The following is a 42,444-nucleotide window of genomic DNA, read 5'->3' as shown; positions in this document are numbered from 1 at the left end:
AAGAACCCTGCCCAGCCGAAGAAACCACCACCGCCGAAGAAGCGGGCGCAGCCACCGCAGCCGCAGCCCGCGACGCTTCGCGCCCCGCCGCCGCGTCCAGCTCCGCCGTAGAAGCCGACGGCTCCCACTGTTCGCCCCGGGCGCCCGCGTCCATCGCCTCGTTGGCCAAGCGGTCCGCGTGCTTGTTCTGGGCGCGGGGGATCCACTCGTAGGTCACGCGGTCCGGTGGGAAGATTCTCGACGCCTCCATGGCCAGGGGCTTCATGTCGGGGTGCTTGATCTTCCAGCGGCCCGACATCTGCTCCACGACGAGCTTGGAGTCCATGCGGACGTGGACCGAGGCGGTGGGGTCCAGTTCGTGCGCGGCGCGCAGGCCGGCCAGCAGGCCCCGGTACTCGGCGACGTTGTTCGTCACGACGCCGAGGTATTCGGCACGCTCGGCCAGCGCCTGACCCGTCGCCGCGTCGCTGACCACGGCCCCGTAGCCCGCGGGCCCCGGGTTGCCCCGCGACCCGCCGTCGGCCTCGACGATGAACTCCCTCACCGCGAGCGCCCCTACAGACCCGACTCGGAGGTGCGCACCAGGATGCGGCCGCAGTTCTCGCAACGGATCACCGTGTCGGGAGCCGCCGAGCGGATCTCGTTGAGCTCGGTGATCGCCAGCTCCTGGCGGCAGCCCTGGCAGCTGCGCGCGTACAGCTTGGCCGCGCCGATGCCGCCCTGCTGCCCGCGCAGCTTGTCGTAGAGCTTCATCAGGTCGGCGGGGACGGACCCGGCGATGACCTCGCGCTCCTTGGTCACCGAGGCGGCCTCGCCGTCCAGCGTCTCGAAGGCCGCGTCCCGGCGCCCGGTCGCGTCGTCGATCTTCGACTGCACGGAGCCGACGCGCTCGGTCAGCTCCGCGACGCGCTCCTGCGCGGACTCACGGCGCTCCATGACCTCCAGGACCACGTCCTCCAGGTCGCCCTGCCGCTTGGCGAGGGAGGCGATCTCGCGCTGGAGGTTCTCCAGGTCCTTCGGGGAGGTGACGGCACCCGAGTCCAGGCGCTGCTGGTCGCGGGTGGCGCGCTGGCGGACCTGGTCGACGTCCTGCTCGGCCTTGGTCTGCTCGCGGGCGGTGTCGCTCTCCTCGGTCTGCGCGGCCACGAGCAGGTCGCGCAGCTGGGTGAGGTCCTTGGTCAGCGACTCGATCTCGGCGTGCTCGGGCAGCGACCGGCGCTTGTGCGCCAGCTGCTGGAGGCGGACGTCGAGGGCCTGGACGTCGAGAAGTCGGATCTGGTCGGCGGGCGCGGCGTTCAGTTGGGGGCTCCAGGTGAAGGGGAGTGACTGGTCCAGGGGTCGGTGACCGTCTTCGAGACGTGGACGCGCAGGTCCCATCCGTGCCGGTCGGAGATCTCGTCGAGCTGGGCGGCGGCCTGCTCGCACCAGGGCCACTCGGTGGCCCAGTGCGCTGCGTCGAGCAGCGCGAGAGGACTGTGGGCGCGGGCCTCGGAGGCCGGGTGGTGGCGCAGGTCCGCGGTGAGGAAGGCGTCGACGCCCGCCGCGCGTACGTCGTCGAACAGGCTGTCGCCGGAGCCGCCGCTCACGGCGACCGTGCGGACGACCGCCTCGGGGTCGCCGGCGACGCGGATGCCCTGCGCGGTGGCGGGCAGCCGCTCGGCGGCCCGCCGGGCGAGCTCGCGGACGGTCAGCGGGTGGTCGAGTTCGCAGATCCGGCCGAGGCCGCGGCGGCCGTCGGGGTCCGTCGGGTCGGGCACGAGCGGCCCTACGACCCTCAGGTCCAGCGCGCCGGCGAGGGCGTCGCTGACGCCGGGGTCGGCGGTGTCCGCGTTGGTGTGCGCCACGTGCAGCGCGATGTCGTTCTTGATCAGGGTGTGCACGACCCGGCCCTTGAAGTGCGAGGCCGCGACCGTCGTCGTACCGCGCAGGTAGAGCGGGTGGTGGGTGACCAGCAGGTCGGCACCGAGTTTCAGCGCCTCGTCGACGATCTCCTGGACCGGGTCGACGGCGAACAGGACCCGGGTGACCTCCTGGTCGGGGTCGCCCACGACGGTTCCGACCGCGTCCCAGGACTCGGCCCGCTCGGCGGGCCACAGGTTCTCCAGCGCGGCGATGACTTCAGACAGACGGGGCACGGGGAAAAGGCTACCTGCCTGTTCTCTTCCTCTGTACCGGCGCGGTACCCGCCGTTCCCGCTCAGCACACACGCCCCCGTTCCCTCAGGCGAATCGTTCCTGGGCCACCCTTATGTGTGAAGCGGAAGCCTCCCGGTCCCCCGCCTGTGCGTGCGAAAACTAGCTTCGTCGCCGGAGGTGACCAGACGATGACGGCCTGTGCCATCGAAGCGGCGGCGGGAGACTCGGACGGGGCCACGGCAGCGGACGGGGCCACGGGAGCCGGGGACGCCATGACCCCGGACGCCATCACCCCGTACCGGCCGTGCACCATCACCGCGGACGGCGCCTACGCCGCCCGGCTCGCGCTGGACGGTGACTGCTGGTTCCCGGAGCGCTGGACGCTGGACGGCCCGGAGCCGTACGCGGTGCCGCTGCCCGGCAACCAGCCCGAGGAGCCCGGCACCGAGGTGCAGCCGATGGGCGACGGGCGCGTCCTGATCTGCCGGCCCACCGACGGACGGCATGTCTTCTCACTGCTCTACCCGACCGGCCCCGGCACCGGCGAGCTGCTGCTGGGCGCGGTCGAGTGCCCCGACGGCGACACCCGGCTCCGGCTGCTGCCGCCGGCACCGTGCGGGCAGAAGGCCTACGCCCTCGCCGTCGGCCCGCGCTCCAGTGCGGTGTGGCTGGTGGCGGGCGGCGCCTTCGGGCCCGAGCACGTCGGGGAGATCCCGGGGCGCTGTTCGGGCGGGGTGTGGCTGGATCGCACGGGGCGGATGCTGGCCCTGGACCGGGAGACCGGCGGCCGGACCAAGACGGTCGTGGTGGACCTGGAGCGCGGCGGCGAGGTGTCGCCGCTGCTGCAGATCGCGGCGGACAGCGACGACCGGCTGCTGCTGGCGGACGCGGACAGCGGACTGCTGCTGATCGGCTCGGACGCGCCGGCGCCGGGGCAGGGGACGCGGCTGGGCTGGGGGGTGCTGGGCAGCACGCTGCCGGTGCGGTTCCCAGAGTGTCTGCGGGTGCCGGACTGCGCGGTGACACCGTTCGCGATCCAGCCGGGGCAGGTGCTGATGCCGGAGAGCTGCGGGGTGGCGCTGCGGGTGGACGGTCCGCTCGGCAGCTGGGTCGGCGTGTGGCGGCCCGCCGACCGGCATATGCATCACCTCCCGGCGCCGGAGGGCTGGTTGACGGGCGCCGGGCTGTGGACGAGGGACGGGGTGCTGCAACTGCCCTACTCCACCGGGGAGATGCCCTGTGGAGTGGTGCGGGTGGCGGCGCCCACGGGGGCGGGGGAACAGGGGGAGACGGGGGCGACGGGGGCCTCGGGGGACGCGGCTTCGGGGGATTCGGTCCGGGACGGTACGGCTTCGTCGGCGGCGGCCTCGGCCGAGGCCCCGGCGGCCGTCGAGGAGTCGGCGGACACGGATCCCCCGGAGCCCGCCGTGGCACGTCCGGTGCCCTTGCAGCAAGCGCCATTGGGGCGTCTTGTAACGAACTAGTGGCGGTTGGCGTGTGCGGCTGGATTCGGCCCGAGGTGCGACGGTTAGACTCGCCCGGCTGTCTGAAAGATCATGTTGACGGGGTGAATTTCTTCCGATGAGCGACGCCACTACGACCCAGCAGTCCGCTGAGGCCCAGGAGCACGCCGGTCACGGCAGGCACCGCGGTCCGGTCTCGTCCCACGACGGTGAGGCGGCCCCGCGCGGCCGTCACCGCAAGCCGGTGGAGCAGACCGAGACGGCGGCAGCCTGAACAACGGAAAACGGCCCCGCTCCTCGCCTTCGCGCGAGGGGCGGGGCCGTTTTCCGTATCCAGAGCCGCTTGAGCCTCTAGAGCCGCTTGAGCCCCAGCACCTCCGCCGCCGCGAACGTCTCCCCCGCCGGCCGGTCCGCGTAGTGCGGGCCGAGCAGGGTGTCCAGCTCGTCGTAGGTGAAGGTGTCCTGCTTGCTGTCGAACTGCGCGCGCACCCGCGGCCGTTCGACGATCGCCACCATGCCGCCGTGCACGACGAGCAGCTGGCCGTTGATCCGCGCGGCGGCGGGCGAGGCCAGATAGCCGACGAGCGGGGCGACATGCTCGGGGGCGAGGGGGTCAAGGCCCTCGGCGGGACGGCCGGCGGGGGCCTGTGCGAACACGTCCTGCGTCATCCGGGTCCGGGCGCGCGGGCAGATGGCGTTCGCCGTCACGCCGTACTTGGCGAGCGCGAGGGCCGTGGACGTGGTCAGGCCGACGATTCCGCCTTTTGCGGCGGCGTAGTTGGGCTGTCCCGCGGAACCGGCGAGGAACGCCTCCGAGGAGGTGTTCACGACCCTCCCGTACACCGGTCCGCCCGCGGCCTTGGAGAGCTCGCGCCAGTGCGCGGCCGCGAAGCGGATGGTGTTGAAGTGGCCCTTGAGGTGGACGCGGATGACTGTGTCCCACTCGTCCTCGGTCATGGAGAAGACCATGCGGTCGCGCAGGATGCCGGCGTTGTTGACCAGGATGTCCAGCCGGCCGAACTCCTCGACCGCCGACGCGACCAGCTGCGCGGCCTGCCGGAAGTCGGCCACGTCCCCGGCGTGGGCGACGGCCCGGCCGCCCGCCGCACGGATCTCGGCGACGACCTGCTCGGCGGGCCCGGCGGAGGACTCGCCCGAGCCGTCCCGGCCGGGCTGCCCGTAGTCGTTGACGACGACGGCCGCACCGAGCCGGGCCAGCTCCAGCGCCTCGGCCCGGCCGAGCCCGCGTCCGGCGCCGGTGACGATCGCGGTGAGCCCTTCCAGTGGCGTGGTCATGGACGCCCTCAGATCTCTATGCACGTACGCAGTGCGCTGCCCGTGCGCATCTGGTCGAGCGCCTCGTTGATCCCGGCCAGCGGCACCCGGTGGGTGATCAGGCCGTCCAGGTCGATCCGGCCCGCCCGCCACAGGGCGATCGTGCGCTCGTAGGAGCTCAGGACGTCTCCCCCGCCGTACAGCGACGGCAGGATCCGCTTCTCGTCGAAGAACAGCTCGAACATGTTGAGTTGCAGGAAGTCGTCCATGGCTCCGGCGCCGACGATCACGAGGGTGCCGCCGCGGCGGGTGTTCTCGTAGGCCGTGCGGGCGGTGGCGGACTTGCCGACGACCTCGAAGACGTAGTCGAAGCCCTCGCCGCCGGTGATCGTCTGCTTGGCGTCCGCCAGCTCCTCGGGCGAGACCGCCCTGGTGGCGCCGAACTTGAGCGCGGACTCACGGCGCGACACGACGGGGTCGACGGCGACGATCTCGGCGGCCCCCTTGAGCCGGGCGCCCTGGATCGCGGAGATGCCGACGCCGCCGCAGCCGATGACCGCGACCGACGAACCGGCCTCCACATCGGCGGTGTTGAGCGCGGCGCCCAGGCCCGTGGTGACCCCGCAGCCGATGAGCGCGGCGATGTCGAAGGGCACGTCGTCGGGGACCGGCACCGCGCAGCCGGCGTCGACGACGACCTCCTCGGCGAAGGTGCCGGTACCGGCGAAGCCGAAGACGTCACCGCCGGGGCGCTTGAAGTTGGGCGTTCCGGCGTTCATGAAACCGGCCAGGCACAGCTCGGTCTGCCCGCGTTTGCAGGCCGGGCAGGCGCCGCAGGCGGGCAGCCAGCACACGACGACCCGGTCACCGGGCCGCAGATTGCTGACGCCTTCCCCGACTTCGAGGATCTCCCCCGCACCCTCGTGCCCGGGCACGAACGGCGCCGGCTGCGGCAGAACGCCGCTCATCGCGGACAGGTCGGAGTGGCACAGCCCGGTGGCACGCACCCGGACCCTCACCCGGCCGGGGCCGAAGCCCACCGCCTCGATGTCGTCGAGGACCTCCAGCTTGTCCTGGCCGGTCTCCTGCAGTACGGCTGCGCGCATGGTGCGGCTCCCCTCGGACGTCGGTCTGGCTCAGGAGTGTTGGACGACGGTGTCGGCGAGAACGGGCGCGTCACCCCGCTCGACGGCGCTCACGGCTGCCCTGATCTCGGTGTCGGAGGTCCGCCACATCCGGATGCGCAGGGTCTCGCCCGGATACACGACCCCGGCGAACCGTGTGGCGTAGGACCGCACCCGGCCCACCTCGCCGTCGAGCAGCGTGTCGACGGCCGCCTTCAGGGTGATCCCGTAGGTGCACAGTCCGTGCAGGATGGGCCGGTCGAAGCCGGCCTTCGCGGCGAACTCGGGGTCGGCGTGCAGCGGGTTCCAGTCGCCGGACAGCCGGTAGAGCAGCGCCTGGTCCTCGCGGACGGCCCGCTCGACGGTCTTGTCCGGCTCGCCGGTCGGCGGCTCCGGGCGGACGGACGGCCCCCGCTCGCCGCCCCAGCCGCCTTCTCCGCGCAGGAAGATCTGCGCGTCGTTGGTCCACAACGGACCGTCCGGGTCGGCGACTTCGGTGCGCAGGACGAGGACGGCCGCCTTGCCCTTGTCGTGGACGGCGGCGATGCGGGAGGTGGCGGTGGCGGTGCCCTGTACGGGGATCGGCCGGTGGACCGTCAGGTCCTGCCCCCCGTGCAGGACCCTGGCCAGGTCGACCTCGATGCCGGGCATGGACAGACCGCTGATCACGCCCGGGGATCCGGCGCCGGCGACGGTGGCGAAGCTGGGCAGGACGTGCAGCCGGGACTCCAGGGTGTAGCGCAGCTCGTGCGGGTCGGTCGCCGGGATGCCCGCGCCGATGCCGAGGTGGTAGAGCTGCACGTCCTTGGAGTTCCAGGTGATCTCGCCGGTCCGGGGTTCGGCCGCGAGCGCCTTGGCTGCGTCGATGGGCATGAGGCTCCTGACAGGGCGATGGACGGCACGAGGGACGGGACGCGGAACTGGACGAGGAACAGGACGGGGCCAAGACCCCGGTGCGGCCGTCCGCACCGTCGGCCGCACCAGGGTCGTCACGGGGCCGTGGAACCCGCCCGTTCTAGAACGCGTTCCAGTACGGCGACCCTCTGTATAGCCCAGCTCATGGGAGTTGTGAAGACTGCTGACGGCATGTCAGAAATGCGGGCGGGCGGAGACCGGCGGCCCGATCTACGCTTGGGCCGTGAACGAGATGCCCCGGGATCACCGGCCCGCCAAGTCCATCAGGGTGCTGCTCGCCGGGGACCGCGCGATGACGCACGGGGCGCTCTCGGTACTGCTGGGCATGGAACCGGACCTCCAGGTCGTGGCGCGCGTCGGCACGCGGGACGCGATCGTGGACGCCGCGCTCACCTACCGGCCGGATGTCGCCCTCCTCGATGCCGACGACCTGGACGCCGCCGCCGAACTGCGCGACCAGGCCCCCGACTGCCGGGTGCTGATCCTCGCCACCTCCGGCCGGCCCGGCTATCTGCGCCGGGCCATGGCGGCGGGAGCCGCGGGCTTCCTGGTGAAGGACGGGCCCGTGGAAGAACTGGCCTCCGCGATCCGCCGGGTACTGACCGGAGAGACGGTGATCGATCCGGCGCTGGCCGGCGGGATGGAGGAGGTCTAGGAGCGGGGGGCGTCCGAGGCCGTCGGCGGCACCTGGCTCTGCACCGACTTGTACTCCGTGTCCTTCGGCGCCAGGCACACGTACCAGTAGAACGGGGCTCCCTCGACCGAGCGGATCGTCGAGCCGTCGTCGTCGGCGAGGTCGCCCTCCCAGGTCTTCTGCAGATGCGTCTCCGTCCCGTCCTTCCACATGCAACTGACGTTCCCGACCGACTTGGCGACCTGGCCGACCACCAAGCGGTCCGGGCCGCTGGAGCCGGGTTCCAGGGGAACGGCCGCCGTGAGGTGGAGCGGGAGCGCCTCCTTGCCCTCGTAGGCACCCTGCGCGATCTCTCCGTACTGCTCTCCGACGGTCCTGCCCACGAAGTACGCGCTCTTGCCGACGAGTTCGGACGCCGACTGGACGCCGTCGGGCTTCGTCCCGTACTCCTCCATCGCCTCCAGCTGGGCCCGCGCCTCCTTCACGTTCTGCGGGGTCGCCCACAGTTCCAGGACCACACTCCAGTCCGTGCCGTCCTCTCTGCCGACCGCCAGAGCGGTCGACGCGGGCTTGAGCAGGTCCGTCGGCACGGCGGGCGTCGTCGCCACCGAAGCCCCGCGGTCTGCGTCCCGGCTCGGCAGCCCCGCCACCGCCAGCGCACCGCTCGACCCGGCGATCACCAGCGCCGTGGCCGTGGCCACCGCCCAGCGGCGGGCTCTGCGGCGGCGTCCGCCGCGCAGGACGGCCTGGGTGGGGGCTATACCGATCTCGACCTCGTCCGCGGCATCCGCCAGCAGGAGGGCGATGTCCCTGTGCGTCATGTCGTGGTTCGTCTCCCGGTCCGCGTTCATCACTTCCGCCCTCCGTGCGTCACCGTCTCGGCCAGACTCGGTATGGCGCGGAGTTTGGCGATCCCCTTGGCCGCGTTGCTCTTCACCGCGCCGACGGAACAGCCCATCGCCTCCGCCACCTGCGTCTCGGTCAGGTCCTCCCAGTACCGCAGGACCACCGCCTCCCGCTGCCGCGGCGGCAGCTGGGCGAGCGCCGTCAGCAGCGCGTTGCGGTCGTCGGCCTGGGCGATGCGGTCACCGGCGTCGGCCACCTCGCGCACCAGGCCGGAGTCGTCCCTGGGTGCCAGGAACTCCTTGAGCCGTCTGCGGTGCTTGCGCGCATGCGCGTTGATCATCACGCGCCGTACGTACGCGTCCGGCTCGTCGGCCGTGCCGACCTTGCGCCAGGCCACGTAGACCTGTTCGAGCGTCGACTGGACCAGGTCCTCCGCGGCGTGCTGCTCCCCCGTGAGGAGAAATGCCGTGCGCATCAAGCGCGGCCAGCGGCCGGCGACGAAGCTCTGGAACTCCGCGTCCCGAGCCTGATTGCGATCCCCCATGGGCACCTCCTAGATGTTTGAAGGAGTCCATGAGTCGCCCGGATCGTTGCCTCCGCTCGGAAAGATCCTCCCGAGCGGCTCGCCACGCAGCAGCCCTCAGCTCGCCGCAGCCTTCCGCGGCAACCACACCACCATCAACAAAGCCCCCGCCACCAACACCCCGGCCCCCACCCGGAACACCAGCGCGTACCCCTCGGTCAGCGCCTCCGGCGTCACGCTCTCCCCGGTCCGCGCCGCCGCGATGGTCGACATGACGGCCAGTCCGAGCGAACCCCCCATGATGCGCGAGGTGTTGATCAGGCCGGACAGCAGTCCGGCCTCCTGCGGCGGCGCCCCGGACGTGCCGAGTGCGGCCAGCGGGGTCGCCGCCAGGCCCGCGCCCAGCAGCATCAGGATCCCCGGGAACATGATCGCCGTGAGATAGGAACCGTCCGCGGTCATCGCCGACTGCCAGGCGAAGCCCACGGCCGACACGACGGTGCCGAGCGCCGCCAGATGGCGTGCCCCGAGCCGTCGCATGAACCAGGGCGCGAGCTTGGAGCCGATGATGATGGCCACCGAACTCGGCACCAGCGCGAGACCGGCCTCGACCGGCGTGTAGCCGAGGACGTTCTGCGCGTACAGCGTCATGAAGAACCACATGCAGAACATCGCGAACCCGCACACGAACATCGCCGCGTTCGCCGACGCCACCGACCGCCGCGCCAGCAGCCCGAGCGGCATCAGCGGCGCCGCCGTACGCGCCTCCACGGCGAGGAAGAGCCCGATCAGCACGAGCCCGGCGCACAGCGGCACCAGCGCGGCGGCGGCCGTCCAGCCCTCGGCCTCGGTCTGCGAGATGCCGTAGGCGAGGGTGGCCAGGCCCGTCGTCACCAGCACGGCGCCCGGCAGGTCGAGCCGCCGCCCGTCCCCGTCCCGGCTCTCCGCCAGGTACCGGGCGGCCCCGTACAGGACCACCGCCCCGATGGGCACGTTGATCAGCAGCACCCAGCGCCAGGACAGCAGGTCGACCAGTACGCCGCCGACGAATCCGCCGGCCGCGCCGCCGCCCGCGCCCACGGCGGTCCAGGTGGCTATGGCCCGCGCCCGGGCCGCGCCCTCCGGCACGGCCGAGGTGAGGATGGTCAGCGTCGACGGCGACAGTACGGCCGCGCCCAGCCCCTGCACGGCCCGCGCGAGCAGCAGCTGCCAGTCGTCCTGGGCCAGCCCGCCGCCCAGCGAGGCCAGCGTGAACAGGCCGAGCCCGACCAGGAACATGCGCTTGCGTCCGTAGAGGTCGCCGGCCCGGCCGCCCAGCAGCATGAACCCGGCGAAGGCGATGGCGTAGCCGTTCACCACCCACTGGAGCCCCTGCTCGCTCAGTGCGAGGTCGGCCCGCATCGACGGCAGGGCGACGTTCACGACGGACACGTCGAGCACGACCAGGAACTGTCCGGCGCAGGCGAGCGCCACCACCAGCCAGGTGGGAATCACGGCACGACGGGTCACTTGGGTGGCGTCAGCGGCTCGCAGCATGACTGTCATGCTCTCAACCACCTCATGCCCCTGGCATCGGAATTTTGGCCTAGTCCTGCCGTCCGTGCGGACCTGGACCGTCCTTCCTGCGGACTACGACCGTCCGTCAAGGGAGAGTCAAGATTTCGTTAGCCGTCCAAAGCATCGGAATAGTTGCCCCGGGGCACCGAGTTCAAGCTACACATGACACGAACGACCACCGACCGGCCCGCCCTCGTCCCCGTACTCGCCTTCGCGGGCATCGTGGTCGCGGTGATGCAGACCCTGCTGGTCCCGGTCATCAAGGACCTGCCGCAGCTGTTGGAGACCTCCCCCAGCAACGCCACCTGGGTCCTCACCTCCACCCTGCTCTCCGGCGCCGTGGCCACCCCGATCATGGGCCGCCTCGGCGACCTGTACGGCAAGCGGCGGATGCTGGTCCTCAGTCTCGCCGTGATGGTGGCCGGCGCCCTGGTCAGCGCCGTCACCAGCGCACTGCTCCCGATGATCGTCGGCCGTACGCTCCAGGGCTTCGCGATGGGCGCCATCCCGCTCGGCATCGGCCTGATGCGCGACATGCTGCCCCGTGAGCGGCTCGGCTCGGCGATGGCCCTGATGAGCTCCTCGATCGGCGTCGGCGGCGGACTCGCGCTGCCCGCGGCGGCCCTGGTCGCCCAGCACGCCGACTGGCACGCCCTCTTCTACGGCGCGGCCGGCCTCGGCGTCCTCTCCATCGCCCTCACCTACCTCGTCGTACCGGAATCGGAGTCCCGCGCCGAGGGCTCCTTCGACCTGCCCGGGGCGCTCGGCCTCTCCACCGGCCTGGTCCTCTTCCTCCTCCCCATCACCAAGGGCAGCGACTGGGGCTGGAGCTCCGCCACCACGCTCGGCCTGTTCGCCGGATCCGTCGTGGTCCTGCTCCTGTGGGGCGTCTACGAGCTGCGCGCCAAGGCCCCCCTCGTCGACCTGCGCACCACGGCCCGCCCCGCCGTCCTCTTCACCAACCTCGCCTCGATCATGGTCGGCGTCTCCTTCTACGTCGTCTCGCTGGTCCTGCCCCAGCTCCTCCAGCTGCCCACCGCCACCGGCTACGGCCTCGGCCAGTCGATGGTCGTCGCGGGCCTGCTCGTCGCGCCGCTCGGCCTGACGATGATGTTCACGGCACCCGTGTACGCCCGTCTGTCGGCGAAGTACGGCCCCAAGTTCACCCTGATCCTCGGCCTGCTGATCATCGCGATCGGCTACGGCGCCGGCCTCGGCCTGATGAGCGCCGCCTGGCAGAGCCTGGTCATCGCGGTGCTGCTCGGCGCGGGTATCGGGCTGGCGTACTCCTCGCTCCCCGCGCTGATCGTCGGCGCGGTCCCGGCCTCGGAGACGGGCGCGGCGAACGGCCTCAACACGCTGATGCGGTCCATCGGTACGTCCGTCTCCAGCGCCGTCATCGGCATGGTGCTGGCCAACACGGCGAACACCGTGAACGGCGTGGAGATCCCGACCATGCACGGTTTCCGCGTCTCCTTCCTGATCGCGACCGGCGCGGTGGCGATCGGGCTGGTCCTCGCCCTCTTCCTGCCGAAGCCCAACCGCGCGCCCCAACTGCGCGCCAGCAGCGAGGAGGACGCCAACCTGGCCCGCGCCGAGCAGGCACTGCGCGGCTTCCGCGGCCGGGTCCTGGACGCCGGCGGCGCTCCCGTCGCCCGCGCGAAGGTCACGCTGATCGACCACCGCGGCCGTCAGGCGGGCGCCACGCTCTCGGCGGAGGACGGCAGCTACGCGCTCGCGGTCCCGGCGCAGGGCGCGTACGTCCTGGCCGCGCAGGCCAACGGCCATGGACCGCACGCCTCGTCCGCGACCCACGCGGGCGACGAGGGCACGGTCGACGTGGACCTCCCGCTGCCGGGCGAGGCCGTCTCGGCGCTCTGAGGCGCACCGAGAACTTCGACGAGCGGTGAACCGGGCGACACCCGCCCGTTGAATTGACGCAGGAATCTCCTCCGTCATGAACGTCCGTAGATCCCTCACGATCCCCTATAGAAAGGCGGCCGCCGCCCTGGTGGCCGCCCTTGTCTGCGCGCCCGTCCTGACGGGTTCGTCGCTGACCGGCTCGATACCGACCGCGGCGGCCGCCGAACCGGTCGTCAACGCCCGCCTCTTCAACCAGGGCACCGGCTTCTGTCTGGCCAACCCCTCCTCCAGCCCGGACAACGGCACCGTGATGTTCCAGTGGTCGTGCAGCTACAGCGACAGCAACTACTGGTCGCTGAAGCCGATGACGGGCGGCGGCTACCACGTCGTCAACAAGGCGAGCGGCAAGTGCCTGGCCATCGCGGGCGGCAACCCGGATCCCGGCGTCAAGGCCATCCAGTGGGGCTGCGGCACCGAGCAGCTCGACGAGCAGGTCTGGCTCCACGACGGCACCGAGCGGCTGAAGAACGCCGAGACCGGCCTGTGCCTCGCCATCCCCAACACCAGCCCGACCGTCGGCACGCAGGCCGTCCAGTGGACCTGCGGCACGAACAAGGACCAGCAATGGCTGTGGTAACCCGCAAGCGGGCCGTGCCCGCGCTCCTGACCGCGCTGGTCCTCGCCGTCCTGACCGGGCTCCTGCTGCCCGGACCGGCCTCCGCCGAGGGCACGTCGGGCGAGTCGTCCGCCCATATCCAGGCGACGACCGAGGGCGACGGCCCCCGCACCCCCGACATCATCGCCACCAGCGCGAACAACGCGGTCGTGGCCTGGCGGGAGGGCATCGTCCCGGGCCAGGTCGACCACGGCTACATCCGGTACGCGTACACCACCAACGGCGGCACCAATTGGAGCCACCCGCAGGTCCTCGCCCAGGACACCAGCGAGTACTCCTGGCACTTCGTGGTCCTCTACGAGACGGGCGGCGAGCTGTTCGCCTACCTCGGCCGGACCAAGTCGTCGGACAGCAACAACTCCGGCCTGCCGATCGACGCCATCGTGGTCAAGCGCAGCACCGACGAGGGCCACACCTGGCAGGACTACCCCGTCACCATGCCGCTGGACCTCCCGGACACGGCCGCCGACGAGGGGCTCGCGAACCTCATCTTCGCCGGACGCCCGGTCAAGCTGGCCAGCGGCAAGCACGTCATCCCGTTCTGGGCCTCGGGCCGCGAGAACGGCGTGCTGATCTCCTCGGACCTGAAGACCTGGACGGCCGGCGGCATAGTGCCCGACCCGTCGAACCTCGACGCCGCCGAACCCCAGATCGCCGTCTCGCAGGACGACCCGAACAAGCTGGTCATGGTCGCCCGGAGCGTCGACACCCAGACCCGGGCGGCGACGGCCACGAGTTCCGACGGCGGCCTGACCTGGACCCCGTTCACGCTCGACAGCAACCTGCCGAGCCTCAACTCCAAGGTCCAGTTCATCAAGGACTCCAACGGCCAGTACCTGACCCTCTACAACACCGCCACCAGCCGTGACGTACTGAACTACAAGACCAAGCGCCCCGGCGCCGCCTGGAGCGCGGGCAAGTTCTTCGCCAACGGCGCGACGGCCGACCAGGACCCCGACCAGCAGAACACCACGGGCCGGGGCTGGGACACGTACCCGATGGCCGACGAGTACGCGCCGGGCAAGTTCTACGTCGCGTGGGAGTTCGACACCTCGCGCATCAAAGTGAACAGACTGGACATCTCGGACGCACCCTGAGCCACTTGATCCACCCCCGCCGTACCCCCGGTCGCCCGCCGACCGGGCGGTACGGCAGCATGGGGCGCCGAAACGCTCGTACGACCGAAAGGCCCTCATGAAGCCGGAGCCCGAGATCCTGGCCGCTTTCGAGGCGGCGAAGGGGTTCATGCCGGCCGGTGAGGGCCTGGCCCTGTACGCGGCGGCGGTGGAGGCGGGCAGGCTCGGCCTTCCCCTGCTGGAGGTCGGCACGTACTGCGGCCGCTCCACGATCCTGCTGGCCGACGCGGCCCGCGCGGCCGGTGTGACCGCCCTCACCGTCGACCACCACCGCGGCAGCGAGGAGCAGCAGCCCGGCTGGGAGTACCACGACCCGCAGACGGTCGACCCCGAGATCGGCCTGATGGACACGCTGCCGACCTTCCGCCGCACCCTGCACCGTGCCGGCCTGGAGGACCACGTCATCGCCCTCGTCGGCCGCTCCCCGCAGGTGGCGCGGATCTGGGGCGCCCCCCTCGGCCTGGTCTTCATCGACGGCGGCCACACCGACGAGCACGCGGGCGCCGACTACGAGGGCTGGGCCCCCCATGTGGCCCAGGGCGGCCTGCTCGTCATCCACGACGTCTTCCCGGACCCGGTGGACGAGTTCACCGGCCAGGCCCCGTACCGCATCTACCTCAGGGCCCTCGCGTCCGGCGCGTTCACCGAGGTCTCGGCAACCGACTCGCTGCGCGTCCTGCGGCGAACGGGGGCGGGGATCTGAGGGCGCCGTTAGAGTCGCAGACGTGTCGTACGTAGGTCCGGACTTCGATCCACAGCCCCGCCGCCCCCGCCGCCGCCCGCTCACGGTGGCACTCGCCGCGCTCGTGCCGGGCGCGCTGCTCGGCTGGGTGGTGTACGAGGCGGTCGGCGGCCCGGGTGACGGGGACGGATCGGACGCGGTGGCCTCCCCCTCCCCGTCGGCCACGTCCAGGAGCGCCCCGCCCTCGACGCCCTCCACCGCCGACGACGACGAGAAGCCCAGCCCGAGCCCCACGACCTCCGCGCCCGCCGCCTCCGGCCCCCTCAAGGGCAAGGTCGTCGTGATCGACCCGGGCCACAACCCGAGCAACTTCCAGCACACGGCCGAGATCAACCGCAAGGTGAACATCGGCACCGGCTCCAAGGAGTGCGACACCACCGGCACATCCACGAACTCCGGTTACACCGAGGCCAAGTTCACCCTGGACGTCGCCCACCGCCTGCGCACCCTGCTGAAGCAGCAGGGCGCCACGGTGAAACTGACCCAGGACGGCGACCGCGCCTACGGCCCCTGCATCGACGAGCGGGCGCGGATCGGCAACAAGGCCGAGGCCGACGCGGTGGTGTCGATCCACGCGGACGGCGCGGGCTCCGGCCAGCGGGGCTTCCACGTCATCCTGCCCGGAGCGGTGAACTCCGGCGCCGCCGACACCCGCCCGATCGTCGCCTCCTCCCGCGACCTCGGCGAGCGCATCGCGGGCAACTTCGTCCGTGCCACCGGCAGCGCCCCCTCCAACTACGTCGGCGACGGCACCGGACTCGTCACGCGTAAGGATCTCGGCGGTCTCAATCTGTCAACGGTTCCCAAGGTGTTCATCGAGTGCGGCAACATGCGCGATAGCAAGGACGCGGGGCAGCTGACCAGTGGGGCCTGGCGGCAGAAAGCGGCGCGGGGGATCTCTGAGGGAATCGTGAGTTTCCTGCGCGGGTAGCGATCAACGCACGGATCCCGGCGGACACCCTGGTGGGGCGGACGATAGTGTCGTCCCTACGATGAGGGGCCACCCCTGCGCTTCACACCCGGGCCTGACGGCGACATGGTGACAGCGACGCCTCCAGCGATGCCGACGACGAGACGATTGACAAGGACCTGAAGTGAATATCCGCTCCCTCACTAGAGGCGACGGCGTGGTGATCGGAGCAGCGGTCTTGCTGTTCATCGCGTCGTTCCTCGACACCTATGGCGGCGACGGCAGCAACATCCCGAACGCCTGGGACAACCTCGGCCTGCTGATGACCATGTACATCGGTGGAATCGCGGGCGCGGCCCTGATCGTCGTTGCCCGTGCGCTGCCGCAGCCCCGCAAGGTCGTGGGCCTGGACCTCGGCCAGCTCGGTGTGGCGCTGGGCGTCTTCGCCGCGTGGACCTCGTTCTGGACGATCATCGACCCGGCCGGGTCGATCGACACGGACGGGTTCGACGTCGAGGTGGGCTCCGGCCTGATCCTCGGTCTGATCGCCGCCCTTCTGCTGGCCGGCGCCGCCGTGGCCTCTCCTCTGGTCCCGGCCCTCCAGGCCGCCCTCCTCCCGACGCCCCGCCCCGCCGCCCCGCAGCCCTACGGCGGTCAGCCGCAGGGTGGTTACGGCTACCCGGGCGCCCAGCAGCCGCAGCAGGGCCAGCCGCAGCCGTACGGCGGTCAGCCGCAGGCCGGTCAGCCCTTCGGCGGTCAGCCTCAGCCGCAGCAGCCTCAGCAGCCGCAGCCGGCCGGGGACTTCTCCCCGTTCTGGTTCGCCGTGCCGGTGCCGCGTCCGCTGTACGCGGAGGACGGTTCGCCGACGCCGATCGCCGAGCTCGCGCCGGGCACCTGGTACCTGGCTGTTGAGCAGCGCGGCCCGGGTCTCGTCGCGCAGACCCAGGACGGCCGTCGTGGTGTGCTCCAGGACACGAGCGGCATTCAGCGCGGCTGAGCCGTAGAAGTCGCACTGCGGCCCCTCACCCTTCCCGGTGAGGGGCCGTTGTCGTACAGTCGCCTCCCCCGGCTGACGCACCGTCAGGAGGCAGGTATGCGGCTCGGTCTCGCACTCGGCTACTGGGGGCGCGGCCCCGAACCCGGCCATGTGCCGCTGGCGCGGGAGGCCGAGCGGCTCGGTTACGACTCGGTGTGGACGGCGGAGAGCTGGGGGTCGGACGCCTTCACGCCGCTCACCTGGATCGCCGCGCAGACCTCAAGGATCGGGCTGGGGACGGCGGTTGCCCAGATGGCGGCCCGGTCGCCGACCACCACCGCCATGCACGCCCTCACCCTCGACCATCTCTCCGGCGGGCGGATGATGCTCGGGCTCGGGCTGTCGGGGCCGCAGGTGGTCGAGGGCTGGTACGGCCGTCCGTTCCCGAAGTCGCCGCTGACCGCGACCCGGGAGTACGTCGAGGTCGTACGGCAAGTCCTCAGGCGGGAGGCCCCCGTTGAGCTCGACGGCCGCTTCCATCCCCTGCCCTACCGCGGCGACGACGCCACCGGCCTCGGCAAGCCGCTGAAGCCGATCACCCACCCGCTGCGCCCGGACCTCCCCGTCCTCCTCGGCGCCGAGGGTCCGAAGAACGTGGCCCAGACGACCCGCATCGCCGACGGCTGGCTTCCCCTCTACTGGTCCCCCACCCGCCCCGAGGCCTACGCGCTCCCCGACCGCCTGCCGGAGGGCTTCCTCGTCGCCCCCATGGCCCGCGTCCAGGTCTGCGACGACGTCTGCGAAGGGCTGCTCCCGGTGAAGGCGATGCTCGGCTTCTACATCGGCGGCATGGGTCACGCGGCCCGCAACTTCCACGCCGACCTCATGGGACGCATGGGTTACGAGGAGGAGGCCCGGCGGATCCAGCGCCTGTTCCTGGACGGACACCGCGAGGAAGCCGTCCTGGCCGTCCCCGACGCCTTCGCCGACGAGATCTCCCTGGTCGGCCCGCGCGAACGCATCGCCGAGCGGCTGGAGTTGTGGCGCAAGGGCCCGGTGACGGACCTGCTGGCCCTGGCCCCGGACCCGCACACGCTACGGGTGCTGGCCGAGTTGAACACCTAGCGACGTTTCGTTCCCGGCCGAGCGGCAACCCGGGGGGCATGTCCCCTCGATATCGCACCAGTGCCAACTCGGCCGGCACGGTCATCGCGATCGTCGCCGACATCATGGCCCTGATCCTGGGCCTGTGGATCCTGATGTACCTGCTGGACGCCAACCGCGCGAACGACTTCGTGCAGTTCATCCATGACGCGGCCCGCTGGCTCGCGGGCTGGTCGCACGACCTGTTCACCTTCGACGAGGCGTGGGCGAGGGTGGTCGCGGGCTACGGTCTCGCCGCGGTCGTCTACCTGTTCGTCGGCCACGCGATCGCGAACAGGGTGCACCGGCACTGAGCGGAGCGCTGCGCAACGGGGGTCGGTGCGACGCCGGTCAGGGGCGCGGGGAACTGCGCGAACAGCCCCACCGGCCCGCAGCCGCCCGGCGACAAAACCCCCGAACTCTCAGGCGCAGCAGTCCGGGTCCAGCCCCGCCGGCAGGAGGTCGCCGCCGAACACCTGGCAGGTGGCCTCATGGCCCCCCAGCGCGGCGACCGCGAGCAGCAGCGACCCCGCCGTCCATGTCGTCAGCTCGCGCGGCCAGATCGCGTCGTCCTCGAAGACGTAGCCCGTCCAGTACAGGCCGCTCTCCTCGTCCCGCAGGTGCTGGATCGACTGGAGGATGTCCAGGGCGCGGTCGGACTCGCCCACCGCCCACAGGGCCAGGGCGAGTTCGGCGGACTCGCCGCCGGTCACCCAGGGGTTGGGGACGACGCAGCGCACGCCGAGTCCGGGGACGACGAAGGCGTCCCAGGACTCCTCGATGCGCGCCTTCGCCTCGGCGCCGGTGAGCGCACCGCCCAGGACCGGATAGTACCAGTCCATCGAGTAGCGGTTCTTGTCCAGGAACCGCTCCGGGTGCCGCCGGATCGCGTGCCGCAGGGCGCCGACCGCCAACTCCCAGTCCGGCTGCGGCTCTTCGCGCTGCTCGGCGATGGCGAGCGCGCACCGCAGCGCGTGGTGGACCGAGGAGGACCCGGTCAGCAGCGCGTCCGCCGTCGGCGTGCCGTCGTCGTCCCGCCGCCAGCCGATCTGTCCGCCGGGCTGCTGGAGCCGAAGGACGAACTCGGTCGCCGCGTAGACGGTGGGCCACATGCGGTCCAGGAAGGTGTCGTCGCCCGTGGACAGGTAGTGGTGCCAGACGCCCACGGCTATGTAGGCGACGAAGTTGGTCTCGCGCCCGCGGTCCGTGACGTCGTCGAAGGCTCCGTCGGCGTAGGCCGCGTACCAGGAGCCGTCGTTGTTCTGGTGCCGGGCCAGCCAGTCGTAGGCCCGCTCGGCGGCGTCGTGTTCGCCGGCCGCGTCCAGGCCCATGGCCGCCTCGACGTGGTCCCACGGGTCGAGGTGGTGGCCTCGGAACCACGGGATCGCGCCGTCCTCACGCTGTACGGCGAGCAGTCCGGCGACGGTCGCGGCGGCCTGCTCGGCGGTGAGGACCCCGGGCAGGACGAGGTGTTCTGTCCGGGGGGTGGTCACTTGGCGTCCACCCGGGGGAGGTGGGGCTTGGTCGCGTACGCCACGAAGCTCTTGCCGATGAGCGGGTTGAGGGCCTGTTCGGCCACCTTGGTCGCCAGCGGCTTCTTCATGATGTCCCAGACCAGCAGCTTGTGGTACGCCCGCACCGGCAGCGCCTTGTCGTTGTCGACGCCGAACGCGCACTTCAGCCACCAGTACGGGGAGTGCAGGGCGTGGGCGTGGTGAGTGCCGTACGGCTTGAGGCCGGCCTCGCGGATCTTCGCGAGCAGTTCGTCCGCCTTGTAGATGCGGATGTGGCCGCCCTCGACCTCGTGGTAGGCGTCGGACAGCGCCCAGCAGACCTTCTCGGGGCCGTAGCGGGGGACGGTGATGGCGATCCGGCCGCCGGGCCTGAGCACGCGGACCATCTCGGCGAGGACGCCCTTGTCGTCCGGGATGTGCTCCATGACCTCGGAGATGATCACGACGTCGAAGGACTCGTCGGGGAAGGGGAGGGCCAGGGCGTCGCCCTCCATCGCGGTGGCGGTGGCGCCCTCGGGGGCCTCACCGGCCTCCTTCATCGCCGCGAACCACTTGGCGACCTCGCGGATCTCCTCGCCGTTCTGGTCGAGGGCCACGACCTGGGCGCCGCGCCGGTAGCACTCGAACGCGTGCCGGCCGGCTCCGCAGCCGAGATCCAGGACACGGTCGCCCGGGGCGAGCGGGAACCGGGAGAAGTCGACGGTCAGCACGTGGCCCTGCTTTCGCGATCGGATACAACGTCAACAACTTCTGGAGCACCTGTAGCCACAGGTGCGCCCCCCGTCGGAGCCGCGGATGCTGCCCCCAGGGAACGGGCGATGGCCTCGCGGTAGTGGGCCACCGTTCCCTCCGCCGCTCGCGCCCACGTGAACTGCCGCAGTACCCGCTCGCGCCCGGCGGAGCCGAGCCGGGCCCGCAACTCCGCGTCGCCGAGAAGCCGGCTCAGCCCGGCGGCCAGCGCGCCCGCGTCCCCCGGCGGGACCGCCAGGCACGTCTCCCCGTCGCGGCCGGCAACCTCGGGGATCGCCCCGCCCGTCGTCGCGACGAGCGGCGTTCCCGTGGCCATGGCCTCGGCGGCCGGGAGGGAGAAGCCTTCGTAGAGGGAGGGGACGCAGGCGACCTGGGCCGAGCGGACGAGGTCGACCAGTTCGGCGTCGGAGATGCCCTTGACGAAGCGGACGGCGCCTTCGAGGCCGTAGCGCTCGACGGTCTGCGCGACCGGGCCCTCGGTGGGCTGCTTGCCGACGACGACGAGGTGGGCGTCGGGGTGTTCGGTGCGCACCTTGGCGAGGGCCTCGACGAGGAAGACCAGGCCCTTGAGCGGGACGTCCGCGCTGGACGTCGTCACGATGCGGCCGGGTACGACCGGCACCGACGGATCCGGCTTGAACAGGTCGGTGTCGGCGCCGATGTGGACGACGTGGACGCGGTCCTCGCGGACGCCGAGGTGGTCGACGATCTCCGTGCGCGAGGTGCCGGAGACGGTGAGCACGGAGGGCAGCCGGCGGGCGACGCGCTTCTGCATGCGGGTGAAGGCGTACCAGCGGCGTACGGAGTAGCGGCGCTTCCAGCCCTCGGCGGCGTCCAGCTCCAACTGCCGGTCCACGGTGATGGGGTGGTGGATGGTGGTGACCAGGGGGGCGCCGATGTCGCCCAACAGGCCGTAGCCGAGCGTCTGGTTGTCGTGCACGACGTCGAACCGGCCGCGCAGGGCGCGCAGATGGCGGCGGGCGCGCAGCGAGAAGGTCAGCGGTTCCGGGAAGCCGCCGGTCCACATCGTCGCCACTTCGAGGGCGTCGATCCAGTCGCGGTACTCGTCCCGCTTGGGGGTGCGAAAGGGGTCGGGCGAGCGGTACAGGTCGAGGCTGGGCAGCTCGACCAGGGGGACCCCTTCATCGAGGACCGGGTAGGGCTGGGAGCCGATGACCTCGACCCGGTGGCCGAGGCGGGCCAGCTCGCGGGAGAGGTGGCGGACGTAGACGCCCTGGCCGCCGCAGAACGGGTTCCCTTTGTAGGTGAGAAGCGCGATGTCGAGCGGTCGCTCGCCGTCTGCCGCGGGACCCTCGGGGGGACCCGCCTGACTGGCCTCAGCGGTCACTCCAGGCCCCCTTCTCCCTGCACTTTCCCGCGAGATTACGCCGGGACGCTAATCTAGAACAAGTTACAGACTTGATCGTTCAAGAGGCTCTGAATCTACCGGCAGGTAGCGGTGCTGGGAGCGGTGGATCAGGTGATTCACGCCACGGCCGAGGCCTGGCATGCTCTGTGTGATCACCAAGCCTCACCGACTGTCACGGAACGGGATCCATGCCTGCGGAAGCAAGTAGCGCACGCCCCGCCTCTCCGCCCCTCACCGAGCGGCAGGAGGCGCGCCGCCGTCGCATTCTGCACGCGAGCGCGCAGCTGGCCAGCCGGGGCGGTTTCGACGCGGTGCAGATGCGTGAGGTCGCCGAGTCCTCGCAGGTGGCCCTCGGCACCCTCTACCGCTACTTCCCGTCCAAGATCCATCTGCTGGTCGCCACGATGCAGGACCAGCTGGAGCACATGCACGGCACGCTGCGGAAGAAGCCGCCGGCCGGGGACACGGCGTCGGAGCGGGTGGCGGAGACGCTGATGCGGGCCTTTCGCGCGCTCCAGCGCGAGCCGCATCTGGCGGACGCCATGGTCCGCGCCCTGACCTTCGCGGACCGCAGCGTCTCTCCCGAGGTGGACCAGGTCTCCCGGCAGACGACCGCGATCATCCTGGACGCGATGGGCCAGGAGAACCCGACGCCGCAGCAGCTGTCCGCCGTCCGCGTCATCGAGCACACCTGGCACTCAGCGCTGATCACCTGGCTGTCGGGGCGGGCCTCCATCGCCCAGGTGAAGATCGACATAGAGACGGTCTGCCGGCTGATCGACCTCACGGCGCCCGCGGACACGTGAACGACCTACGAGACGGGCCTTCCGGACCGTCGACGTCGGCATTGGCGTAAGCGTTTGCTTTCCGCCCTTGTCGGCTACTCCGGTTCGGAGTACTGCACTACTCGCCTCGTAGGCCTAACTCCAGAATAGAACTTCTGGCCGGATAGGGAACCCCCGATAGCAAACTTTTTCGGGGAAAATCCGGGCGAACCCACTCCTCCGGCAGGAACGCCCACTCCTCCGGCAGGAACACCTACTCCTCCGGCGGAAACACCGGCTCTCCGCTCCCCAGCAGGCTGATCACGATCGCCTCCACCGGACAGTTCTCCGCCGCCGCCAGGATCCGTTCGTTCGCGTCGGTCTCCGCCTCGACCGGATGGGACTGCCGGCCGGTGTCGAGGCGGAAGCCGTCGGGGGCGTGGTGGACGCACTGGGCCGAGCCGATGCACACCGACCGGTCGACCTCGACATGCCAGCGGTCTCCCATCCTCCCTACGCCTCCCAGCCCGCCGGGAGGTGGATCATCTTGTGCTCCAGATACTCGCCGTACCCCTCCGGCCCGAACTCGCGCCCCAGTCCGGAGTTCTTGTAGCCGCCGAACGGGCCGAGCATGTCGAGGCTGAAGGTGTTGACCGAGTAGGTGCCGGTACGGACCCGGCGGGCGACGTCGATACCGCGCTCGACGTCGGCGGTCCACACGCTGCCGCTGAGCCCGTAGTCGGAGTCGTTGGCGATCTTCACGGCCTCGGACTCGTCGCCGTAGGGCAGCAGGCAGATCACCGGGCCGAAGATCTCCTCGCGGGCGATCCGCATGGAGTTGTCGACGTCGCCGAAGAGGGTCGGTTCGACGTACCAGCCCTTGTCCAGGCCCGGCGGGCGGCCCCCGCCCGTGAGGATCTTCGCGCCCTCCTCCTGGCCGATGCGGATGTAGTCGAGGTTCCTGCGCTGCTGGCGCTTCGCGACCAGCGGGCCGACCTGGGTGGCCGGGTCCAGCGGGTCGCCGACCACCAGGGCGCCGGCCGCCGCGGCGAAGGCCTCGGCGAACTCGTCGTAGCGCGAGCGCGGCAGCAGGATCCGGGTCTGGGCCACGCACGCCTGGCCGTTGTTCATCCAGGCGGCCGGGACGACACCGGCGACGGTCGTCCCGACGTCCGCGTCCGGCAGGACGACGGCGGCGGACTTGCCGCCCAGTTCGAGGGTGACGCGCGTGAGGTTCTTGGACGCCACTTCCATGACGCGCTTGCCCGCCGCGACCGACCCGGTGAAGGACACCTTGTCGACGCCCGGGTGCCCGACCAGGTACTCGCTGACCTCACGGTCGGCCGGAAGAATCGACAGCACGCCGTCGGGCAGCCCGGCGTCCTTCGCGATCTCGGCGAGGAGATAGGCGTCCAGCGGCGACTCGGGCGACGGCTTGAGCACGACCGTGCAGCCGGTGAGCAGCGCGGGCGCGAGCTTGGCGGCGGCGACGAACTGCGGGACGTTCCAGGGCACTACGGCGGCCACGACCCCGACCGGCTCGCGGCGCACGAGGATCTTCCCGAGCACTCCGTCGCGCTTCTCCTCGTAGGTGAAGTTCCGCGCGACCGTGATCGCCGCGTCCCACACCATCATCGCGCCGAGCGCCTGGGCGAGGACGCTCCAGGAGTACGGGGAGCCGTTCTCGGAGGAGATGACGCGGGCGATCTCCTCGTGCCGGGTGAGGATGCCGTCCTTGATACGGGTGACGATCTCGATGCGCTCGTCGAGGCTCGTGCGCGGCCAGGGCCCCTCGTCGAACGCCCTGCGCGCCGCCGCGACGGCCCGGTCCACGTCCGCGGAGGAGGCGTGCGGGACACGTCCGATGACCTGCTCGGTGTGCGGCGAGATCACCTCGATGACGTCCTTGCCGAGCGGGTCGGTCAACTCCCCGCCGATGAACAGCTGTCCGTGTTCCACGAGCTCGGTCATGCCCGACGCCTCCTGCGGAGCTGGAGCGGGTTTCTGTGGTCGTCCGCTTGATTTCTGACACTGTTTCAGAACTGATACCAGTTCTAGTTATAGTGGGCAATGGCCGTGAGGCGGAGGGCAGATGACGCATACGTACGATCATGGCGGGGGCGTACGGTCGGTTCGGGTGCCCATCCCGGCCAACCCCCTCGGGTACACGCTGGTGTACGTGGTGGACACCGATCGCGGGCCGGTGCTGGTCGACACCGGGTGGGACGACCCCGGCTCCTGGGACGCCCTCGCCGCGGGACTCACGGCTTGCGGCACCTCGCCCGGGGAGGTCCACGGTGTGGTGATCACCCACCATCACCCCGACCACCACGGCCTGTCGGGCAAGGTCCGCGAGGCCTCCGGCGCCTGGGTGGCGATGCATGCGGCGGACGCGGCGATCGTCCGGCGTACGCGGGAGGCGCGGCCCGAGCGCTGGTTCGCGTACATGGCGGACAAGCTCACGGCGGCCGGCGCCCCCGACGCGCATGTGGCACCCCTCCGCACGGCCCGGCGCGCCTTGCCGGGCTTCTCCCCCGCCCTGCCCGACCGCGAGATCGTCCCCGGCGAACTCCTCGGCATTCCCGGGCGCCGCCTGCGGGCGATCTGGACGCCGGGTCACACGCCCGGCCATGTCTGTCTGCACCTGGAGGAGGAGCACCCGGCCCAACTGCCTGGCCACGGGCGCCTGTTCTCCGGCGACCATCTGCTGCCCGAGATCACCCCGCACATCGGCCTGTACGAGGACCCGGACGACGACACCGTCACCGACCCCCTCGGCGACTACCTCGACTCCCTGGAGCGGGTCGGCCGGATCGCCCCCGCCGAGATCCTCCCGGCGCACCAGCACGCCTTCACCGACGCACCCGCGCGGGTACGGGAGTTGCTCGTCCATCACGAGGACCGCCTCACCGGTCTGCTCGCCCTCCTCGCCGAGCCGCTCACTCCCTGGCAGCTCGCCGAACGGATGGAGTGGAACCGACCCTGGGACCAAATCCCCTACGGATCACGGAACATCGCCGTCTCGGAGGCCGAGGCGCATCTGCGGCGGCTGGTGAAGCTGGGGCGGGCGGAGGCGGTGGCGGGGGGCGAGCCGGTGGCGTACGTGGCCGTTTGATCACCCGCTCGCCGCATGCTGCATCACCCGCTCACCGGGCACCGCATCACCCGCTCGCCGCGTACTCCACCCCTTCCTCGTACGACATGGCGCGCCCCTCCGCGAACGCCCGCTCGTAGGCCGCGTCGCCGATCGCCGCGCGCAGGCGGAGTTCGTGGGAGCGGCGGGCGGCGAGGAGGTCGGGGGAGCTCATCTGGTCGCCGCCGGTCAGTTCCCAGACGTGGGTGGCGAGGCCGAGGACGCGGGCGGCGCGGTGGTTCTCTCCGGTGGCGAGGAGCGCGGCGGCCAGCGCGTCCAGGGCGATGGCGCTGACGACGACGTTGCGGATCGCCGCGCTGTTGGCGATCGCACTGCGGGCGCTGCGCGCGGCGGCGGACGCGTCCCCCCGGACCAGATCGCTCTGGGCGACGAGGTAGTCGGCGGCCGTACCCTCCCAGGACCCGCGTTCGCCGGAGGCCTCGCGTACCTCGACGGCGACGGCGCGCGAGGCCTCGTGCTCGCCGCGCAGCTGGTGCGCGAAGGCCAGGGTGAGCCGCAACTGGAGCTGGACGGCCCCGAATCCGTCCGCCCGCGGCGGGACTCGGGGAGCGGTGGTCAGGATCGCGGCCGCCTCGTCCGGAAGGCCGCTCAGCACCAGCCGGCTGCCCTCCAGATACATGGCGGCGGCCTGCACCGCCGGGTCGGCCTCCGCCCGGGCCTCGTCGGCGCACCGCGCCACGAAGCGGGCCAGCGTGTCCAGGTCTCCCTGGACGATGGCCACCGCTCCCCGCGCCCACAGTGCGCGGGTGCGCGCCGGGCCGGGCGGCGGGTCGTGGGCGAGCACCTGGTCGAGACAGTGCCGGGCCTCGCGCAGATGCCCGCAGTGCCGCCATACGAACCCGATGTCGCCCGCCATCTCCAGGGCGAGGTCCCGGTCCGGGCCGTCCAGGGCGCAGTCCAGAGCACCGCGCAGATTGGCGTGCTCGACGAGGGCCCATCTGCTCCAGTGGACCTGCCGCCCGGCGTTCCACTCGCTCCAGGCCTCGCGGGCCAGCCGCCGGTAGTAGTCGCGGTGGCGTTGCCGTACGGCCTGTTCCTCGCCCAGTTCGCACAGCCAGTCGGCGCCGTACTCGCGGACGGTGTCGAGCATCCGGAAGCGGGCCGGATCGGCATGGTCGGGCTGCACGATCGAGCAGGCCACGAGCCGGTCCAGGAGCCTTTCCACCTGCTCGGCGGGGAGCGGGCCGCCCGCGCAGACCCGGGTGGCGGCGTCCCGGGCGAAGCTCCCCGCGAAGACGGACAGCCGGGCCCACAGCAGTCGTTCCAGCGGGGCGCACAGCTCGTGGCTCCAGCCGATCGTGGTGCGCAGGGCGTGGTGGCGCGGCAGTCCTTCCGCGCTGTCCGAGGTCAGCAGGTCGAAGCGGGAGGACCGGGCGCCGAGGCGGGAGAGCAGTTCGGGCAGCGGGAGTTCGGACAGGCGGGCGGCGGCGAGTTCGATGGCGAGGGGGACGCCGTCGAGGCTGCGGCAGGCCTGGGCGACCGGCCGCCGGGTGGCGGCGTCGAGGGTGAAGCCGGGCACGGCACGGGCGGCCCGTTCGGCGAACAGGGCGTCCGCGTCGGCCTGTTCGCCGGTCTCCGGATCGCCGACCGGCAGCGGGTCGACGGTCAGGGTCCGCTCCTGCGGCAGCCCCAGCCGTGCGCGGCTGGTGGCGAGGACGCGTACGCCGGGTGCGGCGGCCGTCAGTTCGGCGGTCAGGGCGGCGCAGTCCGCCAGCAGATGCTCGCAGGAGTCGAGGATCAGCAGCAGCCGTTTGTCCCGTGCCCAGGCGACGACGGCCTCGGCCGCCGGGCGCGTGGTGCCGTCGGCGAGACCGAGCGCCTCCATCACGGCGAGCGGCACCAGGCCCTCGGCGTGCAGCGCGGACAGCTCCACCAGCCATGCGCCGTCCGGGTAGGCCTCCCGCGCACGGCCCGCTGCGCGCAGGGCGAGGCCGGTCTTGCCGACTCCGCCGGGGCCGACCAGGCTCACCGCCCGGCCCCCGCCCTCGGACGCCAACTCGGCTGCCAGCCAGGCCAGTTCGGCCGACCGGCCGACGAATCCGTGCGCCTCCGGCGGCAGGTTGCCCGGCGTTCCCCTGCCCGGTTCCCTCGACTTCCCCGACACACCGGACAGTCTCGCGCCATCCGGGGGCCGGTTGGCGCGTTGCCCGCGAACCGGAAGCAAGAGGCACAAAAGGCGGCAGGCATGCGCCTATTCGATCGATGACCGACAAGTCACTCTCCGTGAGGGTCGGATGAGGGATATTCGGTCAACGCGTGCGGGGCGAGAGGGAGCAAGGGGGGCAACCGATGGACGCCAATGGCCTGGACAGCGGGACGGGCATGCACCTGTTCACCCTGGTGACGCTGCTGCTGATCGGTCCGCTGCTGGCCTGCGCCTGGCTGAGCGTCCGGCAGACCTTCCTCGCCTCCTGCGCGGCGGTGACGCTCGCGGTGGCGGCGGGCCTCGGCCACGGTGTGCTGCTGCACGCCGACTTCGCCCTCCGCCTCGGCGGGCTCGTGACGGGCTGCGCGGTCACGCTCTACGCGGCCCGCCGGCGCAGCATGCTCGAAGCGGCGCTCGACGGCGCCCGCGAGGTGGCCCGGATCACCCAGCGGGTCATCATGCGCCCCATCTCCCGCAATCTGTCCGGCACGCACGTGTGCACGCGTTACGTCAGCGCCGCCGCCGAGTCGACGCTCGGCGGAGACCTCTACGACGTCGCCGTGACGCCGTTCGGCCTGCGTGTCCTCGTCGGCGACGTCCGCGGCCACGACCTGGAGGCGCTGCGGCTGACCGCGGCGACCCTCACCGCCTTCCGCGAGGTGGCCTACACGGCACCCGACCTGCCCGCGCTGGTCACCGGCCTGGACAAGCGGCTGGCCCCGGAACTCGGCCCCGAGGACTTCGTGACGGCCGTGCTCGCCGAGTTCGCCGCGGGCGAGGTCCGGCTGGTCAACTGCGGCCACCCCGCGCCCGTACGCTCCGGCCAGCGCACCGAACTCCTCGAACCGGCGGTGCCGACCCCGCCGTTGGGCCTGCACCCCGATCCGCCGCAGTACCGCGTACGGCTCCAGCCGGGCGACCGTCTCCTGCTGTACACCGACGGCCTGACCGAGGCCCGCAACCCCGACGGCACCTCGTTCCCCCTCCTCCCCGAGGTGACCCGAGCCCTGCGCGAGCCCCTCCCCGACGACGCCCTGGACCACCTCCACACCAGCTTCCTCACCCACACGACCGGCGGCGCCCCCTACGACGACCTGACCCTGGTGCTGTGCCAGCCGACCGGGGTGTCGGCGGCGATCCCGGTGACCTAGGGCAGGAACGTCCGGATCAGCGCCTCCGCCTCCCCGAGAACCTCGACCTCCCGCGCGCTCAACGTCGGATTGACCGCACGCCGCCGCAGCGCCTCGGCCAGGCCGTCCTCGGTGAGCGCGAAGGGGTCGGCGAGCAGCCCGGCCAGTCCCTCCCGGGCGGTCGCGGCGAACTCCTCGGTGCCGACGGCGACCTGAGCGAGGATCACCGCGGACATGCCCCAGTCCAGGCCGGGTTCGCCCTCCTCGGTGTTGCTCCAGTCGATCACCCGCGGGCCGTCCGGGGTCAGCTCCCCCAGCTCTCAACTTCGTTCGAGCCGGGGGGACCCCCATCGTTGTCCGGATGCAGGTCGAGGTGGAGGATCCGGGCGCCGGCCGAGTGCCGGGCCGGAACGGTGTGCAGCTGCCGCAGCAGCCCGGCCAGCATCTCCCCCGCCTCGCGCGTGCCGATCAGCCCCTCGCCGAAGGCCTGGAGCATCGTCGGCCCCGACAGCCGCTCCATCACCAGCTCCGTGCGCGAGGAGTCCGCGAGCCGCACCCGGGGCACCGGGTAGCCGTGCGCGCGTACGTGCTCCATCACGGCGCCCTCGGCGAGCGCGTTCCCCCATCCCTCCCGGTCGCGGCGCAGCACCCACGCCTCGTCGATCTCGTACACATCCGCCGCTCGCCCCGAGCCGAGCAGTCTCCCCGTGATCTGCATGGCCGTGAACCTACCGGCCCCCATGGCCGCATGTTTACGGGCCGGTAGAGTGGCCGCGTCGTCATCACGCCCGTACGGGGGGAAGCCGGTGCAAATCCGGCGCTGACCCGCAACCGTGAGCAGACCGAGTCTGTGAGCCGGACTGCCCCGTACGGATCGTGAAGGGCTCACGTGCGTCGGCAACCCGTCGGCGTACGGCACCGTCGAGGTCTACGGAGCCGAGCCGCCCGGGGTGTGTCCCGTGCTGCCCGGCTCCCATCAGGGAGAGGCATCCGCCGATCATGAACGTCCGCCGCAGCGCCGCGGTCCTGGCCGCCACCGTCGTGATCGGCATGGCCACGCCTGCCGTGGCCGCGTCCCCGTCCCCGTCTCCGTCCGTGGCGATCCCGTCCGGGCTCTACGGCACCTCGGACCCGACGTACGACGGTGTGTGGCGCCAGTCGCTCGCGCTGATCGCCCAGGTCAAGTCGGGCGTCCTGCCCGCCACCAACGCCGTCGGCTGGCTGCTGGGCCAGCAGTGCCAGACCGGCGCCTTCGCCGCCTTCCGCGCCGAGCCCGCCAAGGCCTGTGACGCCAAGGTCATGGTCGACACCAACAGCACGGCGGTCGCGGCACAGGCGCTGGCCGAGGCCGACGGCGGCGGCCTCATGGACGACGCCCTCGCAGCCGTCAAGTGGCTGAAGACCGTGCAGAACAAGGACGGCGGCTGGGGCTACATGCCCGGCGGGCCGAGCGACGCCAACTCGACGTCGCTGGTCATCGGCGCGCTGAACGCCGTGGGCCAGGACCCGGAGACGGTGGACAACGGCGGCAAGTCCCCCTACGACGCCCTGCGCGAGCTGGCCCTGCCCTGCGACGACGGCGGCGCCTTCGCCTACCAGCCGGACAAGAAGGGCAAGCTGGCCGCCAACGCGGACGCGACGGCCGCGGCCGTGCTGGGCATGAAGGGCATGAGCATGGCCTCGGCGAAGGCGGCCGCCGACACGGACCTCTCCTGCGCCGACACCACCGAGCTCGACCCGGACCAGGCGGCTGCCAACGGCGCGTCCTACCTCGCCGAGACGATGAAGAAGGACGGCTACCTCAAGTCCGCCCTCGCGGGCGCCGAGGACCAGCCGGACTACGGCAACACGGCGGACGCGGTCGTCGCACTGGCCGTGACGGGCGGCCCGAAGGCGGCACAGAAGCCCCTGACCTGGCTGGAGCAGAACTCCGCGGACTGGGCGAAGCAGAACGGCCCGGCCGCCTACGCCCAGTTGATCCTCGCGGCGGACGCGGCGGGCGCGAACCCGCGTGACTTCGGCGGTACGGACCTGGTGACGCAGCTCAACTCGACGGGACCGGAGCCGCAGCAGCGGGCAACGGGCGCGGAGCCGGCCGACGAGAAGAAGGACGAGGACGGTGGTGTCAGCGTCTGGTGGATCATCGGCGTCGGTCTCGTCGGCGGTATCGGCATCGGCTTCCTGATCAGCGCCCGCAACAAGGGGCAGCAGCCGTGATCCGGCGCGCCTGCGCACTGTTGCTGACCGCGCTCGTCCTCTGGGCGGGCGCGGCCCCGGCGCAGGCCGTCGGCTACCGCTACTGGTCCTTCTGGGACCGCTCCGGCGACAAGTGGACGTACGCCACCCAGGGCCCGTCCACCGCCGTGCCCTCCGACGGCGACGTCCAGGGCTTCCGCTTCTCGGTCAGCGAGGACTCCGGCGACGCGGCCCGGCCGCGCAGCGCGGCGAACTTCGCGACGATCTGCGCCAGGACCCCGGCGCAGGAGGGCAGGAAGCGGGTGGCGCTGGTCATCGACTCCGGCACGCCCGAGGACGCCCCGTCCGGCGAGACCCCGCCGGCGCCCCGCACGGCCTGCGCGACGGTGGACCCCGACGCGACCACGGCGGAGGCCCTCGCCTCGGTCGCCAAACCCCTGCGCTACGACGGCAACGCGCTGCTGTGCGCCATCTCGGGGTATCCCCGGAAGGGGTGCGGGGAGCAGGTGACGACCACGGACAAGAAGCCGACGCGGGAGAAGAGCAACGACAGCGAAGGCCCGTCACTGGGCCTGTGGGCCGGAGTTGCGGGGGTGGCGGCCCTGGGAGGGGCGGCGGTGTGGCAGTCCCGCCGACGGAAGAATGCGTAATCCCATAGCCACCGGCAGCCGGGGCGGCCTCCACCCCGGCGCCTGGTGGCTCTGGGCCCTCGCCCTCGGTGTCGCGGCGACCCGCACCAGGAACCCCCTCCTCCTCGGCCTCCTCGTCGCCACGTCCGCCTATGTCGTGGCGACCTGCCGCCGCCCCACCCCCTGGTCCCGCTCCTACGGCGCCTTCGTCAAACTCGCCCTCGCCGTGCTGCTCATTCGCCTCACCTTCGCCGTCGTCTTCGGCAGCCCGGTCCCTGGCACGCACGTGCTCGTCACGCTCCCCGAAGTCCCGCTGCCCGACTGGGCGCAGGGCATCCGCCTGGGCGGAAAGGTCACCGCGGAAGGCCTCCTGTTCTCCCTCTACGACGCCCTGCAACTCGCCACACTCCTCATCTGCGTGGGCGCGGCGAACGCCCTCGCCAACCCCTCCCGCCTCCTGAAGTCCCTCCCCGGCGCCCTCTACGAGATGGGCGTGGCGGTCGTCGTGGCCCTCACCTTCGCCCCCAGCCTCATCGCCGACGTCCAGCGGGTACGCGCCGCCCGCCGCCTCCGAGGCCGCCCCGACAAGGGCATACGCGGCCTGCTCCACGTGGGCCTGCCCGTCCTGGAGGGCGCCCTGGAACGCTCCGTCGCCCTCGCCGCCGCGATGGACGCCCGCGGCTACGGCCGTACCGCCGAGGTTCCCGCCCCGGTCCGCCGTACGACCGCCGCCCTCACCCTCGGCGGTCTGCTCGGCGTCTGCGCGGGCACCTACGGTCTGCTCACCGCGGAGGGCGGCACGTACGGCATGCCGGTGCTCCTCGCCGGCGTCGCCGCGGCCCTCGCCGGCCTTCGCCTCGGCGGCCGGCGCACCCCCCGCACCCGTTACCGCCCCGACATGTGGGACCTCCGCGCCTGGCTGGTCACGGGCTCCGGCGCCGCGGTCGCCGCGCTGCTGACCCTCGCCGCCTCCGTCGACCCCGAGGCGCTCGACCCGGGCGTGGTGCCCCCGGTCGCCCCAACCCTTCCCCTCTGGCCCGCGGCGGCGATCCTCCTGGGCCTGCTCCCCGCGTTCCTCGCCCCCACCCCCGCTCTCAAGGAGCCGTCGTGATCCGCTTCGAGAACGTCTCCGTGACGTACGACGGCGCCGCCGAACCCACCGTCCAGGGCGTGGACTTCGAGGTCCCGGAGGGCGAACTCGTCCTCCTCGTCGGCCCGTCGGGCGTGGGCAAGTCGACGATCCTCGGCGCGGTCAGCGGTCTCGTCCCGCACTTCACCGGCGGCACCCTGCGCGGCCGGGTCACGGTCGCGGGCCGCGACACCCGCACCCACAAGCCGCGCGAACTCGCGGACGTGGTCGGCACGGTGGGCCAGGACCCGCTCGCCCACTTCGTGACGGACACCGTCGAGGACGAACTCGCCTACGGGATGGAGTCGTTGGGCCTCGCCCCGGCCGTGATGCGCCGCCGCGTGGAGGAGACCCTGGACCTGCTGGGCCTCGCCGACCTCCGCAACCGCCCGATCGCCACGCTCTCCGGCGGCCAGCAGCAGCGGGTGGCGATCGGCTCGGTCCTCACCCCGCACCCGAAGGTCCTCATCCTCGACGAGCCGACCTCGGCCCTGGACCCGGCCGCCGCGGAGGAGGTCCTCGCGGTCCTCCAACGCCTCGTCCACGACCTCGGCACCACCATCCTCATGGCAGAACACCGCCTGGAACGAGTAATCCAGTACGCCGACCAGGTCGCCCTCCTCCCCACCCCAGGCGCACCCCCCACCCTGGGCACCCCGGCGGCCATGATGTCCGTCTCCCCGGTCCACCCCCCGGTCGTGGCCCTGGGCCGCCTGGCGGGCTGGACCCCCCTCCCCTTGACGGTCAGAGACGCCCGCCGCCAGGCAACGGCCCTCAGAGCCCGACTGGCAGATCAGCCTGCGCAGCCCGCGGACATACGTACCGCTACCGCCGAGCCTGCGGGCACGCGCACCGCTGACGCCGCCGCTACCGCCGAGCCTGCGGGCATGCGTGCCGCCTGGGGCGGCCCCGCTGCCAAAGAGAGGCGGCACCTCGCAAGCGCGGGCAAGCGCACCCACCCCGGCACCGCAACCGACGGCACCCTGTCAACGCCGGGCAACGCAAACCCACCATCGCCCCGTCGCCGACCGTTCCGCCGCAAACCCAGCCCGACCAGCACCCCCACCACCCCCCACACCGCCGAAATCCGCGCCCTATCCATCCGCCGCGACCAAATCCAGGCCCTGACCCACATCGACCTCACCCTCTCCCCCGGAGAAACGGTCGCCCTCATGGGCCGCAACGGCGCCGGAAAATCCACCCTCCTCGCCTCCCTCGTAGGCCTCGTACAACCGACCACCGGAGAAGTCCGAGTCGGCGGCGCCGTCCCGCACAAGACGGCCCCCCGGGACCTCGTACGCCGAGTCGGCCTGGTCCCCCAGGAACCAAGGGACCTCCTCTATACCGACACCGTCGAAGCCGAGTGCACCGCAGCCGACAGGGACGCCCACGCAGACCCCGGCACCTGCCGCCACCTCGTCTCCGCCCTCCTCCCCGGCGTGTCCGACGACACCCACCCCCGCGACCTTTCCGAGGGCCAGCGCCTAGCCCTCGCCCTCGCGGTCGTCCTCACCTCCCGCCCGCCCCTGCTCCTCCTGGACGAACCGACCCGCGGCCTGGACTACGCCGCGAAGGCCCGCCTGGTCACGCTCCTGCGCGAGCTCGCCGCCGACGGCCACACCATCGTCCTGGCCACGCACGACGTGGAGCTGGCCGCCGAGATCGCCCACCGTGTCGTCCTGCTCGCCGAGGGAGAGGTGATCGCCGACGGCCCCGCCGCGGACGTAGTAGTGGCGTCCCCGTCCTACGCCCCCCAGGTCAGCAAGATCCTCGCCCCGCAGAAGTGGCTGACGGTCGCCCAGGTCAGAGAGGCCCTGGCATGACGAGGACATCACGGCCGAAAGCCGTCCGCCTCGCCCCCCGTTCGATCGCCGCCCTCACCCTGGTCAGCGGAATCGGCGTGGTCGCCTTCGGCTGGCCGTTCCTCACCCCGCCCACCTCCACGGTCGGCACCCACACCCAGGACGCCCCCTGGCTCTTCGCGGGCCTGCTGATCCTGCTGGTCGCCGTCGCCGCGGCGGCGGTCTCGGAGTCCGGCCTCGGCCCGAAGGCGGTCGCCATGCTGGGCGTCCTCGCCGCGACGGGCGCCGCGCTGCGCCCGATCGGCGGGGGCACGGCCGGGATCGAGCCGATGTTCTTCCTGATGGTGCTGAGCGGCCGGGTGCTCGGCCCGGGCTTCGGCTTCGTCCTGGGCAACGTCACCATGTTCGCGTCCGCGCTGCTCACCGGCGGGGTCGGCCCGTGGATGCCGTTCCAGATGCTGTCGATGGGCTGGTTCACGATGGGCGCGGGCCTGCTGCCGGGGGCGGACCGGCTGCGCGGCCGCGCCGAGACCCGGATGCTGGCGGCGTACGGCTTCCTGGCCGCCTTCGCCTACGGCACCGCGATGAACATGCAGGGCTGGCCCTTCATGCACGAGCTCGCCTCGAACATCGCCTTCGACCCGGACGACGGCGTCCACACGAACCTGGCCCGTTTCGTCGCGTACTGCCTGACCACCTCCGTCGGCTGGGACCTGGGCCGGGCGATCGTCACCGTCGTCCTCACCCTCACCGTCGGCCCGACGCTCCTGCGCGGCCTGCGCCGGGCCACCCGCCGGGCGGCCTTCGAGGCGCCGGTCACATTCGACGCTCCCGCTGCGTAGGGGGTCACGCACACGCGGTGAGGATCATGGTGAACCACCCCACATGACCCACATCACCTACGATCCGCCCTAGTGGTACAAACCGGACGCCATGTCCACGCCATAACGGCCTCTGACCTGCACTTTGAGAGCCACGTCACACGAGAAGCGTGTACCCCACATACGACCACAACTAGCAAAAGGGGTCATTGCGGACGCCCCTCCGACCTGTTTCTCTGGATGACGTCGCACGGCGCCGACGTGCCCCACGGGCCTCGGCGCCGACGCATGTCCCCGCCACGCACCGCGTGGTTCCGACACGCCGCGACCGCAACGTCCCCGACGAAAGGTCACCCCTTGTCCGCCGCTTCCTTCCTCCGCACCATCGCCACCCCGAAGAAGGCCCTCACCGGCGCCGCCGTGGCGACTGCCGCCGTCGGCGCGATTTTCGCCGCGGCGCCCGCCCAGGCCGCCACGACCGGTGCCTCCGACGCTCAGGCGATCGCGAAGAAGATGGTCGGCGACTCGGCCCAGTACCAGTGCTTCGCCAACATCGTCGACCACGAGAGCGACTGGAACGTCAGCGCCACCAACGCCTCGTCCGGCGCCTACGGCCTCGTCCAGGCCCTCCCGGGCTCGAAGATGGCCTCCGCCGGCTCCGACTGGCAGACCAACGCCGCCACCCAGATCGAGTGGGGCCTGGACTACATGAAGGACCGCTACGGCAGCGCCTGTGGCGCCTGGAACTTCTGGCAGGCCAACGGCTGGTACTGAGCCGCCGAGTCTCCACGGACCGCACCCGTCTCCGGACGGGTGCGGTCTTCGTTTTTCGCGCACTCGAACCACACCGTCTTCCCGCCCCCGCCGCGCCGGTCCACCCCCCACTTGTCGACCACGGCGTCCAGCAGCACCAGCCCGCGCCCGCACTCGGCCTCCGCCGACAGCCCGACGCCGACACACGGGGTCCGGTCCACCCCGTCCGCCACCTCCACCCGCACCCCCGCCCCGCGCCGCAGCACCAGCACGCGGCAGCGGCGGTCCGGGACATGGCGTACGACGTTGGAGACCAGCTCGGTCACGCCCAGCGCGGCCGCGTCGTACAGCTCCGGCAGCTCCCACTCGTCGAGCAGCGAGCGGACGATGCGGCGGATGTGCCGCGCGGAATGCTCACCCACGGTGAGCTGAAGGGTGTACTGGTGAATGTATTCGTTCACGGTACGAGGCTGACCTCGCGCAACTACTCTGGGCTACAGAACGAACACAACACGCTCCGGAGTGGAGGCAGTTCGTGACGAACATCAACGTTCTTGACCCGGGAGCCTCGCCGCTCGACTACTACGGCTTCGAGCTGCGACGGTACCGAGAGACGGCCGGGCTGACACAGAAGCAGCTCGGGGACATCGTCAACTACACGGCGTCGCTGGTGGGGCAGGTCGAGACGGCGAGAAAGGTCCCGACACCGGAGTTCAGCGAACGGGTGGACGCGGCGCTGGGGACGGGCGGGTTACTGTCGCGGCTGGTGGATCTGGTGCTGCGAAGCCAGCTTCCGGCGTGGTTCCAGCAGGTGGCTGAGCTGGAGGTGCGGGCGGCGGAGATCTGTACGTTCCAGATGGGCATGATGCACGGGCTGTTGCAGACCCCGGAGTACGTCCGTGCGGTGCTCGGTGCGCTCGATGACTCGGATCTCGACGACCGCAGCGCCGTACGACTGGCCCGCCAGCGCATCTTCGAGAAGGAGGAGTCTCCGGTCTTCTGGCTGGTCCTCAGCGAAGCCGCGCTGAATCAGGAGATCGGCGGGCCGGAGATCATGCGCGGCCAGCTGACCCACCTGCTGAGCTTCGAGAAGCACCCCCGGATCAACGTCCAGGTGCTGCCGTACTCGGCCGGGGCGCACGCTGGACTGACGGGCTCATTCACCCTCTTCCGCTTCGCGAGCGATCCGTCCATCGTCTACACCGAGGGCTACGGCAGCGGGCACCCGACCGCCAACCCGGACACCGTCAAGGACTGTTCACTCCGTTACGATCATCTCCGGGCCGCCGCACTCTCAATCAGAGACTCGGCGGAGTTGATCCGGAGCGTGATGGAGGACCGCTATGGAGAGCAACTGGCGTAAGTCCAGCTACAGCAGCGACCAGGGCGGCGAATGCGTCGAGATCGCAGAGAGCACCACCATCTCCATCCGCGACTCCAAGACCCCGGCGGGACCGATCCTCACCCTCGACCCCGCCACCTTCACCGCCTTCATCAACTGGACCTCTACAACCGCTGAATGATCGTGGCGGTGGCCAAGCCGCCGCCGGCGCACATCGTCACCAGCGCGAACTCCTTGTCCACGCGCTCCAGTTCATGGAGCGCCGTGGTGATCAGCCGGGCCCCGGTCGCCCCCACCGGATGCCCGAGCGCGATCGCACCGCCGTTCACGTTCACCTTCTCCAGGTCCTGCTCGAAGACCTGCGCCCAGCTCAACACCACTGACGCGAAGGCCTCGTTGATCTCGACGATGTCGATGTCCTTCATCGACATGCCCGCCTTGCCCAGGACGGCCTTCGTCGCGTCGATCGGCCCGTCGAGGTGGAAGTGCGGGTCGGCGCCGACCAGCGCCTGGGCGACGATCCGCGCCCGCGGACGAAGCTTCAGCGCCCGCGCCATCCGCTTCGAGGCCCACATGATCGCCGCCGCGCCGTCGCTGATCTGGGACGAGTTGCCTGCCGTGTGAACGGCCGTCGGCATGATCGGCTTCAGGCCTGCCAGCGCTTCCATGGATGTGTCGCGCAGGCCTTCGTCCCGGTCGACGAGCCGCCACATGCCCTGGCCCGCCCGCTGTTCGTCCTCCGTGGTCGGCACCTGGACGGCGAACGTCTCGCGCTTGAACCGTTCCTCGGCCCAGGCGACGGCCGCCCGCTCCTGCGAGATGAGGCCCAGGGAGTCGACGTTCTCGCGCGTCAGCCCCCGATGACGCACGATCCGCTCGGCCGCCTCGAACTGGTTGGGCAGGTCCACGTTCCACTCGTCCGGGAACGGCTTGCCGGGGCCGTGCTTGGATCCCGAGCCCAGCGGGACCCGGGACATCGCCTCGACGCCGGACGCGATGCCGACGTCGATGACTCCCGCCGCGATCATGTTGGCCACCATGTGCGCGGCCTGCTGCGAGGAACCGCACTGGCAGTTGACGGTCGTCGCGGCCGTCTCGTAGGGCAGGCCCATGGCCAGCCAAGCCGTGCGCGCGGGGTTCGCGGACTGTTCGCCGGCCTGGGTCACCGTGCCGCTGACGATCTGTTCCACGCAGTCGGCGGGGATGCCGGTGCGGCCCAGGAGTTCGCGGTAGGTCTCGCCCAGGAGGTAGGCGGGATGGAGGTTGGCGAGCGCGCCGCCGCGCTTGCCGACGGGGGTGCGGACGGCTTCGACGATCACGGGTTCGGCGGCCATGGGGGGCGGTCCTCTCGTCCGGAAGAACCAGCAGGCACCAGCAGGAACCAGCGGCTGGCCAAGCAACTAGTACGTGTTCTAGTTCTGCTTGCAGTCTGCTGACGTGACGTCCATCACCGCAAGGGTCTTGCAGTCTTCGGCACCCACCGTTACGTTCGCGAGAACTGATGGTCCGTCAGATGGCTGGAGCCGCCATGCCCTGTCCAGCGCTTCCCGACGGGTTCGACTTCACCGACCCCGATCTGCTGCAACACCGCGTCCCCCTACCGGAGTTCGCCGAGCTGCGCCGGGCCGAGCCGGTCCGCTGGATCCCCCAGTCGGGCAATGTCGCCGGCTTCCAGGACGAGGGGTACTGGGCCGTCACGCGCCACGCGGACGTCAAGTACGTCTCCACGCACCCGGAGCTCTTCTCCTCCACCCTCAACACCGCGATCATCCGCTTCAACGAGCACATCGAGCGCGACGCCATCGACGCGCAGCGGCTGATCCTGCTCAACATGGACCCGCCGGAGCACACCCGGGTCCGGCAGATCGTGCAGCGGGTGTTCACGCCGCGCGCGATACGGGCGCTGGAGGAGCGGCTGCGGACGCGGGCGGGCGCGATCGTCGCGGAGGCACGGGCGCATCCCGGGCCGTTCGACTTCGTCACGCAGGTCGCCTGTGAGCTGCCGCTCCAGGCCATCGCCGAGCTGATCGGCATCCCGCAGGACGACCGGGCCAAGATCTTCGACTGGTCCAACAAGATGATCTCGTACGACGACCCGGAGTACGCGATCACCGAGGAGGTCGGCCAGGAGTCGGCGACCGAGCTGATCGCCTACGCGATGAACATGGCCGCCGACCGCAAGCAGTGCCCGGCGAAGGACATCGTCACGACGCTGGTCGCCGCCGAGGACGAGGGGAACCTGAACTCCGACGAGTTCGGCTTCTTCGTGCTGATGCTGGCCGTCGCGGGCAACGAGACCACGCGCAACGCGATCACCCACGGCATGCACGCCTTCCTCACGCATCCCGACCAGTGGGAGCTGTACAAGAGGGAGCGGCCCGCGACCGCGGCCGAGGAGATCGTGCGCTGGGCGACCCCGGTCAACTCCTTCCAGCGCACTGCCACCCAGGACACCGAACTGGGCGGCCAGTTGATCAGGAAGGGCGACCGGGTCGGGATCTTCTACGCCTCCGCCAACCACGACCCCGAGGTCTTCACCGACCCCGACACCTTCGACGTGCTGCGCGACCCCAACCCGCACCTCGGTTTCGGCGGCGGCGGTCCGCACTACTGCCTGGGCAAGTCCCTGGCCGTGCTGGAGATCGACCTCATCTTCAACGCCATCGCGGACGCCATGCCGGACCTGCGTCTTGCGGGCGACCCGGACCGGCTGCGCTCCGCCTGGATCAACGGCGTGAAGCACCTCCGGGTCAGCCTGGCCTGACAGACCCGGGGGAGGCAGGAGCACCCCCATCCCTGCGCCCGCCCCTGCCTCCCCCGCGCACTTCCGCTCAGCCCTTGGGCAGCGAACCGGCGCAGGTCGCCCGGCCGAACTCCCCTGCCGCGGTGGCGCTTTGGACGTGGTTGCCCTTGATGGCGAGGGCGCAGCGGGCCTGGCCGCCCTTCTCCCCCAGCACGATGCTGACGATCGGCTCCTTGCCGAGCGGGACCTCCACGGTCTTGCTCCAGGGCAGGGCGGCCGCCTTCACGACGACGGCATCGCCGGATTCGCTGCGGGCCTGGTAGCTGATGTCGGCGGTGCCGGTGCCGGTCACCTCGTAGGTCACCGCGGCGGTGGGCACGCGGTGTTCCGGCTTTTCGTCGTCCTCTCCCGACTGAAGCACGCCGTAAAGGACGAGACCGCCGCAGACGGACAGAGCGACGCCGGCGATGAGCAGCGCGCTGCGGTCACCGCTCGGTCCTTCCTTTTTCCCGGATTCCGGGGCATCCGATTCCAGCGTGTCGGATTCCTGGGTTTTGGTGCTCATGGTCGACCCCCCTCGAATTTCGGAAATTACCGGGCTCCCATGCCCGCAGTCGGGTGTTTATACACGACCCGGTGGACCGGTGGCCAGCGGACGGAAATTTCGGACACCCGGCAGCCTCTTTGGCGTCATGTGTCGGCATTGTCGCGCGACTTGACAGCGCATGATCACAGTGAATAGAAACCCGGCGCCCCCCACTATGACCTCCTCATCTACGCAGGTGAGGGCGGACGTTGGCGGGGTGTGTTCAAAGTGTGAAACACTAGGAAAGGTTTCGTGTGAGACCCAGATTGGGCAGGCTTTCGGCCTGCCTTGTGGTGGCTGCGGTGACGAGTACCGCATTGCCACAGATCGCATATGCTGCGCCCAGCGGCGACGGTGACGGCAAGGGAATTGTCGATACTGTCAAGGGCTGGTTCGCGGATGATAGCAGTGGAAATGAAGAGCCCCCGTCGCACGACGATGCGGGCGTGGCCGACCGCCAGAAACTGCCGAAGGGCAAGAACGCTCCCAAGGCCGAGCGGGTCAAGGAGCTGAAGAGCAAGCGCACCTCCAGCGCCCGCTTCTGGCAGCTGTCGAACGGCCAGGTCGAGGCGGAGCTGTCGGCCGTACCGACGTCGTACCGGTCGGGCTCGTCGTGGAAGTCCATCGACACCGCGGTGCACGACTCGAAGTCCAAGGGCTTCAGGTTCGCCAACACGACGAACGAGGGCCGCAGTTGGTTCGGCACGGACGCCGACCGGCTGGTGCGCTTCAAGTCGCCCGACGGCCACGCCGTCACCCTGGGTCTGGACGGCGCCGACGGCAGGCTGAAGCCGGTGGCGAAGGGCTCGACCGTCACGTACAAGGACGCGGCGCACGGCGCGGACCTTCAGTACGTGGTCGGCGCGGGCCAGGTGAAGGAGAACATCACCCTCGCCGAACGCCCCGACGGGCCGCTGAAGTTCACCTTCACGCTCGACACCGACGGGCTCACCCCGAAGGCCCGCAAGGACGGCTCGATCGCCCTGTTCGGCGAGCTGCCGAACACGCCGGTGATGGTGATCCCCGCGCCGTACATGACGGACGCCAAGAAGGACACCAAGTCCGTCTTCGGACAGACGTACAGCACGAAGGTCTCGCAGCAGCTCACCCGGGACGGCAAGTCCTGGAAGCTGACCGTCACGCCGGACGCGAAGTGGCTGGCGGCGAAGGAGCGGCAGTACCCGGTCGTCATCGACCCGACGATCACGATCGCGCCGAGCCCCTCGCAGTCCCAGGACACCATGGTCCTGTCGGACCAGTCGACGACCAACTTCAACACCACCTGGAAGCTGTCGGCCGGCAAGACCGACACGGGCACCTCCCGCTCCCTGATCAAGTTCCCGCTGGACGAGATCCCCTCGGGCACGAAGATCGACACGGCGCGTCTGGAGATGTACTTCGACCAGGCGCACACCACCAACACCAACGACGTCACCATCGGCGCCTACCGGGCCACCGGGGCGTGGGACGAGGCGACGGCGACCTGGTCCAACACCAGCGCGCTGGTGGGTGAGCTGTCCGGCACGAGCGTGCAGGTCGACGACGGCGACACGGGCACCACGGCGGCCACCGGCTCCTGGCCCACGTCCGGCTCGACGCTGACGCAGTACGCCATCGGCAGCGACTACCGCTACAACAAGGACTCGGTCGCGGGCGACACCTACACCTGGCAGCCGAAGCTGCCGGAGACCGCCTCCT

Annotated in this window: 41 protein-coding genes, 2 pseudogenes and 1 riboswitch (1 of these 44 cut by a window edge); of the genes and pseudogenes, 24 read left to right on the top strand and 19 right to left on the bottom strand. The window is 71.2% G+C overall.

Annotated elements, in window-relative coordinates; all coding sequences use genetic code 11:
• The 3 genes from AB0Q90_RS06320 to AB0Q90_RS06310 all read right to left on the bottom strand — a co-directional run.
• Positions 1 to 544, bottom strand: a 544-nt coding sequence (locus AB0Q90_RS06320; RefSeq protein WP_365732700.1) for a reverse transcriptase-like protein, incomplete at its 3' end; no start/stop codon positions are given.
• 11 nt (positions 545 to 555) lie between these two features.
• A complete protein-coding gene (locus AB0Q90_RS06315; RefSeq protein ID WP_363159774.1) occupies positions 556 to 1,299 on the bottom strand; it encodes a C4-type zinc ribbon domain-containing protein in 744 nt (247 codons plus the stop codon).
• On the bottom strand, positions 1,296 to 2,135 hold the full coding sequence (locus AB0Q90_RS06310) for a Nif3-like dinuclear metal center hexameric protein (RefSeq protein ID WP_363159557.1): 840 nt from the start codon (positions 2,133 to 2,135) through the stop codon (positions 1,296 to 1,298). The genes AB0Q90_RS06315 and AB0Q90_RS06310 overlap by 4 nt, the downstream gene beginning before the upstream one ends.
• Positions 2,136 to 2,323: 188 nt before the next feature.
• On the opposite strand from AB0Q90_RS06310, the gene AB0Q90_RS06305 reads away from it, so the two are divergent.
• Positions 2,324 to 3,619 carry a hypothetical protein gene (locus tag AB0Q90_RS06305; protein WP_363159558.1) on the top strand — a complete coding sequence of 432 codons (1,296 nt, stop codon included), beginning with the start codon at positions 2,324 to 2,326 and terminating at the stop codon, positions 3,617 to 3,619.
• 97 nt (positions 3,620 to 3,716) lie between these two features.
• A complete protein-coding gene (locus AB0Q90_RS06300; protein WP_363159559.1) occupies positions 3,717 to 3,872 on the top strand; it encodes a hypothetical protein in 156 nt (51 codons plus the stop codon).
• 77 nt (positions 3,873 to 3,949) lie between these two features.
• On the opposite strand, the gene AB0Q90_RS06295 is transcribed toward AB0Q90_RS06300, so the two are convergent.
• From AB0Q90_RS06295 to AB0Q90_RS06285, 3 genes are read right to left on the bottom strand one after another with little or no spacing between them, the layout of a single operon-like run.
• On the bottom strand, positions 3,950 to 4,894 hold the full coding sequence (locus AB0Q90_RS06295; protein WP_363159560.1) for a 3-oxoacyl-ACP reductase: 945 nt from the start codon (positions 4,892 to 4,894) through the stop codon (positions 3,950 to 3,952).
• Positions 4,895 to 4,902: 8 nt separating this feature from the next.
• Positions 4,903 to 5,979: a Zn-dependent alcohol dehydrogenase gene (locus tag AB0Q90_RS06290; RefSeq protein ID WP_363159561.1), complete on the bottom strand. Its 1,077-nt coding sequence runs from the start codon at positions 5,977 to 5,979 to the stop codon at positions 4,903 to 4,905.
• Positions 5,980 to 6,009: 30 nt separating this feature from the next.
• Positions 6,010 to 6,870 (bottom strand): MaoC/PaaZ C-terminal domain-containing protein, encoded by an 861-nt coding sequence (locus AB0Q90_RS06285; protein ID WP_363159562.1) that lies wholly within the window; start codon positions 6,868 to 6,870, stop codon positions 6,010 to 6,012.
• A gap of 274 nt (positions 6,871 to 7,144) precedes the next feature.
• Between AB0Q90_RS06285 and AB0Q90_RS06280 the strand changes: the two are divergent.
• Positions 7,145 to 7,546, top strand: a pseudogene (locus tag AB0Q90_RS06280) (response regulator); the annotation flags it as partial.
• Between the two features lie 17 nt (positions 7,547 to 7,563).
• Here the strand turns inward: AB0Q90_RS06280 and AB0Q90_RS06275 are convergent.
• From AB0Q90_RS06275 to AB0Q90_RS06265, 3 genes are all read right to left on the bottom strand, one after another.
• The gene (locus AB0Q90_RS06275) at positions 7,564 to 8,367 is read right to left on the bottom strand and encodes a hypothetical protein (protein WP_363159563.1); all 804 of its coding nucleotides are present in this window, start codon (positions 8,365 to 8,367) and stop codon (positions 7,564 to 7,566) included.
• Positions 8,368 to 8,396: 29 nt separating this feature from the next.
• The gene (locus AB0Q90_RS06270) at positions 8,397 to 8,936 is read right to left on the bottom strand and encodes a SigE family RNA polymerase sigma factor (protein WP_363159564.1); all 540 of its coding nucleotides are present in this window, start codon (positions 8,934 to 8,936) and stop codon (positions 8,397 to 8,399) included.
• Positions 8,937 to 9,032: 96 nt separating this feature from the next.
• Positions 9,033 to 10,460 carry an MFS transporter gene (locus AB0Q90_RS06265; protein WP_363159565.1) on the bottom strand — a complete coding sequence of 476 codons (1,428 nt, stop codon included), beginning with the start codon at positions 10,458 to 10,460 and terminating at the stop codon, positions 9,033 to 9,035.
• A gap of 174 nt (positions 10,461 to 10,634) precedes the next feature.
• Between AB0Q90_RS06265 and AB0Q90_RS06260 the strand changes: the two genes are divergently transcribed.
• The 8 genes from AB0Q90_RS06260 (at position 10,635) to AB0Q90_RS06225 (ending at position 18,232) form a co-directional block, all read left to right on the top strand.
• The gene (locus AB0Q90_RS06260; RefSeq protein WP_363159566.1) at positions 10,635 to 12,353 is read left to right on the top strand and encodes an MFS transporter; all 1,719 of its coding nucleotides are present in this window, start codon (positions 10,635 to 10,637) and stop codon (positions 12,351 to 12,353) included.
• 76 nt (positions 12,354 to 12,429) lie between these two features.
• Positions 12,430 to 12,972, top strand: a complete 543-nt coding sequence (locus tag AB0Q90_RS06255; protein WP_363159567.1) for an RICIN domain-containing protein — start codon at positions 12,430 to 12,432, stop codon at positions 12,970 to 12,972.
• Positions 12,960 to 14,108: a sialidase family protein gene (locus AB0Q90_RS06250; protein WP_363159568.1), complete on the top strand. Its 1,149-nt coding sequence runs from the start codon at positions 12,960 to 12,962 to the stop codon at positions 14,106 to 14,108. The genes AB0Q90_RS06255 and AB0Q90_RS06250 overlap by 13 nt, the downstream gene beginning before the upstream one ends.
• 97 nt (positions 14,109 to 14,205) lie before the next feature.
• Entirely contained in the window at positions 14,206 to 14,850 is a 645-nt protein-coding gene (locus AB0Q90_RS06245; RefSeq protein WP_363159569.1) for a class I SAM-dependent methyltransferase, read from the top strand.
• Positions 14,851 to 14,872: 22 nt separating this feature from the next.
• A complete protein-coding gene (locus AB0Q90_RS06240; RefSeq protein ID WP_363159570.1) occupies positions 14,873 to 15,820 on the top strand; it encodes an N-acetylmuramoyl-L-alanine amidase in 948 nt (315 codons plus the stop codon).
• 163 nt (positions 15,821 to 15,983) lie between these two features.
• Positions 15,984 to 16,796, top strand: coding sequence for a hypothetical protein (locus AB0Q90_RS06235; protein ID WP_363159571.1), 813 nt, complete (start codon positions 15,984 to 15,986; stop codon positions 16,794 to 16,796).
• A 96-nt stretch (positions 16,797 to 16,892) separates the two neighbouring features.
• Positions 16,893 to 17,900 (top strand): LLM class F420-dependent oxidoreductase, encoded by a 1,008-nt coding sequence (locus tag AB0Q90_RS06230; protein ID WP_363159572.1) that lies wholly within the window; start codon positions 16,893 to 16,895, stop codon positions 17,898 to 17,900.
• Positions 17,901 to 17,938: 38 nt separating this feature from the next.
• A complete protein-coding gene (locus AB0Q90_RS06225) occupies positions 17,939 to 18,232 on the top strand; it encodes a hypothetical protein (RefSeq protein WP_363159573.1) in 294 nt (97 codons plus the stop codon).
• A gap of 108 nt (positions 18,233 to 18,340) precedes the next feature.
• Here the strand turns inward: AB0Q90_RS06225 and AB0Q90_RS06220 are convergent, their stop codons facing one another.
• The 3 genes from AB0Q90_RS06220 to AB0Q90_RS06210 are packed head-to-tail and all read right to left on the bottom strand — an operon-like array spanning position 18,341 to position 21,530.
• On the bottom strand, positions 18,341 to 19,411 hold the full coding sequence (locus AB0Q90_RS06220; protein ID WP_363159574.1) for a prenyltransferase: 1,071 nt from the start codon (positions 19,409 to 19,411) through the stop codon (positions 18,341 to 18,343).
• A complete protein-coding gene (locus AB0Q90_RS06215) occupies positions 19,408 to 20,142 on the bottom strand; it encodes a class I SAM-dependent methyltransferase (protein WP_363159575.1) in 735 nt (244 codons plus the stop codon). Before AB0Q90_RS06215 ends, AB0Q90_RS06220 begins: the two co-directional genes overlap by 4 nt.
• Positions 20,136 to 21,530, bottom strand: a complete 1,395-nt coding sequence (locus AB0Q90_RS06210) for a glycosyltransferase family 4 protein (RefSeq protein ID WP_363159577.1) — start codon at positions 21,528 to 21,530, stop codon at positions 20,136 to 20,138. Before AB0Q90_RS06210 ends, AB0Q90_RS06215 begins: the two co-directional genes overlap by 7 nt.
• Positions 21,531 to 21,739: 209 nt before the next feature.
• Between AB0Q90_RS06210 and AB0Q90_RS06205 the strand changes: the two genes are divergently transcribed.
• Entirely contained in the window at positions 21,740 to 22,357 is a 618-nt protein-coding gene (locus tag AB0Q90_RS06205; RefSeq protein WP_363159578.1) for a TetR family transcriptional regulator, read from the top strand.
• 232 nt (positions 22,358 to 22,589) lie between these two features.
• Here the strand turns inward: AB0Q90_RS06205 and AB0Q90_RS06200 are convergent, their stop codons facing one another.
• Together AB0Q90_RS06200 and AB0Q90_RS06195 are read right to left on the bottom strand one after the other, a co-directional pair.
• Positions 22,590 to 22,823 (bottom strand): ferredoxin, encoded by a 234-nt coding sequence (locus AB0Q90_RS06200; RefSeq protein ID WP_363159580.1) that lies wholly within the window; start codon positions 22,821 to 22,823, stop codon positions 22,590 to 22,592.
• Between the two features lie 5 nt (positions 22,824 to 22,828).
• Complete coding sequence (locus tag AB0Q90_RS06195) at positions 22,829 to 24,286, bottom strand: aldehyde dehydrogenase (RefSeq protein ID WP_363159581.1); 1,458 nt, start codon at positions 24,284 to 24,286, stop codon at positions 22,829 to 22,831.
• 121 nt (positions 24,287 to 24,407) lie between these two features.
• Between AB0Q90_RS06195 and AB0Q90_RS06190 the strand changes: the two genes are divergently transcribed.
• Positions 24,408 to 25,430, top strand: coding sequence for an MBL fold metallo-hydrolase (locus tag AB0Q90_RS06190; protein ID WP_363159582.1), 1,023 nt, complete (start codon positions 24,408 to 24,410; stop codon positions 25,428 to 25,430).
• 46 nt (positions 25,431 to 25,476) lie between these two features.
• Here AB0Q90_RS06190 and AB0Q90_RS06185 read toward each other — a convergent pair whose 3' ends face one another.
• Positions 25,477 to 27,573, bottom strand: a complete 2,097-nt coding sequence (locus AB0Q90_RS06185; RefSeq protein WP_363159583.1) for a hypothetical protein — start codon at positions 27,571 to 27,573, stop codon at positions 25,477 to 25,479.
• Positions 27,574 to 27,758: 185 nt separating this feature from the next.
• Between AB0Q90_RS06185 and AB0Q90_RS06180 the strand changes: the two genes are divergently transcribed.
• Complete coding sequence (locus tag AB0Q90_RS06180) at positions 27,759 to 28,766, top strand: PP2C family protein-serine/threonine phosphatase (protein ID WP_363159584.1); 1,008 nt, start codon at positions 27,759 to 27,761, stop codon at positions 28,764 to 28,766.
• Here the strand turns inward: AB0Q90_RS06180 and AB0Q90_RS06175 are convergent.
• A pseudogene (locus tag AB0Q90_RS06175) lies at positions 28,763 to 29,463 on the bottom strand (phosphotransferase). The gene AB0Q90_RS06180 and the pseudogene AB0Q90_RS06175 overlap by 4 nt on opposite strands.
• 78 nt (positions 29,464 to 29,541) lie before the next feature.
• A riboswitch (cobalamin riboswitch) is annotated at positions 29,542 to 29,611 on the top strand.
• A gap of 133 nt (positions 29,612 to 29,744) precedes the next feature.
• Between AB0Q90_RS06175 and AB0Q90_RS06170 the strand changes: the two are divergent.
• From AB0Q90_RS06170 to AB0Q90_RS06145, 6 genes are all read left to right on the top strand, one after another.
• Positions 29,745 to 30,962 carry a prenyltransferase/squalene oxidase repeat-containing protein gene (locus tag AB0Q90_RS06170; RefSeq protein WP_363159585.1) on the top strand — a complete coding sequence of 406 codons (1,218 nt, stop codon included), beginning with the start codon at positions 29,745 to 29,747 and terminating at the stop codon, positions 30,960 to 30,962.
• Positions 30,959 to 31,591, top strand: a complete 633-nt coding sequence (locus AB0Q90_RS06165) for an SCO2322 family protein (RefSeq protein ID WP_363159586.1) — start codon at positions 30,959 to 30,961, stop codon at positions 31,589 to 31,591. Before AB0Q90_RS06170 ends, AB0Q90_RS06165 begins: the two co-directional genes overlap by 4 nt.
• Positions 31,584 to 32,681: an energy-coupling factor transporter transmembrane component T gene (locus AB0Q90_RS06160; protein ID WP_363159587.1), complete on the top strand. Its 1,098-nt coding sequence runs from the start codon at positions 31,584 to 31,586 to the stop codon at positions 32,679 to 32,681. Before AB0Q90_RS06165 ends, AB0Q90_RS06160 begins: the two co-directional genes overlap by 8 nt.
• Entirely contained in the window at positions 32,678 to 34,522 is a 1,845-nt protein-coding gene (locus AB0Q90_RS06155) for an ATP-binding cassette domain-containing protein (RefSeq protein ID WP_363159588.1), read from the top strand. The genes AB0Q90_RS06160 and AB0Q90_RS06155 overlap by 4 nt, the downstream gene beginning before the upstream one ends.
• On the top strand, positions 34,519 to 35,343 hold the full coding sequence (locus tag AB0Q90_RS06150; protein ID WP_363159589.1) for an ECF transporter S component: 825 nt from the start codon (positions 34,519 to 34,521) through the stop codon (positions 35,341 to 35,343). The genes AB0Q90_RS06155 and AB0Q90_RS06150 overlap by 4 nt, the downstream gene beginning before the upstream one ends.
• Before the next feature lie 336 nt (positions 35,344 to 35,679).
• Complete coding sequence (locus tag AB0Q90_RS06145; RefSeq protein WP_363159590.1) at positions 35,680 to 36,096, top strand: transglycosylase SLT domain-containing protein; 417 nt, start codon at positions 35,680 to 35,682, stop codon at positions 36,094 to 36,096.
• Here the strand turns inward: AB0Q90_RS06145 and AB0Q90_RS06140 are convergent.
• Positions 36,042 to 36,536, bottom strand: a complete 495-nt coding sequence (locus AB0Q90_RS06140) for an ATP-binding protein (RefSeq protein ID WP_363159591.1) — start codon at positions 36,534 to 36,536, stop codon at positions 36,042 to 36,044. The genes AB0Q90_RS06145 and AB0Q90_RS06140 overlap by 55 nt on opposite strands.
• A gap of 74 nt (positions 36,537 to 36,610) precedes the next feature.
• Between AB0Q90_RS06140 and AB0Q90_RS06135 the strand changes: the two genes are divergently transcribed.
• Both AB0Q90_RS06135 and AB0Q90_RS06130 read left to right on the top strand, forming a co-directional pair.
• Complete coding sequence (locus tag AB0Q90_RS06135; protein WP_363159592.1) at positions 36,611 to 37,438, top strand: helix-turn-helix transcriptional regulator; 828 nt, start codon at positions 36,611 to 36,613, stop codon at positions 37,436 to 37,438.
• A complete protein-coding gene (locus AB0Q90_RS06130) occupies positions 37,419 to 37,598 on the top strand; it encodes a DUF397 domain-containing protein (protein WP_363159593.1) in 180 nt (59 codons plus the stop codon). Before AB0Q90_RS06135 ends, AB0Q90_RS06130 begins: the two co-directional genes overlap by 20 nt.
• Here AB0Q90_RS06130 and AB0Q90_RS06125 read toward each other — a convergent pair.
• Positions 37,582 to 38,751, bottom strand: coding sequence for a steroid 3-ketoacyl-CoA thiolase (locus tag AB0Q90_RS06125; protein ID WP_363159594.1), 1,170 nt, complete (start codon positions 38,749 to 38,751; stop codon positions 37,582 to 37,584). The two genes, AB0Q90_RS06130 and AB0Q90_RS06125, sit on opposite strands and share 17 nt — an antisense overlap.
• Positions 38,752 to 38,945: 194 nt before the next feature.
• Between AB0Q90_RS06125 and AB0Q90_RS06120 the strand changes: the two genes are divergently transcribed.
• Positions 38,946 to 40,181 carry a cytochrome P450 gene (locus AB0Q90_RS06120; RefSeq protein WP_363159595.1) on the top strand — a complete coding sequence of 412 codons (1,236 nt, stop codon included), beginning with the start codon at positions 38,946 to 38,948 and terminating at the stop codon, positions 40,179 to 40,181.
• Between the two features lie 67 nt (positions 40,182 to 40,248).
• Here the strand turns inward: AB0Q90_RS06120 and AB0Q90_RS06115 are convergent, their stop codons facing one another.
• The gene (locus AB0Q90_RS06115; protein WP_363159596.1) at positions 40,249 to 40,725 is read right to left on the bottom strand and encodes a hypothetical protein; all 477 of its coding nucleotides are present in this window, start codon (positions 40,723 to 40,725) and stop codon (positions 40,249 to 40,251) included.
• Between the two features lie 1,262 nt (positions 40,726 to 41,987).
• On the opposite strand from AB0Q90_RS06115, the gene AB0Q90_RS06110 reads away from it, so the two are divergent.
• Positions 41,988 to 42,444: the start of a DNRLRE domain-containing protein gene (locus tag AB0Q90_RS06110; RefSeq protein ID WP_363159775.1), read on the top strand. The gene runs 7,304 nt beyond the window's last position; 457 of the gene's 7,761 nt are visible here — the first part of the coding sequence; its start codon is at positions 41,988 to 41,990; the stop codon falls past the right edge of the window.

Source organism: Streptomyces sp. NPDC079141 (assembly GCF_040686775.1).
GTDB lineage: Bacteria > Actinomycetota > Actinomycetes > Streptomycetales > Streptomycetaceae > Streptomyces.
Note: the sequence above shows the minus strand (reverse complement) of the source record. Positions and strands in the feature narration are given on the sequence as shown.

What these genes read in the sequence shown, in the direction of transcription:
- AB0Q90_RS06260 (WP_363159566.1), top strand. Translation starts at nt 10,635, where the DNA reads ATGACACGAACGACCACCGACCGGCCCGCCCTCGTCCCCGTACTCGCC.
- AB0Q90_RS06150 (WP_363159589.1), top strand. Translation starts at nt 34,519, where the DNA reads ATGACGAGGACATCACGGCCGAAAGCCGTCCGCCTCGCCCCCCGTTCG.
- AB0Q90_RS06195 (WP_363159581.1), bottom strand. Translation starts at nt 24,286, where the DNA reads ATGACCGAGCTCGTGGAACACGGACAGCTGTTCATCGGCGGGGAGTTG.
- AB0Q90_RS06170 (WP_363159585.1), top strand. Translation starts at nt 29,745, where the DNA reads ATGAACGTCCGCCGCAGCGCCGCGGTCCTGGCCGCCACCGTCGTGATC.
- AB0Q90_RS06285 (WP_363159562.1), bottom strand. Translation starts at nt 6,870, where the DNA reads ATGCCCATCGACGCAGCCAAGGCGCTCGCGGCCGAACCCCGGACCGGC.
- AB0Q90_RS06205 (WP_363159578.1), top strand. Translation starts at nt 21,740, where the DNA reads ATGCCTGCGGAAGCAAGTAGCGCACGCCCCGCCTCTCCGCCCCTCACC.
- AB0Q90_RS06125 (WP_363159594.1), bottom strand. Translation starts at nt 38,751, where the DNA reads ATGGCCGCCGAACCCGTGATCGTCGAAGCCGTCCGCACCCCCGTCGGC.
- AB0Q90_RS06160 (WP_363159587.1), top strand. Translation starts at nt 31,584, where the DNA reads ATGCGTAATCCCATAGCCACCGGCAGCCGGGGCGGCCTCCACCCCGGC.
- AB0Q90_RS06265 (WP_363159565.1), bottom strand. Translation starts at nt 10,460, where the DNA reads ATGACAGTCATGCTGCGAGCCGCTGACGCCACCCAAGTGACCCGTCGT.
- AB0Q90_RS06225 (WP_363159573.1), top strand. Translation starts at nt 17,939, where the DNA reads ATGTCCCCTCGATATCGCACCAGTGCCAACTCGGCCGGCACGGTCATC.
- AB0Q90_RS06120 (WP_363159595.1), top strand. Translation starts at nt 38,946, where the DNA reads ATGCCCTGTCCAGCGCTTCCCGACGGGTTCGACTTCACCGACCCCGAT.
- AB0Q90_RS06180 (WP_363159584.1), top strand. Translation starts at nt 27,759, where the DNA reads ATGGACGCCAATGGCCTGGACAGCGGGACGGGCATGCACCTGTTCACC.
- AB0Q90_RS06115 (WP_363159596.1), bottom strand. Translation starts at nt 40,725, where the DNA reads ATGAGCACCAAAACCCAGGAATCCGACACGCTGGAATCGGATGCCCCG.
- AB0Q90_RS06200 (WP_363159580.1), bottom strand. Translation starts at nt 22,823, where the DNA reads ATGGGAGACCGCTGGCATGTCGAGGTCGACCGGTCGGTGTGCATCGGC.
- AB0Q90_RS06130 (WP_363159593.1), top strand. Translation starts at nt 37,419, where the DNA reads ATGGAGAGCAACTGGCGTAAGTCCAGCTACAGCAGCGACCAGGGCGGC.
- AB0Q90_RS06255 (WP_363159567.1), top strand. Translation starts at nt 12,430, where the DNA reads ATGAACGTCCGTAGATCCCTCACGATCCCCTATAGAAAGGCGGCCGCC.
- AB0Q90_RS06230 (WP_363159572.1), top strand. Translation starts at nt 16,893, where the DNA reads ATGCGGCTCGGTCTCGCACTCGGCTACTGGGGGCGCGGCCCCGAACCC.
- AB0Q90_RS06305 (WP_363159558.1), top strand. Translation starts at nt 2,324, where the DNA reads ATGACGGCCTGTGCCATCGAAGCGGCGGCGGGAGACTCGGACGGGGCC.
- AB0Q90_RS06300 (WP_363159559.1), top strand. Translation starts at nt 3,717, where the DNA reads ATGAGCGACGCCACTACGACCCAGCAGTCCGCTGAGGCCCAGGAGCAC.
- AB0Q90_RS06270 (WP_363159564.1), bottom strand. Translation starts at nt 8,936, where the DNA reads ATGGGGGATCGCAATCAGGCTCGGGACGCGGAGTTCCAGAGCTTCGTC.
- AB0Q90_RS06275 (WP_363159563.1), bottom strand. Translation starts at nt 8,367, where the DNA reads ATGACGCACAGGGACATCGCCCTCCTGCTGGCGGATGCCGCGGACGAG.
- AB0Q90_RS06245 (WP_363159569.1), top strand. Translation starts at nt 14,206, where the DNA reads ATGAAGCCGGAGCCCGAGATCCTGGCCGCTTTCGAGGCGGCGAAGGGG.
- AB0Q90_RS06250 (WP_363159568.1), top strand. Translation starts at nt 12,960, where the DNA reads ATGGCTGTGGTAACCCGCAAGCGGGCCGTGCCCGCGCTCCTGACCGCG.
- AB0Q90_RS06190 (WP_363159582.1), top strand. Translation starts at nt 24,408, where the DNA reads ATGACGCATACGTACGATCATGGCGGGGGCGTACGGTCGGTTCGGGTG.
- AB0Q90_RS06290 (WP_363159561.1), bottom strand. Translation starts at nt 5,979, where the DNA reads ATGCGCGCAGCCGTACTGCAGGAGACCGGCCAGGACAAGCTGGAGGTC.
- AB0Q90_RS06295 (WP_363159560.1), bottom strand. Translation starts at nt 4,894, where the DNA reads ATGACCACGCCACTGGAAGGGCTCACCGCGATCGTCACCGGCGCCGGA.